Source organism: Pseudomonas sp. ES4 (assembly GCF_050586665.1).
Lineage (GTDB): Bacteria > Pseudomonadota > Gammaproteobacteria > Pseudomonadales > Pseudomonadaceae > Aquipseudomonas > Aquipseudomonas frederiksbergensis.
In genome coordinates this window covers 55,175-111,300 of the sequence record NZ_JBOBDO010000021.1, presented here as the reverse complement: position 1 = coordinate 111,300, position 56,126 = coordinate 55,175, and the positions used below count along the sequence as shown (strand labels likewise).

Here is a 56,126-nt window from a genome sequence, read left to right as displayed (position 1 = left end):
CCTACGGGGACCGCATTCTTTCAGTTTATTCGCGGTATCCTGAGCGCCCTGAACCCGGACGCTTTTCCATGCTGGTGATTTCCAACAACGTACATCTGCCGGATGCCGAGATCGAATTGACCGCCATCCGCGCCCAGGGCGCCGGTGGGCAGAACGTCAACAAGGTTTCCAGTGCCGTGCACCTGCGCTTCGACATTCCGGCCTCGTCCTTGCCCGAGTTCTACAAGGAACGGTTGCTGGCGCTGCGTGACAGTCGCATCACCAGCGAAGGCGTGTTGATCATCAAGGCCCAGCAATATCGCACGCAAGAAGCCAATCGTGCGGACGCGCTGGAACGGCTGACCGAGTTGATCCTCAGTGCCACCAAGGTCGAGAAAAAACGTCGCCCGACCAAGCCGACCCTCGGTTCGAAGAAGCGTCGGTTGGAGTCAAAGACCAAGCGCGGCAGCATCAAGGCTGGACGCGGCAAGGTCGATTTTTAGCGGGTTTGGCGTTCTTCCCGGTACTTTTCATTGAGATGCTTCGGCGCCTGCCGGTACAAGTAGACACTCAGTGCCAGACCGCTCAACGCAGCGAGTGCAGCGAACAGGAAGATCGAGGCAAAGCCAAAGCCTGCCGCAATCGCACCCGCCACCGGCCCGGTGATCCCCAGCGACAAATCGATGAACAACGAATAAGCCCCGACTGCCGCGCCACGACTTGAGGCCGGTACCAGGTTGACCGCTTCCACCCCCAGCGCGGGGAATACCAGCGAGAAACCGAACCCGCTCAGCGCCGCACCGGCCAGTGCCCAATGAGCGTCCGGCGCCAGCCACAGCAGCAGCAAGCCGAGCGTTTCCACCGACAGGCAGGCAATCGCCACGCGAAAGCCACCGAGGCGGTTGATCAGGTTGCCGAACAGCAGCCGCGCCCCGATGAAACTGGCACCGAACAAACTCAAGCACAGCACCGCGTTGTCCCAATGCTGCGTGGCGTAATACAACGTGATGAAAGTCGCGATAGTGCCGAAACCGATGGAGCCCAGCGCCAGACCGCAACCATGTGGCAGTACGCGCCCCAGCACGTGCATGAACGGCAGCCGCTCACCGACCACAATCGGCGCTGCGGTCTTCGGCCAGGCCAGCACCAGGCCGAGGACGGCCAGCAACACGATGCTCACGCCCATGCTCCACAAACCCAATTGACTGACCAGCAGCACGCCCAGCGGTGCACCGACCGCCAGCGCGCCATAACTGGCGATGCCGTTCCAGGAAATGACTTTGGCGGTGTTCGCCGCGCCGACCCGGCCGATGCCCCAGCCAATCGAGCCAGAACCCACCAGGCTTTCCGCGCTGCCGAGTACCAGACGGCCGATCAGCAGGCTGATCAGGCTCAAGGTCGGCAGGCTTTGGGTCCAGGCCGAAATCAGCATGAACACGCCGCTCAAACCGCAGCCGGCGAGGCCGTACATCACGGCGAGTTTGCTGCCCTTGTTGTCGATGATTTTCCCGGCATACGGACGGCTGAGCAGGGTGGCCAGGTATTGCACGCTGATTACCAGGCCGGCGATGACCGCGCCGAAGCCCAGATCACTGTGGACGTAGCCCGGCAACACGGCGAGGGGAATGCCGATATTCAGGTAGCCGATGAAGGTAAACAGGACGATGGAAACGACTTGCAGCGTGACCGCCAGGGGGCGCTGGGTTTCAGACATGGGTAAAGATCCACGGGGAAGCAGGATAGATAGGCTGCTTATGATAGCGGCGCAAGCGGCTACGGGTCGTGGAAAAAGTAAAACTATTTGCCGGACGGGGATGAATCAGGGTTTGGCGGGTGCGACCAGGTGCGTGGTGACCAGCGCGGCCAGGGCGTTTTCTTCGCTGCCGAAACGGGCGAGCAGCGCGGCGCGTTTCTCGGGGGACAGGCGATTCCAGATCTCGATCATCTTCTCGGTAGTACCGATCAGGACGCTGGCTTGGGTTTCGCTGAAGTCGTCGGTCATGGAGGGCTCAAGGGTTCAGGCGGTGTGGAAAGCGCATGTTAGCGCTTTCCACACGGTCTGGCATTGCAGGTGAATCAGTCTTCGCTGTCGGCCTTGCGGCGTTCAGTGGCTTCTTTCGGCTCGGGCTGTTGGGCGCCGGCTTGTTGCGTGGGCGTCTGCTCAGTTTCGTGCAGGCTTGGGAAGGGGAGATTAGGGATCTCGTGCATATCGCGCTCCTCGCAAAGTCTGTTGATAGATCTGGTAGATCCGCGCTTTTAAAAAGCTTGGGGAGGATACAGCAGAAGAAATGACAAATAGACTTTTATATCCAATTGTTGCGACGGATGGGATTGTCTAGACAGGTCTGCGGCAGTGGCGCAGACGATCGTTCCCACGCTCTGCGTGGGAATGCAGCCCGGGACGCTCTGCGTCGCTTTAAAGCCGAACGCGGAGCGTCCGTCGAGGCATTCCCACGCGGAGCGTGGGAACGATCAGTGGTGCGATAGGGATTACTTGCAGACTTCGGCGATGGCTTCGGCCAGCAGATCCAGGCGCGTCGCATCGATTCCGGCGACGTTGGCCCGGCCGGTACCGACCATGTAAACGCTGTGATGATCGCGCAGTTGTTTGACCTGCTCCGGCGACAAACCAGTGTAGGAAAACATCCCGCGCTGCACGCCGATGTGCGCAAAGCGCTCGCGCAAACCATGAGGTTCCAGCGCTTCAACCAAACCGCTGCGCAGCTGGGCGATGCGCAAACGCATGGCTTCCACTTCGTCGGCCCAGAGGCTTTTCAGCTCTGGATCACCGAGGATGGTCGCTACCACAGCCGCGCCATGATCCGGTGGTGTCGACCACAGGTTGCGGGCGATGTTGGCCAGTTGGCTGCGGATATCCACCAGCTTGTCAGCGGTTTTCGCGCAGACAATCAGCGCACCGGTGCGATCGCGGTACAGGCCGAAGTTCTTCGAGCAGGAGCTTGTGATCAGCACTTCCGGCAACGCGGCAGCGAACAACCGGGTCGACCAGGCGTCCTGTTCCAGGCCATCGCCGAAGCCTTGGTAGGCGAAGTCGATCAGTGGCACCAGATCGCGACTGCGCACCACGTCCAGCACTCGGCGCCAGTCGTCATGGGACAGATCGAAACCGGTCGGGTTATGGCAGCAGGCGTGCAGCAGCACCACATCGCCTTTCGGCGCCTCGTTGAGGGTGGCGAGCATCGCTTCGACATCGAGGCGGTTATCGCTGCCCACGTACGGGTAATGACTGACCTTGACCCCGGCTGCCGCGAAGATGGTTTCGTGGATCGGCCAGGTCGGGTTGCTCAGCCACACGCCACGGCCCGGCAGGCACTGGGCGATGAAGTCGGCACTCAAGCGCAGCGCGCCGGTGCCGCCCGGTGTTTGCGTCGCCCCGGTCCGTTGTTCGGCAATCAGCGGGGAATCGGCGCCCAGCACCAATTCAACGATGGCCTTGCCGAACGCCGGTTCACCGTGGCCACCGATGTAGGTCTTGGTGGTCTGGCGATCCACCAGACGTTGCTCGGCGAGTTTCACGGACTGGGGAATCGGTGTCAGGCCTTGAGCATCTTTATAGACACCCACGCCGAGGTCGAATTTTCGCGGGTTGGGGTCCTGCGCATAGGCCTCCATCAGGCCGAGAATCGGGTCGCCGGGTACTCGGCCGATGGCGTCGAAATGCATTATTTGCGGCCCTCGGCGTCCTTGGCCACTTCGTCAGTGCGCGCGGCCATGATGAAATCGTTGCGATGCAGGCCCTTGATGGAGTGGCTCCACCAGGTCACGGTGACTTTGCCCCACTCGGTCAGCAGGCCTGGGTGGTGACCTTCCGCCTCGGAGATTTCACCAACGGCGTTGGTGAACGCCAGTGCGTGTTTGAAGTTCTTGAACAGGAAAACTTTTTCCAACTGCATCACGCCGTCGCGCACTTCGATGTTCCAGTCGGGAATCTGCTTGATCAGTACCGGCAGTTCTTCGTCGCTGACTTGAGGGGCATCGGCGCGGCAGGCTTCGCAATGGGCTTGGTTCAATGTGGACATGATGGGTTCCTGAAATCGAATTATTGGAAATCGGCCGTCAGTGTCACCACGCTAAACCAAAGCGTCGGTTCCTGACAGGCTCACTTGATTCTAAAAGCTGCGGATCACGCAGCCTTTGGCGGAAATTTTGGTGTGTGCAAGCCCAGCTGCATGCCTTGCTTGACCATGCCCATGATGTCTTCGTGGGCGAGGTCGAACAGACGCTTGAGGTTCGGCAGGACAAAGTACAGCGGTTGCAGGATGTCGATGCGATACGGCGTGCGCATGCATTCCAGCGGATCGAAGGCCTGATGTTCAGGTTCGTCCGACAGGCAGTAAACGGTTTCTTTCGGCGAGGAGAGAATGCCGCCGCCGTAGATGCGCAGGCCTTCAGCGGTATCGACCAGGCCGAACTCGATGGTCATCCAGTACAGGCGCGCCAGGTACACGCGTTCTTCCTTGGAAGCCTGTAGGCCGAGTTTGCCGTAGGTGTGGGTGAATTCGGCAAACCAGGGGTTGGTCAGCAGCGGGCAGTGGCCAAAGATCTCGTGGAAAATGTCCGGCTCTTGCAGGTAATCCAGCTCTTCGCGGGTACGAATAAACGTCGCCACCGGAAACTGCTTGTTGGCGAGCAATTCGAAAAAGGTCTGGAAGGGGATCAGTGCGGGCACCCGGGCAACCTGCCACCCGGTGGTTTCACCGAGGACCTTGTTGATCTCGCCGAGTTGCGGAATGCGGTCGTGGGGCAGACCGAGTTTTTCGATACCGTCCAGGTATTCCTGGCACGCACGACCCTCGATCACTTTCAGTTGGCGAGTGATCAGCGTGTTCCACACCGCGTGTTCTTCGGCGGGGTAGTCGATAAAACCTTGCGCATCGGGCTCGCGAGCCACGTATTGCGTCTGCTTCATGCTGCTCTCCTGCTAGGGGATTCGTTCTTGTTGTGTGTACAGCTATGGACCTAGAAATACCTCAACAAATGCAGTGTTGCAGCACGCGAGTCGCGCCGTTCGTAGGAAAATTCGTCGATTTTTGTAAAGTATTCGTTACGGATCAGCCGCTATGGCGCAGGGATTGAGATTTTCGGGTTTGAAATGGCGTGCAGGTGTCACATAATCTTGACGACTAAGTTGGTGTCTGCGCAGAAAAATCCCTGCTCAGGCCCTCGATCACTCCTGTTTCGGGCGTTTTTATGCGTATCAAAGTCCACTGCCAGAACCGCATCGGCATCCTGCGCGACATTCTCAACTTGCTGGTGGAGTACGGGATCAACGTCGCTCGCGGCGAAGTCGGCGGTGAGCATGGCAACGCGATCTATCTGCACTGCCCGAACCTGATCAACATTCAGTTTCAGGCGTTGCGTCCGAAGTTTGAGGCGATCGGCGGGGTATTCGGCGTCAAGCGTGTAGGGCTGATGCCCAGCGAACGTCGGCACATGGAACTCAATGCGTTGCTCGGCGCCTTGGAATTTCCGGTGCTATCGATCGACATGGGCGGCTCGATCGTCGCGGCCAACCGCGCGGCGGCGCAGTTGCTCGGCGTGCGGGTCGATGAGGTGCCGGGGATTCCGTTGTCGCGTTACGCCGAGGATTTCGACTTGCCGGAACTGGTGCGCGCCAACAAGTCGCGGATCAACGGCTTGCGGGTGAAAGTGAAGGGCGACGTGTTTCTCGCCGACATCGCGCCACTGCAATCGGAGCATGACGACAGCGAAGCAATGGCCGGTGCGGTACTCACGTTGCACCGCGCCGACCGGGTCGGTGAGCGCATCTATAACGTGCGCAAGCAGGAGTTGCGCGGTTTCGACAGCATTTTCCAGAGCTCGAAGGTGATGGCCGCGGTGGTGCGCGAAGCCCGACGCATGGCGCCGCTGGATGCGCCGCTATTGATAGAAGGCGAAACCGGTACCGGTAAAGAGTTGTTGGCGCGTGCCTGCCACCTGGCGAGTCCGCGGGGGCAGTCACCGTTGATGGCGCTCAACTGCGCCGGCCTGCCGGAATCCATGGCTGAGACGGAGCTGTTCGGCTACGGCCCCGGCGCTTTCGAGGGGGCGCGGGCCGAGGGTAAGCTCGGTCTGCTGGAGCTGACGGCAGGCGGTACGCTGTTTCTCGATGGTGTCGGGGAAATGAGCCCGCGTTTGCAGGTGAAATTGCTGCGCTTCCTGCAGGACGGTTGCTTCCGTCGTGTGGGCAGTGATGAAGAGGTTTATCTGGATGTGCGGGTGATTTGCGCGACGCAGGTCGACCTGTCCGAGTTGTGCGCGCGGGGTGAGTTTCGCCAGGATTTGTATCACCGCTTGAACGTGCTTTCACTGCACATCCCGCCACTGCGCGAATGCCTCGATGGTCTGACGCCGCTGGTGGAACACTTCCTCGATCAGGCCAGTCGACAGATCGGTTGCCCACTGCCGAAACTGGCGCCAGCGGCGATGGAGCGGCTCAGTCACTACCATTGGCCGGGCAACGTCCGGCAATTGGAAAACGTATTGTTCCAGGCGGTTTCCTTGTGCGAAGGCGGGACCGTCAAGGCCGAACATATTCGCCTGCCTGACTACGGCGTGCGTCAGCCGCTTGGCGATTTCTCACTTGAGGGTGGGTTGGACGAGATTGTCGGGCGTTTCGAGAAGGCGGTGCTTGAGCGTTTGTATTCCGAGCATCCGAGCAGTCGCCAATTGGGCAAGCGGTTGGGGGTTTCGCACACCACTATTGCCAATAAGTTGCGTGAGTACGAAGTCGGCAAAGAACCCGGCAGCGCCTGATCGTTCCCACGCTCCGCGTGGGAATGCCTCAATGGACGCTCTGCGTCCGCTTTGGGACGCGGAGCGTCCCGGGCTGCATTCCCACGCGGAGCGTGGGAACGATCAGCGAATCGGTCAGTAAGGTCGGCACTTGCCTCGAAGCGGCATAACACCGCCGGTTTTTCGTCTTCGACACAATCCTCCAATCCCTCCTGAACCCATCAAGTCCTTTGTTTGCCGGGCCCTGCGCCGCCAGAAAAAAGTTGGTCTGCAAATTGCTTGTGGCTCAGCAGTACAGCGGTGGACGGCAAACGTCCGGCATGCAGAGGAAAGAGTGTGGACAAGTACCTTTATGTGGCAATGACCGGCGCCAGCCAGAATGCACTGGCGCAGAAGGCTCATGCGAACAACCTGGCGAACATCTCCACCAACGGTTTCCAGAAAGACCTGGAGCAGGCGCGTTCGATGCCGGTGTTCGGCGACAGCTTTCCGGCGCGTGCGTTTGCCCTGTCCGAGCGTCCGGCCACCGATTTCTCCCCTGGCGCATTGGTGCAAACCGGTCGCGACCTCGATGTCGCGGTGCAAGGCAATGGCTGGATCGCCGTGCAGAACCCTGATGGCGGCGAAAGCTACGTGCGCACCGGCAGCCTGAACGTCGACGCCCTGGGCGTGCTGCGGGCCGGCAACGGTATGCCGGTGATGGGCAATGGCGGGCCGATTGCCGTGCCACCCGAGCAGCAAATCGAAGTGGGCGAGGACGGCACCATCAGCATTCGTGCGATGGGCGAAGGTCCGCGCGTGATGGCGGAAGTCGACCGCATCAAACTGGTCAACCCGGATTTCAAGAACATGACCAAAGGCCTGGACGGTTCGATCCACACCAAGGACGGCAAGCCGGCGCAGGCCGATGCCGACGTCAAACTGGTGTCCGGCTTCCTTGAGTCGAGCAACGTCAACGCCGTGGAAGAGATGACCTCGGTGCTGGCCCTGGCCAAGCAGTTCGAGCTGCACATCAAGATGATGAACACCGCCAAAGAAGACGACCAGGCCATGGCTCGGGTCTTGCAGATCAGCTAATTATCAGAACGTCGCGCCGTAAAACAGGCGCACGAGGAGAATCGAATGCTTCCGGCTCTATGGGTTGCCAAAACAGGTCTGTCCGCCCAGGACACTAACCTGACGACCATTTCCAACAATCTGGCCAACGTGTCGACCACGGGTTTCAAACGTGACCGCGCCGAGTTCCAGGACTTGCTCTACCAGATCAAACGCCAGCCAGGCGCCCAGTCGACCCAGGACAGTGAATTGCCATCGGGTCTGCAATTGGGTACCGGTGTGCGCATTGTCGGCACCCAGAAAAACTTCACCGCCGGCAGCCTGCAAACGACCGAGCAGCCGTTGGACATGGCCATCGACGGTCGCGGCTTCTTCCAGATTCTGCAGCCGGACGGCACCACGTCCTACACCCGTGACGGGACATTCCACCTCGACTCCAACGGTCAGATCGTGAACGCCAGCGGCTTCGCCCTGGAACCGGCCATTGTCATCCCGAACGATGCCCAGACCTTCACGGTCGGTCGTGACGGCACCGTGTCCATCACCGTTACCGGCAACCCGGCCTCCCAGGTGATCGGCAACCTGCAAACCGCCGACTTCATCAACCCGGCCGGTCTGCAGGCGGTGGGCAACAACCTGTTCCTGGAAACCGCGGCCAGCGGCGCGCCGCAAGTCGGTACCCCGGGCCTGGCCGGTTTCGGCACCACGTTGCAGAACACCCTCGAGACCTCGAACGTCAGCACCGTTGAAGAGATGGTCAACATGATCACCACTCAGCGCGCTTACGAGATGAACTCCAAGGTGATCTCCACCGCCGACCAGATGCTCTCGTTCGTAACGCAGAATCTGTAATCAAGTCTATGAGGCGGCCATGAGGTCGCCTGCAACACCGTGAGGTAGGGTCATGAATCGCTTCGTATCTGTTCTGGCACTGAGTGGGGCCGTCGTGCTCGCGGGCTGCGTTGCCCCGCCGCCCAAGCCCAATGACCCTTACTACGCCCCGGTGTTGCCGCGCACACCGCTGCCGGCTGCCGCCAATAACGGCTCGATCTACCAGGCCGGTTTCGAACAGAACCTGTACAGCGACCGCAAGGCGTTCCGGGTCGGTGACATCATCACCATCACCCTGAATGAACGCACCCAGGCCAGCAAGAACGCCAACTCGCAAATTGGCAAGAACAGCAAGACCGACATCGGCCTGAGCTCGTTCTTCGGTGGCGGCCTGAGCACCAGTGATCCAGTGGGCAGCGGTAGCCTGAGCCTGGATGTCGGTTATGAAGGTGACCGCGCCACCAAGGGCGACAGCAAGTCCGGGCAGAGCAACAGCCTGACCGGTTCGATCACCGTGACCGTCGCTGATGTGTTGCCCAACGGCATCATCGCCGTGCGCGGCGAGAAGTGGCTGACCCTCAATACTGGCGATGAGCTGGTGCGGATTGCCGGTATGGTTCGATCCGATGACATCGCCACCGATAACACTGTGTCGTCGACCCGCGTCGCCGATGCGCGCATCACCTATTCGGGCACCGGTGCTTTTGCCGATGCGAGTCAGCCAGGCTGGTTCGACCGTTTCTTCCTCAGCCCGCTGTTCCCTTTCTAGGTGGCTACGTTGAATTTCAAACACCTGATGGTGGCTGCGATCCTGATGAGCGCAGCTTTCGGTGCTCAAGCCGAGCGGCTGAAGGATATCGCCAGTATTTCCGGCGTGCGTTCCAACCAATTGATCGGCTACGGCCTGGTGGTCGGGCTTAACGGCACCGGCGACCAGACGACGCAAACCCCGTTCACCCTGCAGACGTTCAACAACATGCTCTCGCAGTTCGGCATCAAGGTGCCGCCGGGTTCGGGCAACGTGCAGTTGAAGAACGTCGCGGCGGTGTCGATCAGTGCTGATTTGCCGGCGTTCGCCAAGCCGGGTCAGCAGGTCGACATCACCGTATCGTCCATCGGTAACTCCAAGAGCCTGCGCGGCGGCACCTTGCTGCTGACGCCGCTCAAGGGGATCGACGGCAACGTCTATGCGGTCGCTCAGGGCAACCTGGTGGTCGGCGGTTTCGACGCCGAAGGTCGTGACGGTTCGAAGATCACTGTCAACGTACCGTCGGCCGGTCGTATCCCGGGCGGTGCGTCGGTCGAGCGTTCGGTGCCGAGCGGTTTCAATCAGGGCAACAGCCTGACGCTGAACCTCAATCGTTCGGACTTCACCACCGCCAAGCGCATCGTCGACAAGATCAACAACATGCTCGGCCCTGGCGTTGCCCAGGCCATCGACGGCGGCTCGATTCGCGTCAGTGCGCCGCTCGATCCGAGCCAGCGCGTCGACTATTTGTCGATCATCGAGAACCTTGAAGTCGACCCGGGTCAGGCGGTGGCGAAAGTCATCATCAACTCGCGGACCGGCACCATCGTGATCGGCCAGAATGTAAAAGTTTCCCCGGCCGCCGTGACCCACGGCAGCCTGACCGTGACCATCACCGAAGACCCGATCGTCAGCCAGCCCGGCCCTCTGTCCAATGGGCAGACGGCGGTCGTGCCGCGCTCGCGGGTCAACGCCCAGCAGGAAGCCAAGCCGATGTTCAAGTTCGGCCCGGGCACCACTCTCGACGAAATCGTGCGTGCGGTGAACCAGGTCGGCGCGGCGCCGGGTGACTTGATGGCCATCCTCGAAGCCCTGAAACAGGCCGGCGCGTTGCAAGCCGATCTGATCGTGATCTGAGGACGGCGACCATGGATATGCGCAAGGGCGGTTTGGGGGTCAACAGCAACGATTCGGGTTCCTATTCGGACCTTAATCGCTTGAACCAGCTCAAGGTCGGCGACAAGGACAGTGACGCGAACATGCGCAAGGTTGCGCAGGAATTCGAGTCGCTGTTCCTCGGTGAAATGCTCAAGTCCATGCGCTCGGCCACCGACGCGCTGGGCCAGGACAATCCGCTCAATACGCCGGCCGCCAAGCAATACCAGGAAATGTACGACCAGCAGTTGGCCGTTTCCATGTCCCGTGAGGGTGGCGGTATTGGTCTGGCTGACGTGCTGATGCGTCAGATGTCGAAGAACAAACCGCTGGCCCCGGGCGAGGCCGCTGCCGCGTCAGCCGCCAAGCAAGCTGCCGCGAAAGCCGCCGTGGAAACCCCGATTGCCGCCGGTACGGTTGCCACCAACGGGCCGCTGTCGCGCCTCAATGGCGAGCGTCCGTTGTGGGCTTCGCGCTCGGTGAGCGCGGCAAGTAGTGCGGGCGAAGGCACTCATCGCAATGACATGGCGCTGATCAATCAACGGCGTCTGGCGCTGCCGCCAAAACTGGCCGACCGCTTGCTCGCAGGGCTGGTGCCGTCGGCATCGATTCCTGCCGCGACCGCCACGACGGCACAGAACAACATCCAGATGCCGCAGAGCACCAAGACCGGTGCCGGTCCGCTGTACAACGGCGATTGGCTGGCTTCGCAAGCGGATGCGACATCCAGCGGGCGCCTGCAGGTTTACGGTCGTGCCATGGCGCAAATACCGCTGGCACCGGCGAAGAAAGCGTTCAGTTCCGCCGACGAATTCGTCAATACCATGCTGCCGATGGCCAAAGAGGCCGCCGAACGCATTGGGGTTGATCCGCGTTACCTGGTGGCGCAGGCCGCCCTGGAAACCGGATGGGGCAAATCGGTCATGCGCGCTCAGGATGGCAGCAGCAGTCACAACCTGTTCGGCATCAAGGCCAGCAGCAGTTGGAAGGGCGAATCGGCACGGGCAATCACCAGCGAATTCAGGAATGGCGAGATGGTCAAGGAGACGGCGCAGTTCCGTTCCTATGACTCTTACAAGGACAGCTTCCATGACCTTGTGACGCTGCTGCAAACCAACAATCGCTATCAAGATGTTGTGAAGTCGGCCGATAACCCAGAACAGTTTGTGCGCGAGTTGCAAAAGGCCGGTTACGCAACCGACCCGGACTACGCAAGCAAGATTTCGCAGATAGCCAAGCAGATGACGAGTTACCAGAACTACGCTGCGGCGGGCGCTACCACCACGCCTCTATAGGCATAAGCTATAAGGTCTGAACCATGAGTTTGCTCAACATCGGGATGTCGGGGCTGTCAGCCAGCCAATCGTCGTTGATGACGACGGGTAACAACATCGCCAACGTCGATACCGCGGGTTACTCGCGTCAGCAGACCGTGCAGGGCACCAAAGCCTCGCAGCAGTTCGGCAATGTCTACATCGGCACCGGCACGACCCTGGCCGATGTACGTCGGGTGTACAACAGCTACCTTGACGCCCAACTGCAGACCACCACTTCGCTCAACAGCGATTCGGCCGCGTACCTGGGTCAGGTCACGCCGCTGGACAAGCTGCTGTCGGACAGCGGCACCGGCCTCAATGGCGCACTGACCAAGTTCTTCGCCTCGGTACAGAACGTCAACGCCAAGCCGGGTGACGACGCTTCACGCCAGTTGCTGCTCAGTGATGCCCAGGCCTTGAGCAATCGTTTCAATTCAGTGTCCAGCCAGTTGAACGTGCAGAACGCGAACATTAACGGCAACCTGACGAACATGGCCGATCAGGTCAACAAACTGGCCGCCACCGTGGCCCAGTTGAACCAGAAGATTTCCGAGATTTCCAGCTCTGGCGGCATGCCGAACGAACTGCTCGACGCCCGTAACGAGACCGTACGCCAGCTTTCGACCTTTACCGGCGCGCAGATCGTCGAACGCGAAGGTAACGTCGATATCTATCTGGGCAGCGGCCAGCCGCTGGTCATGGGCAACACCGTCAACAAACTCGAAGTCGTGCCGGGCAAAGACGACCCGAACCGCTTGGCGCTGCAACTCAATCGTGGTTCGAGCACCATCGATATCACGTCGATCATGACCGGTGGCGAAATCGGCGGTTTGCTGCGCTATCGCAGCACCGTGCTCGACCCGGCCATGAACGAACTGGGTCGCGTCGCCCTGGTCGTCGCCGATCAGATGAACAGCATCCAGGCCCAGGGCATCGACAAGAACGGTGACTTCGGTTCAAACCTGTTCAACAGCATCAACAGTGCCGCGCAAATGGCTCAGCGCAGCATCGCCTCCGGCAATAACAGCGTGGGTTCGGGCAACTTCGATGTCAGCATCGAAGACACTGGCAAGCTGACCATCAACGATTACAAGGTGACGTTCACCAGCGCCACCGACTACACCGTGCAGCGCCTGCCAGACAATACGCCTGTGGGCGGCAGCTACAGCACGACGACCACACCGGCGCCGGTGATCGAGGGGTTCTCCTTGAAGCTGACCGGTGGCACCGCGGCTGCTGGGGATACCTTCAAGATCACCCCGACCCGCAACGCCGCGGCCAATATCAAGACCGAGATGACCGACTCCAAACGTCTGGCCATCGCGGCACCGTTGGGAGCATCCATCGCGGCGAGCGGCAGCGGCAATGGCACCCTGACCATTCCGGCCAGCGGCCAACCGACCCTGACCACCCAATTCGATATCTACGACGCGGCCACCAAGACCGCGATGCAGAACGGCCTGAAAAACTCTACGCCAACCAAGGTGGTATTTGGTGCGGTGTCCGCCGACGGCACCAGCCAGGCCTACCAGTTCCTGGATGCCAAGGGTGGGGTGATCAGCAGCGGCACCATCAAACCAGGTGAGAGCAACACCCTGAACCTGAGCATTCCGCTCAAGGATTCCACGGGTGCGCCGATCCCGCCTGCGCCTGCCACTCAGTACACCGCGGCCTTCAGCATGACCATCGCCGGCTCCCCGAGCAACGGCGCCGGGATCAACGTCTCGCTCAGTCAACCGGGCAGCCTGGACAACCGTAACGGCACCGCACTGGCCGGCTTGCAGACTGCGCAGACCGTGGACACCGGCTCCGCCAGCAAAGGCATTTCCCTGAACGACGCTTACGGCAAACTGGTCGAAGGCGTTGGCTCCAAGGCCGCCCAGGGCAAGCTCGACAGCGCTGCGACCTCGGCCATCCTGGCGAACGCCAAGGGTGCGCGCGACTCGCTTTCGGGTGTCGACCTCGATGAGGAAACCGGCAACCTGGTCAAGTATCAGCAGTACTACACCGCCTCTTCGCAGATCATCAAGGCTGCGCAGGAAATCTTCAGCACACTGATCAACAGCATTTAAGGAGTCGTAGCCCATGCGCATTTCTACCGCCCAGTTTTACGAGTCCTCGGCTGCGAACTATCAGAAGAACTTCGCCAACGTGGTCAAGAGCAGCGAAGAGGCCAGCAGCCTGGTTCGCGTCAACACGGCCGCCGATGATCCGGTCGGCGCCTCGCGTCTGTTGCAGTTGGGTCAGCAGGCTTCGATGCTTGATCAGTACAAGGCCAACACCAACACGATCAAGGCGACCCTGGGTCAGGCCGAGTCGGTGATGACCAGCATCAACAACGTGCTGCAGCGCGCCAAGGAACTGGCCATTGGTGCCAACAACGCCGGTTACACCGATGCCGACCGTCAGGCCAACGCCTCGGAACTGGGCCAGATCGAAGAGCAGCTGTTGAGCCTGATGAACAGCAAGGATGAAAACGGCAAATACATCTTCGCCGGTTCCAAGGGTGATACCGCTCCGTTTTCACGCAACTCCGACGGCACCTACAGCTACAACGGCGACCAGGTGACCCTGAACCTGCCGATCGGCGACAGCATGTCGATGGCCACCAACAGCACCGGTTGGGAAGTGTTCCAGCAGGCGATCAATACCAGTCGCACCCAGGTTACCGGGTCGATGAATGACGGTCTTGTGACCTTGTCCGACGGGCAAATCTCGTCAAACGTGTCGTACAACAACAAATTCCGCAGCGGCGAGCCGTACCTGGTGGAATTTACCAGTGGCACTCAGTTGAAGATCACTGACGCGGGCGGCAACGACGTGACGAGCGAAGCCACTCAGGGCGGCGTCATCACCAACGGCAAGAACCAGGGCGTGAGTTTTCGCGGTGTCGACCTGACCCTGAACTTCAATGACCCCAACGCTGCGTTGGCCGGGCGTACATTCAAACTGGAAGCCAAGCCGGACACGTTCAACGTTTCCCGTGGACCGGGCAACCCGAGCACTGTCCAGGCGATCAGCACCAAAATTACCGACCCGGCCGCGTACCATGCCAGCTTCCCGGGTGGCTCTGCAGTGCTCAAATTCACCAGTGCCAGCGCGTTCGATTTGTACGCCGCACCGATCACCGCCGACAGCAAACCGGTCTCCAGCGGAACGATGGTGGGTAATATCGCCACCGCATCGGGTGTTGAGTTCACGCTGAACGATACCCCGGCCAATCCACTGGCGGCAGGCGATCAGTTCAACGTGGCGGTCAACACCCACGAGACCCAGAACATTCTGGACACCGTGAGCCAGTTGAAAACCGCATTGAATACGCCGACCACAGGCAACGCCGTCGCGACCCAGAAGCAACAGGCGGCGATGGCCGCGGGCTTGGGCAACCTCGCCAGCGGCATCGATCAAGTGTCCGCGGGCTTGAGCTCGGTCGGCGGTCGCGGCTCGGCGCTGGATACTCAGAGCGATACCAACCAGGCGCTGGTGCTGGCGAACGCGCAGACGCAATCAACAATCCGTGATTCCGATCCTGCCGAAGTAATGACTCGCCTGACCTTGCAACAAACCATGTTGCAGGCCTCGCAGTTGGCATTCAGCAAGATCGCGCAGTTGGGCCTGTTCAACAAGGTCTGATTCAGTGCAGGGATCGCATGACTTAATGCGATCCCTGACCTTCTTCTTTTTACGGTTCAGGACGTTCTGCTCTCGCGCGAGTTGACGCCGGCCGGTCGAGAGTCACGCGTGTGAAACCTACTCCTCTTGTCAGCATTGCCATCCCTGCGTACAACCCGCGCTTCTTCAGTACAGCGCTGCAAAGCGCACTCGACCAGACCTACGAAAACCTTGAGATCGTCATTTGCGATGATTGCCGCACGGACGAGATCGAGCAGATCGTCGAGTCCCTGAGCGTAGAGTCGAATGTGGTTGTGCGTTATCTGCGCAACCCTGTCCGCCTGGGCTTCCAACAAAACATTCTGCGTTGTTTCGACGAGAGCCGTGGCGAGTTCATCAAGTTCCTGTGTGACGATGATCAGTTACTGGTCCATACCGTCAGCCAGCAGGCTGCGATTCTGGCCGAGCATGCGGACGTGCTGCTGGTGGTCAACAGGTTTCAATTCGTCGATGCCGACAGTTACGTGTTGCCCATTCGCATGGAGAACGTTGGCCTCACCCAGTTCGATGCCGTGTTCAAGGGTGAAGACCTGCTGGCCAGCTTCGAAAAGACACCGCGTAACATTCTCGGCGGGTTCAGCTGCGCGTTGATGCGCCGCGCCGACATCGAAATCTTGCTGCCGGCACTGGCCCAGGCCGGTGCGGGGTTTGTGGCGTTGCTCGATTTCGCCTTGTTCATCTGCCTGTTGCGCCGCGGCAATCTGGTTGCGCTGAACAATGTCGGCAGTGTTGAGCGATTGTATCCGGAGCGCCTGACCCGTCAGCCGGACACTGTTTCGAGCGCCATTGTGGAGTGGACGTGGCTGGCGCAGATGCTTGAGCAACGCAGTGGCGAACCGGCTCCGGCCAGTGGCTGGATACGCTACCTGGCACTGGAAGAAGACACCACGAAGGTGCCACGTGAATGGGAAGAGCTGAACCTCTATTACGCCATGGCGGCACGACAGGCCATCATCCTGTTCCAGGTGGGCACAGACACTGAAAGTTACGCAGACCTCTACGCGCAATGGCTCGCTTCCCGGAGCTTCAGCCCGACACGCCAGCAGGTGCTTTCGCAGCAAATTGCGCGATGGTCGCATCGGCCGAAGATTGTTCCCGTCATCATCGATGCCGACGAGGACGCCCACGCAGTGGACATCACGTTACAAAGCCTCGCAGGTCAGTTGTATGGCTGCGAGTCGATTGTGTTGTTGTCCTGCGGGCAACAGGCTGTCAATCACCATGTGCTGCGGGTTGCGCTGCACACTGACTGGTCACGGCAACTCAACGCTCTGCTGCCGCAAATGGACGGCGTGGACTGGTTTTACCTGTTGCGTGCCGGTGACCGGCTGACGGAATCCGCTCTATTGGTGCTGGCCGACCGGATTGTCGGCGTGCCGGGCACGACATGCGTTTACAGCGACGAAGGTGCACTGGTAAACGACAAGCCTGCCGAGCCGATCTTCAAACCCGACTTCAATTTCGACTTGATGCGCGGTTATCCCTACGTCGGTCGCACCCTGGCCTTCGAGCGCCAGCGCTTTGTCGAGATGGGTGGCTTCGATTCAACGATGGGTGAGCTGGCACCTCATGACCTGATCTGGCGGCTGGTGGAAACGGACGGGCCGCAGACCATCGCGCACATCGCCGAAGTGCAGGTCGAGTCGAGTTTTACCTTCGCTCAATGGTTGTCCCTGCCTGAAGTGGTCGAGCAAAACCCTCGGCTGATCTCGGCCCATCTACAGCGGATCGGCGTCGAGCATCGGCTTCATCCTGGCCCGCTGATGCAGCTGGTTCCGCGCATCGAATACCTGTGCTCGGAGCAGCCTCTGGTTTCGATCATTGTCTGTATCAAAGACGAGTTGATCGCGCTGGAGCGTTGCATCAACAGTCTGATCAGCAATACAGGATATGCCCGCTACGAAATCATCATTGTCGACAACGCCAGCGAAAGTCCCGAGGTCCGACATTGGCTGAATGCCATGGCCGAGCTGGGCAGCGATACATTGAGGATTTTCTCGTACCCCGAGGGGGGGAGCGATGCGGTCATCAGGAATTTCGCGGTGCAACAGGCGCGTGGCGAATATCTGCTATTCCTCAGTCCTCACTGCGTCGTGCACGACGCTGCCTGGCTGGATGAAATGCTCAATCACGGGCAGCGTCCCGAAGTCGGCATCGTCGGACCGCGTACCCTCAGCCTCCAAGGCAACGTCATCGACGCCGGACTCGTGCTTGGTCTGGGCGGGCTGGCGGGGCGGGCGTTTGTGAACGAACCGGTGGTTTCCGGCGGCTACATGCAGCGGCTGCAAATGGTGCAGAACTGGAGCGCCGTCAGCGGCCATTGCTTGTTGGTGCGCAAGCAGGTGCTGGAGAGTGTCGGTGGTTACGAGGAGACCATCAGTACGCAGGGGATCAGCTCCCTCGAGTTGTGTCTGCGAGTTGGCAACAGTGGTTATCTGATTGTTACCACGCCTTACTCGAGCGTTGTGCTGGTGCCTGCGGCGGATACAACACCCCGCGAAGGAGAGTGGAAAGAGCGACTGGAGCGCGAGCAGGAAGCGTTCTATCAGCGCTGGCTGCCCAAAATCGCCAACGATCCTGCTTACAATCGCAACCTGAAACTGAACGAACCCAGCTTCGGTCTGGAGCCGGGGCCGCGTACCGGCTGGAACCCTTTGAGCACCCGCAGTGTCCCGTCTATCCTGGGGTTGGCGCTCAACAGCTCGGCAATCGGACACTACCGTATCAGCCAGCCATTGTTCGAATTGCAGGGGGCTGGGCGGATCGTCGGTCGCGTGTCGTACGACATGCTGTCGATCATCGAGATCGAGCGCCAATCGCCGGATGTGATCGTGCTGCAGGGCCGCTACAACGCGAACAAGATTGAAGACATTGTTCAGGTGAAAACCTATTCGAATGCGCTGCGCATCTTTGAGCTGGATGACTACATTGCCGACATTCCCAGCAAGAATGATCACATCCGCAACATGCCAGGCAATCTTCCCGCACTGTTGCGCCGTGGCGTAGGGATGTGTGACCGGGTCGTGGTATCGACCCATGCGCTGGGGGATGCCATGTCGGACATGCACCACGATATTCGTGTCGTGCCGAATATGCTGGCACCGAACTTGTTCGGCAACCTCACGAGCCGACGTGGTGCTTCAACCAAACCGCGTATCGGCTGGGGCGGTGGTACCAGTCATCGTGGCGACCTTGATCTCATCGCCGACGTTGTGCGCGAGCTCGCGGATGAAGTGGAATGGGTGTTTTTCGGTATGTGCCCTGACTCGCTCAGGCCGTACGTGCATGAATACCATTCGGGTGTTGTCCTTTCCGCGTACCCGCAGAAGCTCGCGAGCCTCAACCTTGACTTGGCTCTGGCGCCGCTGGAATTTCATATTTTCAATGACTGTAAAAGCAATTTGCGCTTGCTTGAGTACGGCGCCTGCGGCTATCCGGTGATTTGCTCCGACACCGAGGCCTATCGCGGACATCTGCCATGCACTCGGATATTCACCAACAGCACGGACGAATGGCTGCAGGCGATTCGCATGCACCTGTCCGATCCCGCTGCCAGCTATCGGATGGGCGACGAATTGCGCGAAGTGGTGTTGCGTGACTTCATGTTGCGCGGCGATAACCTGCAGTACTGGGCCGATGGTTGGCTGCCCGATTGATGAGTTTCACGTCGAACCGTCAGAACAACGTAATGCCGCTGATCCGGCTACCCGCTCGTTATAGGAATTCATATGCAAAGCAATTTCCCGAATGGATCGTCTGCTCCGTTGAATGAGCGTTTTACCCTGGTGCTGCTGACTCACAACCAGCCGCATGCGGTTCGCCGTGCCTTGCGCTATTACAGCGCCTGGCCCTGCAACGTGCTGGTCGTCGATTCATCGCTCGAAGCAGATGCCGACATCGGCGCAACGTTCGCCGGTGTGCAGTATCTGCATGTGCCCGCGCCACGTGCCGAACACTTCAGCTACAGAGTCCGCCAGGTGATCGGGCAAATCACCACGCCATACATGGCGGTGGTCGAAGTCGAAAGCTTCCTGCTGCCCGAAGCGCTCGATCAATCGCTGGCCTTTTTGGAGGCTAATGACGACTACGGCACTTGCCAGGGTTACAGCCTGGCGTACGAAGCGCATGCCGATCGCGTCGATTATTATTTGCGTGACCGTAAGGGTTGCGAAGACTACAGCGACGACTCGGCTGAAGCCCGCCTGGCGATTTTGAACCGGGATTGCCCATCCTTGGCCAATGCCGTGACTCGCACCCGAATCATTCAGCGCTGGTATGCATCGCTGGCCTCGGATTTCAATCCCAACTTGCGCGGGAACGGCTATTCCGACGGCCTGACGGCAGGTGGAAAGGTGCGCCTGCTGCCAATTCCGTATGCGTTGCACGAGCGCCGAAGCATTACGTTTGGCGAAATTACCGAGAAGCTGTTCGAGTCGACCTGGGATTCCCTGGCAGGCGAGCCGGTTCGTCGTTTCGAACCGACGCAATACATTGAACTGCCGTTCTACAACCAGGCCTTTTTCGAGGTGCTGGCGGCGCTCGAGTTTTTGTTGCATGCAGTGCCGACAGGTCGGCTGCAACTGGAAGAACTCGAGGCGGCGATGCTCAAACAAAAAGAGTTGTCGCGCATTCATCGCAATACCAGTGCAGAGCCGCTCCATGATCGACTGCTCAAATCCTTTGAGCTCTACGCCTTCAACCAGGAAGTGGTGGAGCGACTGGCTCGGTCGCTGAAGGGCGAGGGGGCGCTGGCGCAGGCACAGAAAGTCCTGGCATGGGGCGAGCGACTTGGCGCGGCGACGCTGGACAGCCAGGCAAAAATGTTCGACACCACGCGTTCCGGTCAACTGCTGAACTGGCTTGAGGCGCGCAACCCGAGCGAGAGCCAGGTAAAGGACATCTCCCGGCATCTGGCCCGCCATGCTGGTGGTCCGACGTTTGGCATCCTGTTGCTGGACCTGGACGCCGATATCTTCAAGCTGCAGGCGACGTTCGACAGCGTGATGAACAGTTACTGCCGAGCGTTCAAGATTATCGTGTTCACCACCGGCGACCTGCCGGCCGAAACCACGCTGCAAAACACCCTGCATTTCGTCAAGGTCAACGAAAGCAACTACGTCGACAAAATCAATCAGATGGTCAGCCAGACTGATTGCGACTGGATGGTACTGGCCGAAGCCGGCGACGAGCTGACGCCAAGCGGTCTGTACCAGGCGAACCTGGAGTTGCTCGCCGCGCCGCACTGCCGCGCCGTGGCCATGGACGAGTTTCAGCGTCAGAAGAACGGAACGCTGGCCGATGTCTTCCGCCCGGGCTTCAACCTTGACCTGCTGCAAAACAACCCGGCCTTGATGGCACGCCATTGGCTGGTACGCCGGGATGTCATGGTTCAGGCCGGTGGTTACTCGCGTGACTTCAAGAAAGCGCTGGAATTCGATTTGCTGTTGCGTCTGATCGAGCAGGGCGGGCTGGACGGTCTTGCGCATCTGGACGAGCCGCTGCTGATCTGCCAGGCACCGGAAGACGAAACCAATGCCGATGAGCGCAAGACCTTGCTGCGCCATCTCGCCACCCGTGGATATCAGGCTGACGTCAGTTCGCTGGTGCCGGGTACGCACAAGATCGATTACCGCTTCATCGAACGGCCTATGGTGTCGGTCATCCTGCATGGCATCCGTGATCTGGCGACGTTGCAGCGCTGCATTCTCAGTGTGCTGCAACGGACCCGCTACCAGCGCTACGAAGTACTGGTGGCTGACGATTCGGCCTACGCGGCGCAATTGGGTAATTGGCTGGATGGTCAGGGCCAGCAAGGCAACCGGGTTCGTCTGTTCAGTGCCGAGCCGGGTCTGTCGACCGGGACGCTGATCAATGTCGCCAGTCAGCAAGCCAAAGGTGAATACCTGGTGACGCTGGCCGCTGACGGCGAGGTGGTCAACGTCAACTGGATCGAATCCCTGCTCAATCAGGTTCAGCGTCCGGAGGTCGGTGTGGTCGGCGCCAAGCTGATCGACCGTGACGGTTCTGTCACTCAGGCGGGCCTGATCCTCGGTTTTAACGAGGGTGTGGGTTCGCCGTTCGTGGGGCAACCGAAGACGGCCACGGGCTACATGAACCGGCTGGTGGTGGAGCAGAACTGCTCGGCGGTGTCCTTTGCCTGCCTGATGATCTCCAAGCAGTTGTTCGAGGCGGCAGACGGCGTTGATGTCGAACACTTCGCCGAAGCGTTCGGTGATATCGATCTGTGCCTGCGTGTCGGTCAGGCCGGTTATCTGACGGTGTGGACCCCGCATGTGCAGGTCATTCAGTCAGGCGTATTGGCGCAGTCGTCAGCGGCTCGTCAGGCACTGGGCGAGAAGTGGTCCGAGGCGCTGGCGCACGATCGGTTCTACAACAAGAACCTTGCCTCCAACGGCTCTGGATTCAAGCTCGGACCGGTGACCGGCGTTGAATGGTCGGCCTTGATCAAGCAGGCCCAAGCCTAAGGATCAAAGCTCGACAGCCATCCGTGTCCCGCAAAAAAAGGCTCACCTCTCGGTGGGCCTTTTTTTTCTGAGGTGCTAGAGGCATGGCGCAACGAGGCTCGTACGTGGTGTTTTTCGATGGCACCAATATTGCTTTCTGAGGTGTGCGCCCGAGTTAATCGCGCAGACGCCGAATTATTGGCGTCCCTTGCCAACGGCCAGCGCTTCAATGAAGTCGATGTAGCCCACAGTTGAGAGAAGCACATGAAGGCAGTAATTCTGGCGGGGGGATTGGGAACTCGTATCAGTGAGGAATCGCACCTCAAGCCCAAGCCGATGATCGAAATCGGTGGCAAGCCAATCATCTGGCACATCATGAAGATCTACTCTCACTACGGCATCAACGACTTTGTGGTCTGCCTGGGCTACAAGGGCTACATCATCAAGGAATACTTCGCCAACTACTTCCTGCACATGTCGGATGTGACGTTCGATATGGCTGAAAACAGCATGCATATTCACCAGGGAAAAGCCGAGCCATGGCGCGTCACGCTGGTTGATACCGGCGAGACCACCGGCACCGGCGGCCGCCTGAAGCGCGTGCGCGACTACCTGGGCGACGAAACCTTCTGTTTCACCTACGGCGATGGCGTGTCGAACGTCAACATTCCCGAACTGATCGAATTCCACCGTCAACACGGCAAGCAGGCCACAGTCACGGCCGTGCAGCCACCGGGACGCTTCGGCGCGATGGAACTGGAAGGTGCTTGCGTCAGAGGCTTTCAGGAAAAACCCCAGGGCGATGGCGGCTGGATCAACGGCGGCTTCTTCGTGCTGGAGCCGAGCGTGCTCGATGGCATCGAAGATGATTCAACGACCTGGGAATACGAGCCGATGCGCAACCTGGCACGCCAGGGGCAACTCATGAGCCATCTGCACCGTGGTTTCTGGCAACCGATGGATACGTTGCGTGACCGCGTCTTCCTGGAAGAGCGCTGGAACAGCGGCAGCGCCGAATGGAAGCTCTGGAAGTGAACGGATTCTGGGCGGGTAAAAAGGTTTTCCTGACCGGCCATACCGGCTTCAAGGGCGGCTGGCTGGCGTTGTGGTTGCAGCAACTGGGCGCAGAGGTGCGCGGCTTTGCCTTACCCGCCGCGACCACGCCGGCGCTGTGGACTGTGGCCGGTCTGGACCGTCTGATTGCCGGTGACATGGCGGATGTTCGCGATGAGGCGGCAGTCGCTCAGGCACTGCAGGCCTTTGAGCCAGACGTGGTCTTCCACCTTGCGGCGCAACCGCTGGTGCGCGAGGCGTATCGCATCCCTGTCGAAACCTATGCAATCAACGTCATGGGTACCGTCAATGTGCTGGAAGCCGTGCGTAATTGCCCGAGCGTTCGCGCGGTGGTAGTGGTCACGACCGACAAATGCTACGAAAACCGTGAATGGGTTTTGCCCTATCGCGAATACGACGCGCTCGGCGGCTTCGATCCGTACAGCAACAGCAAGGCCTGCGTTGAATTGCTGTGTGCGTCTTACCGCAACTCTTTCTTGCAAGCGTCCGGTGCTGCGCTGGCCACTGCGCGGGCGGGCAACGTGATCGGTGGCGGCGACTGGTCGCCAGAGCGATTGATCCCCGACGTTTTCCGGTCCTGGCAAAACAATGAAGAAGTGGTCCTGCGTTATCCCCACGCAACGCGCCCGTGGCAGCACGCTCTCGAGCCGCTGATGGGCTATCTGATGCTCGCCCGCGCGTTGTATGAGGACGGTGAGAAATACGCCAGCGCCTGGAACTTCGGCCCCGACAAGGGCAGCGTCGCCACCGTCGAAACCATTGTCGGCCAACTGGCCGAGCTGTGGCCGACTGCGGTGCGCTGGTCGGTCGATACCCAGGTGCAACCCCATGAAGCCGGGTTGCTGGCGCTCGATTCAAGCAAGGCGCGCCTGGAACTGGGCTGGACGCCGCGCTGGTCGTTAGCCACCACCCTCGAACGCACGATGGCCTGGAACCTCGCCTGGCAAAACGGCGAAGACATGCACACCTTTACCCGCAAGCAGATTGCGGACTACCAAGGCGATACCCATGAGTGAAAGTACTGCGGATCAGTTGCGCCAACAAATTGTCGAGTTGGTTGGGCGTTATGCGCAGCTGGAGCTGGCCCCCAAAGTCTTTGTCGCCGGCCAGAGCCCTGTGCCGCCTGCGGGCAAGGTGATCGGCGCAGGTGAACTGCAGACGATGACCGAAGCGGTGCTGGATGGCTGGTTGACCACCGGGCGCTTCAACGACGCCTTCGAAAAACGCCTGGCCAAATACCTGGGCCGACGTTGCGTGCTGACCACCAACTCGGGTTCGTCGGCCAATCTGATCGCGTTCTCCGCGTTGACTTCGCCCCGGCTGGGCGATCGTGCGATCAAGCCTGGCGACGAAGTGATTGGCGTCGCGGCGGGTTTCCCGACCACCGTTAACCCGATTTTGCAGTTCGGTGCGGTGCCGGTGTTCGTCGATATCGAACTGCCGCACTACAACATAGACCCGAGCAAGATCGAAGCCGCCATTGGCCCCAAAACCAAGGCGATCATGCTCGCGCACACCTTGGGTAATCCTTATGACCTGAAGGTCATCCGGGCGCTGTGCGACAAGTACAATCTGTGGCTGATCGAGGACTGTTGCGATGCTCTCGGTTCGACCTACGACGGTCAACTGGTCGGCACTTTCGGCGACATCGGTACCCTGAGCTTTTACCCGGCGCACCACATCACCATGGGCGAGGGCGGCGCGGTCTTCACCAACAGCCCATTGCTCAGCCGCATCATGGAATCGTTCCGTGACTGGGGCCGCGACTGCTATTGCGCGCCCGGCCAGGACAACACTTGCAAACAGCGTTTCTGCAAGCAGATGGGGCAGTTGCCGGAAGGCTACGACCACAAGTACACCTATTCGCACCTCGGCTATAACCTGAAAATTACCGACATGCAGGCCGCCTGTGCCCTGGCGCAGATGGATCGGCTGGAGGACTTTACCGAGGCACGCAAACGCAATTTCCGCTGGCTCAGCGAGCGTCTGGCGAATTGCGCCGACTACTTGATCCTGCCGCAGGCTACCGCCAACAGCGACCCTTCGTGGTTCGGTTTTCCGGTGACCCTGCGCGACGGTTGCGGCATCAATCGCGTTGAATTGCTGCAGTTTCTCGACAGCCAGGGCATCGGCACACGTCTACTGTTCGCCGGCAATCTGGTGCGTCAGCCGTACATGCTCGGGCGCAATTTTCGCGTCAGCGGCGAGCTGACCGTCACCGACAAAATCATGCACGACACGTTCTGGATTGGTGTGTGGCCGGGCCTCGGTGAAGAGCACCTTGGCCATGTCGCACGCTGCCTTGAGCAGTTTTTCGGGTTGCCACGCTGATGCGCGCCTACATCCTTTGCGGTGGTTTTGGCACTCGTTTGAGCGCCGTGCTCCAGGGCTCGCAAAAAGCCGTGGTCGACATTCATGGCCGACCATTCCTCGCACTGGTGCTGGCGCAACTCAAGCAGGCCGGTATCAGCGACGCGGTGCTGTGCGCGCATTACCGTGCCGATCAGTTGGCCGAGCTGTTGCCGACGTTGTCGGCCGAGTCGGGTCTGGCCTTGGCGCTGGTGGTCGAAGAGCAACCGATGGGCACGGGCGGCGCTGTATTGCAGGCGCTGCGCGAAATGCCGCCGGGTGGCCGTTATCTGGTGCTCAACGCCGATACCTGGCTCGATCACTCGGCCTATCACCTGGCGATGAATGCGACAGAGGATGTGCTGGTTGGCGTCAAAGTCGAAGACCGCTCGCGTTACGGCAGCCTGAGCTGCTCGGACAGCTTGCAGTTGCTCGCGCTGAACGAGAAGGGCGTTGGCGGGCCAGGCCTGGTGAATGCGGGTGTCTACGGCTTTACCGTCGATTCGCTGGACGGGTTTGCGCTGCAGGCCTGTTCGATGGAGCAGGACATCTTGCCGCAACTGATTGCCCGTCAATCGCTGAAGGTCGGCGAATACTCGGGCCCCTTCATTGATATTGGAACGCCGGACTCCCTGAGTGCATTCAAGTCGGGCTTTCAAGAGGTCGCGAGCGCATGAATCAGTTGGTAAGAAGCCAGACGATTTACACCCATCAGACCATTCTCGATGCCGTTGAATGCATTGAGTCAGGCGCGCTGCAAATCGTTTTTGTGGTGGATGATGAACGGCGACTGGCCGGCGTATTGACCAACGGTGATTTGCGCCGTTACCTGCTGCAAGGCGGCGCGACGACTGTGCCGGTCACAGAGTGCATGAACACCGACTATCGCTCGGTGAAGCTCGGCGCGGCGCGCGAGGAAATGCTCAAGATTTTCGATCTGAGCTACAACGCGATCCCGGTGGTCGATGTCGATGGCTTTCTGGTCGACGTGGTCACGCCTGCGCGGCTGGCAGCCAATCAGGAAGTGCCGGTATTGGCACGAGCTCGGGCACCGGTGCGCATGAGTTTCAGCGGCGGTGGTTCCGACCTCACGTATTACTTCGTGGAAAACCCGGCGGCAGTGCTCAGTTGCACGGTCGGCCTGTATTCCCATGCCACGCTGATTCCGCGTGCCGACAGCGTCATCCGGATTTTTTCCGAAGACCTCGGCACCGAAGAGCATTACGCCTCCATCGCAGACCTGCTGGTGCATGGCGACAAAGGTTTGCTGGCGACCATCGTCTCAGTAATCCAGCCCAACTACGGACTGGATCTTTATATCCGTTCCGACTTTCCCGTAGGTTCCGGCCTGGGAGGCTCGTCGGCCGTTACAACTGCAGTCATCGCTGCATTCAACGAGTTGCGCCGCGATCGCTGGAGCACCTACGAAGTGGCCGAGCTGGCATTTCAGTCCGAGCGGTTATGCTTCGGCATCGCGGGTGGCTGGCAGGATCAGTACGCATCGGCCTTCGGTGGTTTCAACCTGATCGAGTTCAAGGAAGGTCGAAATCTGGTGCACCCGATTCGACTGGAAGATTCGATCTGCAACGAGCTTGAAGAGTGTCTGGTGCTCTGTGATACACGCATCTCCCATGACTCCGGCAAGCTGCATGAGCAGCAGCGCGAAGAAATGGAAAGCAAAAATGCCCAGGGCTTGCTCATCACCGAAAGCGTGGCGCTGTGCCGCCACATGCACCACCACCTGATTCGCGGCGAGCTGCATGATTTCGGCCGTTGCCTGCATCAGGGCTGGATGCTCAAACGACAGTTTTCCCGTGCCGTCAGCGATGGCGTGCTCGACCGGATTTACGACAGCGCGCTGGCCGCAGGCGCGCTTGGCGGCAAATTACTTGGCGCCGGAGGCGGGGGCTTCTTCCTGTTCTTCGTGCAGCCCCAGCATCGTCAGGCCGTGACCGCAAAGGTCCGCGAGCTTGGCTGCCGAACCACTGATTTCCGTTTCGAATCCAACGGTGTCACTTCCTGGCGGACCAAAATTCAATGAATGAGCAAATTTTCAGCATCGATGGTGTTGTCATCGGTGGCGACCACATCTTCGTCATTGCCGAAGTGGGTAACAACCACAACGGCTCGGTAGAACTGGCAAAAAAACTGGTCGATGCGTCGATCATGGCCGGGGCCGATTGTGTGAAGTTCCAGTTGCGCAACCGTGAAGCGCTCTATCGCCGCAAGGCCGATGGCTCGCGAGCCGAGGATCTGGGTGTCGAGTACATCCAGGACCTGCTCGACAAGGTCGAACTGACCGTTGATGAGCACCTGCAAATCCGTCAGTACTGCGCGCAAAAAGGTATCAGCTATATCTGCACGCCATGGGATGAGCCGAGCGTCGAAGTGCTCGCCGATTTTGACGTGCCGGCGCTGAAGATCGCCTCGGCAGACCTGTGCAACCCGTACCTGATTGCCAAGGCTGCGAAGCTGGGCAAACCGTTGATTCTGTCGACGGGCATGTCGCTGGAGCATGAAATCGTCCGCGCCATCGAGCAGTTGAACGGTTTGGGCGTGCCATTCGCCTTGCTGCATTGCAACAGTACTTACCCGGCACCGGAAACCGATATTCAACTCGGTTACCTGGCGCGTTTGCGTGAGCTGCACGGCCTGATCGGTTACTCCGGTCATGAGCGTGGCACTGCGATTAGCATTGCCGCTGTGGCATTGGGCGCCAAGTTGATCGAGCGTCACATTACCCTCGACCGTGGCATGGAAGGGCCGGACCACCTGGCCAGCCTGGAGCCGGAAGAGTTCCGTCAACTGGTCGAAGGCATTCGACAGGTCGAGAAGGCATTGCCATGGACCGGCCCGGGCCGCCACGCCAGCCAGGGTGAATTGCTCAACCGCGAGAACCTCGGCAAGAGTGTGATCGCCGCCCGAGCCATCGAGCCCGGTGAAGTGTTCGAACAGAACATGCTGCGCGTGGCCAGTCCGGGCCAGGGGCTGCCGCCGTATCGCCTGATCGATCTGCTCGGCAAGAAGGCCGGGCGCGCAATCCCGCAAGGCGACTTCCTGTTCGACAGCGATCTGTCCGAGCAAGCCGAAGTGCGCCGTGAATTTGCCATGCCGATTCTTTGGGGCGTGCCAGTGCGGTATCACGATTTCCTGCAATACGAGCAGTGGATCAAACCGGACCTGTTCGAATTCCATTTGTCTTACCGTGACTTGAGTGTGGCGCCGCAGGCGTATCTGCGTCAGGTCGAGTGTTCGCGCCTGGTCGTGCATGCCCCGGAGCTTTTCGAGAACAGCGAGCTGCTGGACCTGGTGGCCGATGATCTGGAATACCGCCAGCGCTCGATTGCCAACCTGCAACGAGTGGTCGATGCCACCCTGCAAATCGCCGAGTTCTTCCCGAACGCCGACTCGCTGCTGATCGTCGCGAACATCGGTGGCTTCTCGGCCGACGAACCTTTCCCGGTCAGTCAGCGTGCAGAGCTGTACCGACGCTTCCAGGAATCCTGTGCGCAGGTCGACTTCGGTCGCACCGAGCTGATTCCGCAAAACATGGCGCCTTTCCCGTGGCACTTCGGCGGGCAACGTCACCAGAACATTTTCATGATGCCGCAGGAGTTGGCCGAACAAGCCAAAGCCCTGAACCTGCGCCTGTGCCTGGACCTCTCGCACCTGCAAATGGCCTGCTTCCATTTCGGCCTGGACTTCCAGGCGGCACTGGCGCTGCTGCTGCCGCACTCGGCGCACCTGCACGTGGCCGATGCCAAGGGCAGCAACGGCGAGGGCGTGATCATGGGCACCGGTGATGTGGACTGGCCAGCGACGTGGGCGCAGCTCAAGGCGTATCCGCAAGTGAGCTTTATTCCCGAAGTGTGGCAAGGCCACAAAGATCACGGTGCCGGGTTCTGGTCGGCGCTGGATTTTCTCAATTCACTCAACGTAGGTTCGTCCAATGACTGATCAATCTCTCTCCGCGCGCCTGGATCGTTTGTTGAGCGAACCTCTGGAAGCGATTCGCCAACGCCAACAGAACACTCTGTTGAACGTCCTTGGTGATTTTGAGCAGCCGTTTGTCTTGTTCGGTGCCGGGCATCTAGGTAAAAAAGTGGCTTCGATGCTGCTGGAAATGGGCCTCAAACCCAAGGCCTTCATCGATAACAATCCTGCGCTCTGGGGACGCTCGGTGCTGGGTATCGAGGTGTTGAGCCCGGCGCACCTGGCCGAACGCGAAGCCGGTCATCTACCTGCCATCATCACCACCATCTGGTGTGGTGAGGCCAGCGATCGAATGATTGATCGACTGGCACCATTGCATGCACTGGGTTTCGAGCGCATTGCGTTATTCGGTCATCTGGCCTGGCGCTTTCCGGAGAAATTCCTCCCGCATTACAGTCTTGACCTGCCGGAAAAAGTCATCGGTGAAGCCGTGCACATTCGCCAGGCGTTCAACCTGCTGAGCGATGACGAATCGAAGGCCCTGTTTGTCGATCACGTCGAATGGCGCCTGTTTCTCGACTACGATTTGCTGCCTCCGGCCTCGCCGCTGGAGATCTACTTCAACGATCGCTTCGTCAACGCCAACGATGAGGAAGTGGTTTACGACATCGGCGCATTCAACGGCGATTCGATTCACGGTTATATCCAGAGCGGCCGCAAATATCGCGAGATCCACTCTTTCGAGCCGTCGCCAAACAACTATGCCGACCTCAAGGACACCATCGCGCAACTGTCCGGCGAATACACCGGCCTGCACGCGCACGCGATGGCGGTAGGTGACAGCGTCGGCGAGATTCTGATCGAGACCGGCAATGGTCCGGCTTCCCGTGTCGGCATGGGCACCGAGTCGGTGCGCATGAGCACGCTGGATGAACTGGGCAAAGAGATCCTTCCTGCGACGTTTATCAAGATCGATATCGAAGGCTTCGAGCCGCAGTGCCTGGAAGGTGGTCGCCAACTCATCAGCGAGGCGCATCCGGTATTGGCGGTTTGTGTTTACCACGAGCAGGCGCACCTGTGGAGCATCCTGCTGCAATTGCATGAGTACTACGACGGTTATCACTTCAGCCTGTGCCCACACCTCGCCGAAGGATGGGATCTGGTGCTGTACGCCGTACCGGCCGATCGCGTCTCTCATCACTAATTCATTTTTCAGGCGGTTTCCATGCGTGTTGCAGACTACGTCTTCGAGTTTATTGCCCGCCAAGGCGTCGGGCATGTGTTTTTCCTGCCGGGCGGAGGTGCCATGCACCTCAACAATGCGTTGTTCCGTCAGCCGCAGTTGCAAGCGATCAGCATGCTTCATGAGCAGGGTGCCGCGATTGCCGCCGAAGGCTACGCGCGCACCTCGGGCCGCTTTGGCGCCTGTCTGGTCACTTCCGGGCCTGGCGCTACCAATGCAATGACCGGCCTGGCCGGTGCCTGGTTCGAATCGACACCGGTGATGTACCTCTCCGGTCAGGTTAAGCGTGCCGACCTCAAGGGCAATAGCGGTCTGCGTCAACTGGGCACTCAGGAGCTGGACATCGTCAGCGTGGTCACGCCGATCAGCAAGTACGCAGTGTGTGTGCTTGACCCGCAGCAGATTCGTTACGAGCTGGAAAAGGCGTTGTGCGTGATGATGAGCGGCCGTAAAGGCCCAGTCTGGATCGACATTCCGCTGGACGTTCAGGCCACCGAAATCGACCCCGGTCAGTTGGCCGGTTACGCCCCCGATCAAGATGCGCAACCGGCGCTGCCGGATGCCGGCACGTTGCGTGATCTGGCAGTGCGATTGCAACAGGCACAGCGCCCGGTGCTGCTGGTTGGCAACGGCGTTCACGGCGCCGGTGCACAAGAGGCGATGCGTGCGCTGATCGAGCGCTTGGGCATCCCGACGATGACCACGTGGATCGGCGCCGATCTGCTGGAGTACAGCCATCCGCTGTACTTCGGTCGCTGTGGCACTGTGGCCTCGCGCGGAGCCAACTTCACTGTGCAAAACGCTGATCTGGTGATTGCCATCGGCTGCCGTATGGACTTCTCCATCACCGGTTTCGATCGCTCGCAATTCGCCCGTGCCGCCGAAGTGGTGGTGGTCGATATCGACCCGGCGGAAATCGCCAAACTCGGCGACATGCCTGATCAGGCGTTCGTCTGCGACGCCGGTGATTTTATCGCTGGACTGATGCGAAACACCGAACAGAAAACCTTTGATTTCACACCGTGGCGCGAACGCTGCACCGACTGGAAAAACCGTTACCCGGTGGTTCTGCCGGAGTACCACGATAAACAGGGATTCGTGAACAGCTACGTGTTCACCGAAATGCTCTGTGATGCACTGCTCGAAACCGACATGATCATCCCTGGCAGTTCCGGAGCGTCGATCGATACGTTCTGGATCTCGGCGAAACTCAAACGCGGTCAACGCGCGGTAGCCACTGGCGGCCTCGGTTCGATGGGTTACGGTTTGCCTGCGTCGATTGGCGGCTGCATTGGCAGTGGCGGCCGACGCACCATCTCGGTCGATGGCGACGGTGGGTTCGTGATGAACATCCAGGAACTGGAAGTTGTCCGCCGTCTGCAACTGCCGATCAAGTACTTCGTGCTGAACAACAACGGCTATGCCTCGATCCGCGCTTCGCAATCGGGTTATTTCAAACAGACCATCGGTTGCGATCCGGTCTCCGGTCTGACGCTGCCGGACATCGGTGCGCTGGCCGAGGCGTTCGGTTTGCCGGTGCTGCGGGTCAGCGAGCAATCGACTCTGCAGGACGTGATCAACCAGGCCCTGGCGATGCCGGGGCCGGTGGTCTGTGAAGTGATGGTCGAGCCTGATCAGGCCATCGGGCCACGGATCACTTCGCGTATCGGCCAGAACGGCCAAATGGTCTCCAGCCCGCTGGAAGACCTGTTCCCGTTCCTCGATCGCGACGAACTGAAGGCCAACATGCTGATTCCACTGGTGGGGGAATGAGCATGACTGCTGACTATCTGAAGCAGTACGCCGACGCGGGTCTGTACACGATGCAAGGGCGTCTGCTGCCACCGCAGGATGGGCGTTTCCAGTCCTTCCCTCGGGGGCAATGGCGTGAAGAAATCGAACTCACGGCGCAGGCAGGCTTGCGCGGTATCGAGTGGATTTACGATTTGTACGGTGAGGGTGCCAACCCGCTGGAAACACCTGCGGGGCGGGCTGATCTGAAAGAGTGCCTGGCCGGTTACGGCGTGTCTGTTGTTTCTATTTGCGCCGATTACTTCATGGATTGTCCGTTGCTGCGTTGCACCGACGAAGAACTGGCCTCGCGCCTGGAACGACTAGAGTGGCTGATCGGCATTTGCCCGCAATTGGGTATCGGTCGCGTCGTGCTGCCATTCGTGGACAACTCGCGCATCGGCTCACTTGAAGAGCATGCGAAAGTCATCGGTTATCTGCGGCAGGTGCTGCCTTCGGCAGAAGCAAACTCGGTGGAGCTGCACCTGGAAACGGATCTGGCGCCTGAGCCGTTCAAGCAATTGCTGCTGGCCATTGATCATCCGTTGGTCAAGGTCAATTACGATGCCGGCAACAGTGCTTCGCTGGGTTATGCGCCGGCTGACGAATTCGCCGCCTATGGCGAGCGGGTCGGCAGTTTTCACATCAAGGATCGCCGCCAAGGCAGCACCACCGTACCGCTGGGGCAGGGCGACGCCGATTTTGCCAGCTTGCGCGAACAGCTGATCCGCTTCGATTATCAGGGTGACTTCGTCCTCCAGGTCGCGCGTGGCGTGGCCGGTGAAGAACCGGTCTGGTTGCGGGAAATGAGTGAGCTGTCAGCCGAATGGCTGCGCGGTAACCGTCTGGTTTGAAATAGTTGAGGTCATTGTGCGGATTTTATTTTGCGGGTTGGGCGGCATCGGGCAACGGCATTTACGCAACTTGCGTAAGTTGTTGGGGCATTCGCTGGAAGTGCATGCGTATCGGGTTCGCGGTCAACGAATCAAGTTGCAGGACAACCTGACTGTCGAGCAGGGCGCCGATCTGGAAGCCGATTACGGTGTGATCGTTCATCACGACCTCGATAGCGCATTGGCCCAAAATCCTCAAGCGGTGTTCATCTGCAACCCCAACGCCTTGCACGTACCGATTGCCCTGGCTTGTGCCCGAGCCGGCGTGGCGGTGTTCATGGAGAAGCCGCTGGCCAGTGACCTGGAGGGTATTGAAGAGCTGCTGGCGCTGGTCAAGCAGAAGCAATTGCTGTTCTACGTCGGCTACAACTTCCGTTTTCATCCCGGCTTGCAACGGCTCAAGTCGCTTCTGGACGAAGGGCATTTCGGCAATATCATTCGCGTCAGCGCCGAGATCGGTGAATACCTGCCGAACTGGCACAAGTACGAAGACTACCGGCAGATGTATGCCGCCCGGGCCGATCAGGGCGGTGGGGTGATTCTGTCGCAGATCCACGAAATGGACTTGATCTACTGGCTGTTCGGTTTGCCTGACAACATCCTTTGTGTCGGCGGACAACTGAGCAATCTGGAAATCGACGTCGAAGACACTGCAACCTCGCTGATGCAATACCGCGGCGAGCAGGGCAGCTTCCCGATTCATCTGCACCAGGATTTCGTCCAGCGTCCACCGGTCCGCACGTTCAAGATCATTGGCGACGGTGGCAGCGCCGTGATGGACCTGATCAATACGCAGCTGACGGTGTACACCGCCACAGGCGAAGTCGCCGAAAGCTCGAACTTCCCTGATTTTGTACGCAACGAGATGTTCCTGAATCAGGCGCGACACTTCCTGGATTGCCTCCAGGGCAACGCCCGGCCGAAGGTCACCCTGTTTGATGGCCTGCAAAGCTTGCGCCTTGCTCTGGCGGCTCGTGAGTCCTTGAAGAAAGGCGTGCAGATCAATCTGGACGAGGTCACGGTCAATGGCTGATCACAACGCGATGAAGCAACTGTTCGACCTCTCCGGTCGGGTCGCGATCATCACCGGTGGCGGCGGCTTGCTGGGTTATCAGCATGCCGCCGCAATTGCCGGATTGGGGGCAGTGCCCATTCTGCTCGATGTGAGCGAAGAAGGACTGGCACGTAGCCGCAATCGGCTGCTTGAGGAAACGGGCGTCACGGCGCAGACCTTTGTAGCCGACATCACGGACCTCAAGTCGCTGCAATCGGTATGCGATCAGGTCATCGCCGATCATGGCCGGATCGATATTCTGATCAACAATGCCGCACGCAATCCCAAGGTTGAAGACGCCGACGGCAAGAACTTTTCCCGGCTCGAAGACTTCCCCTGGGAACAGTGGCAGCAGGATCTGGACGCGGGGCTGGGCGGCGCGTTCAACTGCGCCAAGGTATTCGGCAAGCAGATGGCCCTGCAAAAGAAGGGTGTGATCATCAACATCGCCTCGGACCTTGGCGTCATTGCGCCCGATCAGCGCCTGTATCGGATTGACGGTCGTGAGGACGATCAGCAGCCGGTCAAACCGGTGACGTACTCGGTGGTCAAGCATGGTTTGATCGGCCTGACCAAATACCTTGCGACGTATTGGTGCGAACAGGGCGTGCGCTGTAATGCGCTGTCGCCGGGCGGCGTCTATGCCGGCCAGGACGATGTGTTTGTCAGCAAGCTGACCAGCCTGATCCCGCTGGGTCGCATGGCCCACGCAGATGAGTATCGCGGTGCAATCGCATTCCTGTGTGCCGATGCCTCTCTCTACATGAATGGCTGCAACCTGGTAATGGACGGCGGCCGCAGCGTTTGGTGATGGCCGGCGTGTGGTGTGTTCTGCTGAAATTTTGAATCTGTTTTTGTTTCGAGGTTGTATTCATGGCTATAGACCGGGTCGCCCAGCATTGTATTTGCTGCGCCAGTACTCATCTCGACAGATCGCCTGCGGTACTGATGCCTTTCGTGGCCAGCCGGGTGTTTGGCCATGAACCTGTCAGCATTACGCCCGAGTGGGGGTTGAGGGATCTGCAGCCAGGCATGGCCTATACGTTGTGCACGTCGCTCCAGTGCCAGGCGTGCGGGGTGCTGTTTCTCGATTACCGTTTCTCTGACCGGGAAATGATGCAGCTGTATCACGGTTACCGTGATGAGGCCTATACACTTGAGCGCGAGCGTTTCGAACCCGGGTATGCCGCTGCAAACCAGCATTATCAGGGGCGGGCCGATTACGTTCGCGACGTCGAAGCCTGGCTTGAGCCACGAGTGACGTCTAACCCCCGGGTCCTTGATTGGGGGGGAGACAGCGGGATTAATTCGCCGTTTCTAGGTCGAAGCAGTCGGACCCACATATTCGATATCTCTTCGGTGGAAACGGTCGACGGTGCACAAGCGGTTGATCGCGCTGCGATAAAAACCAATAGCTATGACCTGGTGGTATGCAGTCAGGTACTGGAACACGTATCGGATCCCCATGAACTGCTGGTGCAAATCGCCGAGTGCCTGGACGACGACACGTTGTTGTACCTCGAAGTCCCGCGCGAAGCGTTGATGCGCGAGCATCCTGATCGCAAGGACCTGGCCGGGCTCAAGCGGCACTGGCACGAACATATCAATTTCTATACCGAAGAATCGCTCAGGGCGCTGGTCTTACGCGCGGGGCTGCTGGTGCAGGAATGCATGACGCTGGACATTGATTTGGGCTGGCGCAAAAGCAGTATTTTTGGATTGACCGCACGGCGCGCCCGATCATGAGAGTGACATTAGCGTCACAGGTCGTGGCCGACGATGTGCAGCGTGTTATCCGGCATCTGCACGGTTACGAAGAACTCGCCGGCAAACATTTGCTGATCACCGGCAGCACCGGTTTTTTTGGCAAGTGGCTGCTCGCGCTGCTGGCACTGTTGAACAGAAACGGCGCTGCTATAAGCGTGACCGCGATGTCCCGTTCTCCGGAGACGTTCCTGGCTCAATATCCCGAGTATCGCAACACGGGATGGATCAACTGGTTGAAGGGCGATGTGCAATCGCCGATCAATCTGCAGGCAGGGCGTCCGGTCGATCTCGTTCTGCATGCGGCCACCGACACGCTGGCCGGCGCCCACGCGAATCCGCTGAGCATCTTCGATACGATTTTGAATGGCGCGCGCAATGTGCTGGACATTGCCGTGCGCACGGGCGCCAGGCGCGTACTGTTTACCGGTACGGGCGCGCAATATGGACCGCTTCAGTACGGTCAGCCAGTGCTTGAGGCCAGTGCGTCGGCCTGCAACAGCACACTGGCGAGCAGCGCCTATGCAGAGGCCAAGCGTGCGCAGGAAACCCTCGCCGCGCTGTATGCCGAGCGCTATGGCATGGAAGTGGTTTTGACCCGCTGCTTCGCTTTCTCAGGACCGGGGATCGCCCTGGATGCCCACTTTGCTATCGGCAATTTCGTCCGGGACGCGCTGTGGAATGACGAGCTGGTGTTGCAATCGAGCGGGCAAGCCGTGCGCAGTTACCTGCACGGTGCCGATCTGGCTGTCTGGTTGTTGACGCTGCTGGTTCGCGGCGAAGCAGGGCAGGCTTATAACGTCGGCTCGGACAAGGCATTGAGCATTGCCGAGCTGGCCCACACCGTGATGGCCCGGACCGCTCCGGAAAAATCCGTCAGGGTGCTCGGGCAAAACGGCGACCCCAGGACCCAATCCTATTACGTTCCCGACATCCGCAAGGCCCGCGATCTGGGGCTGGATGACTGGACTTCGCTAGACGAGTCCATCGACAGCATGGTGCGTTGGGTCTGCGAGCACCAGCGTTGCGCCCACTAATCAATTGGCAGGCCTATACATTTCAGATTTCGTCAGGAGTGCAGCAGTGACGCGTTCATTATTTTCCAAGCGGCCTAGCCCTTATTACCTGCTTGCCCCGGACTTCCGGCGTAATTCTGCCGGTATTCGTGTGATGCACATGCTGTGCGATGCATTGATGCGCTCCGGGTATGAAGCTTACGTCACAGCCAATGTCCTGAGCCCTGGTTTGATGACGCCTCGCCTGACCAATGATGTGATCAAGACCCATCAGACTCAGGGCGTGGAACCCATTGTGGTCTATCCCGAAGTCGTGTCAGGCAACCCTTTGGCCGGCAATGTCGTGGCCAGGTACTTGCTGAATCGCCCCGGTTTTCTGTCCCGGGGCGTGACCGCAGAAAGTTTCGGCAAGGATGACCTTATCTTCGCCTACACCAAGGATCTGCAATTACCCGACAGACCGGCCGACCGGGTGATGTTTATGCCGCCGTTCGACCGCAGCATTTTCTGCTTGCCCCAAGACCCCGCAAAACGGGTGCCTGGCAAGGTATGTTACTACCGGGGCCGAAGCGCCCAGTCGCACATCGATCCTGCAATCCTGGGTGATAACCCGATAGAAATAACGCCGCACTTCCCCAACACCTGGGAAGGCCTGGCGGATGTCTTTCAGCAGTGCGAGTATTTTTACTGCGCAGAATCGTCGGCGCTGGCGGGAGAGGCGGCGCTGTGTGGTTGCATCAGTGTCCTGTTGTCCAGCGAATGGGCACCTCAGGTGATCGGCAAGAGTGAAACGCAGGGATTCGGCCTGGCCCACGGCAACGACCCTGAGCAAATTGAAGAGGCACGCCGCACATTGCCGTTGCTGCTCGAGCGGATTGTCCAGCAGGAGCAAGAATTCTGGCCCGCCCTGGACAACTTCATCGACATCACCCAAGCCGCCACCCGCGAGTATCAGGAAGCGCGCAAGGGTGGGGCTGGGACGCTTTGGCTGGCGCCACGTGTGCTGACGAATGTCGAGCGCGGCATCGCCAAGGCTTATTTGCGCGACAAAATGATCCCTGCCCTTGAGTTAGTAGTGTTCGACTTCCTTGGTCAGCCGGACAAGTTGAACAGAACCCTGAACAGTATCAATGCGCTGGACGGCTTGTACGCTTCGATCCAGATCTGTGTGATGGGTGTCGACGTGTCGAAGGTGGCGCCGCAGGTCAATCTTGATGCGGTAAAGATTCCAGCGGTCGATTACATGGAATGCATCAATCACCGACTGTTCGACTCTGGTGCCGAGTGGTTCATGTGTTTGAATGCCGGCGACGAACTGACATCCAGCGGCTTCCTGGTCACCGCGCTGGACCTGACCGGTTCACCCGATTGGCGCGCGGTTTATGCTGACGAAGTCTTGCGCTACAGCGACGGCCATTTAGAGTTGATGCTACGCCCGGACTTCAACCTTGACCTGTTGCTCAGTACGCCAGCCACATTGGCCAAGCACTGGCTGTTCCGTCGCGATGTCTGGCAGGCCATGGGTGGTTTCATCACCGATTGCCCGGACGCCTTCGAACTTGAATACATACTTCGCCTGGTCGAGAACACCGGGCTCGACAGCCTGCGGCACGTCAGTGAGCCGCTGGTGATCAGTGACATGCCATTCCTGCACGACAGCGAGCAGGAACGGGCCGTGATCGAGCATCACCTACGTGTCCGCGGTTTTGAGTCTGCGCAGGTCAACTGCCGGGTGGAGGGGCAATATGAGTTGGACTATGTTCACTCAGGCAGTCCTTTGGTCAGTATTCTGATTCTGATTGACGGGCAACTGACCCACGCCCAGCGTTGCATCGAAAGCCTGTTGGAGCAGACGACTTACAGTGCGTATGAATTGCTGTTGCTCGATCGGGGCAATGACGATCCGTCAGTGTGTGACTGGTTGTCCGGTATCGAGCAATTGGGGGCCGCGCACATTCGGGTACTGCGCTACCCGGCGGCACCTACAGTGCAAGCGATCCGCAATGATGCTGTCAGCGACGCTCAGGGAGAGTTTTTGTTGTTCCTGGATTCCACCATCGGGATCATGGGGCAATACTGGCTGCAACAGTTGTTGAATCAAGGCGTGCGACAGGAAGTGGGTTGCGTCGGGGCAAAGTTGGTGGGCGGCGATGGCAAGGTTCGGCATGCGGGGCTCCTGGCAGGTCTGGGTGGAACTGTCGGAAAAGCCTTTGAGGGCATGCCTTCCGATTCGCCTGGCTACATGCAACGTCTGCAAGTGGATCAGAACTACTCTGCACTGAGCGACCAATGCCTGATGCTGCGTCGGGAGTTGTTCCTTACGGTGGGCGGTTTCGATGAGAAACTGGCGCCTTGGGCGGACGCCGATTTGTGCTTGAAGGTTCAGCAGGCCGGCTACCTGAATGTCTGGACGCCGCGAGTGCAACTGTTGGCCGGTGACGTCGAAAGTCCGATTGCGACAGCGGAGCAGGAAGATCGTCTGTACGAGCGCTGGTTGCCGCAGTTGGCGCGCGACCGTGCCTACAACCCGAATTTCTCTTTGGCGCCAGGCCAGGCGTTCATAGTCGAGGATTCGCTGAAGTCCTGGCATCCACTGTCGAGTCACAAACTCCTGCCTCGCGTGCTCGCGCATCCTGCGGAGCAAACCGGTAACGCTCAACGCATCATCGCGCCTTTCACTGTGTTGCGTGCAGAAGGTCTGATCGAGGGGCTCGTTTCGCCCGAGCTGCTGTCTGTTGTCGATCTGCAGCGTTACGATCCTGATGTGATCGTGCTACAGCAGGTGGCGAGCGACGTGCATCTGCAGGCGATGCGTCGCATGAAAGCGTTCTCCCGTGCATTCAAGGTCTTTGAGCCGGGCGAGTACCTGCCGATCACAGAGGGCAGCCTCGCCATGTTGCACCGGGGCCTGTCGTCAATGGATAGACTGGTGGTGTCGAGCAACGTCATGGCGCAGGCTTTCGAGGGATTCTGCCCGGATATCCGTGTGGTCGAGAGCCGATTGAATCCGATTGAATGGGAAGGTCTTGTCAGCGAACGTCGTTGCTCTGACAAGCCGCGAGTCGGTTGGGCCGGTGGACTGGCAGATGTCGACGAACTGGAAATGATCGGCAACGTGATCAAAGACCTCGCTGGCGATGTGCATTGGGTCGTATTGGGTCCGTGCCCTGAAGCATTACGCCCGTTCGTTCAGGAAGTGCATAACACTGTCAATATCGCTGCTTACCCTGCGAAGCTGGCTTCGCTCAACCTTGATCTGGCGTTGGCCCCACTGGGTGACACGATGCTTAACCGCTGCAAAAGCCATCTGCGACTGCTTGAGTATGGCGTGTGCGGTTTTCCGGTGATTTGCAGCGATCTGCAACCCTATCGGAACGAGTTGAGCGTAACTCGGGTTCAGAATAGTTACGAAGCATGGGTCGAGACGATCAGGGCGCATGTGAGCGATCTGGAGGCGGCTGCGCAATTGGGTAATACCCTGCGAGATCAGGTGCGGTGTGACTGGATGTTGGCCGGCCAGAGCCTTGTGACATGGCGCAATATCTGGCTGCCGAACTGAGTCAAATGCACAGCCAGACGTGAAAAATCGCATTCATGCACTTAACGGCGTGACGCATAGGTCATAAAGTGCATCTTCACTGTATTGTGTTCCTCGGTGCGGGCGATGAGTCTGCCCCGGGAAATCAACCATTTTGATGCGCCCCTGAGCTTTTCGGGGTGAACCTAGTCGCTGTTTATGATCGGGAAGCCATGATGATTGGCATAAAAAGCATAGCGAGTTACGTGCCGGCCGCCGGCGTGGATAACTACGCTCAGGGTGCCAAATTCGCCAAGGATGAAGAGTTCATCCTGGGCAAGATCGGTTCGGCTTTCCTGCCGCGCAAAGGCGCTGAGCAGGAAACATCGGACCTGTGTGTCGAAGCTGTTAATGCATTGTTTGCTAATAATCCCGACCTCAAGCGCGAGTCTATCGATGCGCTGATCGTTGTCACCCAGAATGGTGATGAGGAAGGGCTGCCGCACACGGCTGCCATCGTTCAGGACAAGCTCGGTCTGCCAACGCATGTTGCCGCGTTCGATATTTCCCTGGGTTGCTCGGGTTACGTGTACGGCATCTACGCCATGAAAGGCTTCATGGAAGCCACAGGCTTGAAGAATGGTTTGCTGATCACCGCCGACCCTTATTCGAAGATCGTTGATCCTGAAGATCGCAACACCACCATGCTCTTCGGTGACGCGGCTACTGCGACCTGGATGGCCGAGGATGCGCCCTGGCAGTTGGGCAAGGCCAAGTTTGGTACTGACGGTTCCGGTGCCCCGCACCTGAAAGTCAGTGACGGCGTGTTCTTCATGAACGGTCGTCAGGTGTTCAACTTCGCCTTGTTGAAGGTCCCAGCGCATCTGCATGAGTTGCTGGATGAGTCGGCGTTGCAAGCCAGTGATATCGACGCGTTCTGCATTCACCAGGGCAGTGCGGCGATTGTCGATGCAGTGGCTCGGCGTTTTGAAGGCGAGCCAGAGAAGTTCATCAAGGACATGGTCGAGACCGGCAACACCGTTTCGTCGAGCATTCCTTTATTGCTGGAAAAACACGTGCTGAGTTCAACCTGGAAGCGCGTGGCGATTAGCGGTTTCGGCGTTGGCCTGTCATGGGGCTCGGCGATTCTCTATCGCGGCTGATCTCTAAAAGACTTTCAATAGCGCTACCGGCAGTCCGGTAGCGCTATTTTTTTACCCGGAGCTTTTTTCGGCAGTTTTTTTGACGTCATTTTTTATGCGGCAGGGCCGCTAACCCCTGATTTTGTTGGGGGTGGCAGTCTGCTAGTAATTTTTTTAAAAAAAGCCCTCAAGCAACCCGCCATGACGACGATAACTATTACGAAGGTTCTCTAGGCCACACCCGGCGGTTGCCAGGGCCGGAAGCCGCAGTACCCAACCAACGAGGAATTCGTCATGGCTTTAACCGTAAACACTAACGTCACATCGTTGAACGTTCAGAAAAACCTGAACAAGGCTTCCGACTCTCTGTCGACTTCGATGACTCGCCTGTCTTCCGGTCTGAAAATCAACAGCGCCAAAGACGACGCCGCCGGCCTGCAAATTGCTACCCGCATGACCTCGCAGATCCGTGGTCAGACCATGGCGATCAAAAACGCCAACGACGGTATCTCCATCGCTCAGACCGCTGAAGGCGCGATGCAGGAACAAACCAACATTCTGCAACGTATGCGTGAACTGGCTGTTCAGTCCCGCAACGATAACAACAGCACTACCGACCGTGACGCTCTGAACAAAGAGTTCACCCAAATGTCGGCTGAACTGACCCGTATCGCCAACAGCACCAACCTGAACGGCAAGAACCTGCTCGACGGTACTGCCAGCACCATGACCTTCCAGGTCGGCTCCAACACTGGCACCTCGAACCAGATCACCCTGACTCTGAGCGCCAGCTTCGACGCAAACACCCTGGGTGTTGGCTCGGCAATCACCATCGCCGGTTCGACTTCGGCCGTTTCGGAAACCAACTTCTCGGCTGCCGTTACTGCAATCGACAAGGCTCTGGACACCATCAACGCCAGCCGTGCTGACCTCGGTGCTGCACAAAACCGTCTGACCAGCACCATCTCCAACCTGCAGAACATCAACGAAAACGCCAGTGCTGCACTGGGTCGCGTACAAGATACCGACTTCGCTGCTGAAACTGCACAGCTGACCAAGCAACAAACTCTGCAACAAGCTTCCACCGCAATTCTGGCTCAAGCCAACCAACTGCCATCCGCTGTACTGAAACTGCTTCAGTAATAGCTGGTGAGTTTTTGGCGGGGGAGTGCGCTTGTCGCGCTCTCTCGCTTTTTTGATTCAAAGAGGTGATGGACATGGATATGAGCGTGAAGCTGAACTTGTCTTATCCTGTGGCGAAGCCGGCGACGCCCGTTGCTGATGCCGCTGCGGAAAAGCCTCGAGCCGATGCTGCGCCAGTGGCATTGGTCAAGGATGAGCCCAAGGATGCGGTAAGTGAGCGGGACAAGCTGAAGATGGCCGTTCAAGAAATTGAAAAGTTCGTCCAGTCAGTCAAGCGTAACCTGGAGTTCTCTATCGATGAGCCTTCAGGCAAAGTCATCGTCAAAGTCATTGCCAGCGACTCCGGTGAGGTGATCCGTCAGATCCCCAACGAAGAAGTCCTGAAACTGGCCAATAGCTTGAATGACGCAAGCAGTCTGCTGTTCAGCGCCAAAGTCTGACAGCTGGCATGAAATTTGTTGCTATGTTCTTTTGGGCGTTGTAGTGGTCAAAAGACCGGCGAGACACTGAAGGGAGATCTACATGGCAAGTCCAATTCTACCGGGCACGGGCTTAGGCTCGGGCCTTGATACCGGTGCTATCGTCAAGGCACTGGTCAACGCTGACAAAGCGGCCAAGCAAGGTCAGATCGACCGTGGCACCACGACCAACACCGCGTCCATCTCCGGTGTCGGCACCCTGAAGTCGTTGCTCGCCACGTTCCAGGCGGCCATGAAGACGCTGGGCAATACCACTGAACCTCAGTTCACCGGTTTTGCTGCCACCTCTTCCGATCCCAAGGTCCTCACGGCTACCGCTAACAACTCCGCTGTCGCCGGCATCTACAAGATCAATGTCTCGCAGCTTGCCACGGGTTCGAAAGTCGCCACGGCTGCTTTTGATGGCGGTTCCAAGGCCTCCGTCAATGGCGGTGCTGCAGGCACTCTGGTCATCTCTCAGGGCGTGCCTGGCGGAACAGCCAAAACCTATAACCTTGACGTGCCGGCGGGCTCCACCCTCGAGTCTGTCGCCAAATCCCTGAACGACAAGTACCAGTTCAGTGGCTTCAGCGCCAACGTCGTGACCGATAACTTCGGTTCGAGACTGGTGGTGAGCTCGTCTAACACCGGTGCAGGCACCGATATTTCGCTCAGCGGTGTCGGCCTGGACGTCGATGGTTCCCAGGTGATTCCTGCGATCTCGACGAAGACCTCGGCTGGCTCAGTGGGTGCGCTCGCTGTTGACGCGAAGTTCACAGTGGACGGCCTGTCGGTCAGCAGTCCTACTAACAAGCTGGACAACACTGTCTCGGGCTTGTCGATGACGCTGCTTGCCACGGGCAATTCGCAGGTACTCGTAGCGACCAACACTGATGGCTTGAAAGCCTCGATCCAGAAATTTGTCGATGCTTACAATGCAGTGGCCAACGCGATCAGCTCGCTGACCAAGCCTTCGCTCGATGACGACGGCAACCCGACCATTCCTGCTGCGCTGACTGGCGACGCCATGCCGCGTTCGATCCTGGCGGCAATGCGCGGGCCGCTGTCCGAGGCCGGTACCGGTGACAAGCTCACTGTGCTGTCGCAGTTGGGGATCACTACCGATCAGAAGACCGGTGCGCTGAACTTCGATTCCACCAAGTTCACCTCTGCGATGAACGACAAGAAGCTCGGTGGGGAAGTACAGAATCTTTTCTCGGGTGACAACGGTCTGCTCGCGCGCATGAACAAGGCGATTTCGCCTTACACCGAAACCGGTGGAGTTCTCGATACCCGTTCTACCGCGTTGGCTAAAACCAAGAACAAACTGGCCAACGACCAGCTCGCGCTGGATCGTCGGATCGAATCCCTGACCGCTGTACTGACCAAAAAGTACAACGACATGGATACCTTGGTCGGCAAGCTGAAAGCGACTGCCAGCAACATCACTTCGATGTTTGAAGCGATGACCGCGCAGCAGAAGAACAGCTGATAACCCAGTAACGCCAAAAGCCCGGCAGCGTCGTTCAACGCTCCGGGCTTTTGTGTTTCGCGACTAAAGTTTTTTGACGCGTCGTCGATACATTGTTTATACGAACCACAGATTTTTGATGAGGTACAACATGAATCCAATGTTAGCCCTTCGCCAATACCAGAAGATTGGCGCTCAGGCGCAAACCTCCGAAGCCAGTCCTCACCGTCTCGTACAGATGCTGATGGAGGGTGGTCTCGACCGTATTGCTCAAGCCAAAGGCGCCCTGGAGCGCAAGGATATTCCCAATCGGGGCATCTTCATCGGCAAAGCCATTGGCATTATCGGTGGTTTGCGTGAAGGGCTCGATCTTGAGAACTCCCTTGAGAGCGTAGGTGAGCTGGATAACCTCTACACCTACATGATGAAGCGCCTCACCGAGGCCAATGTCAGCGCCGATCCAAAGATTCTCGACGAAGTCGCCGATCTGCTTCGCACCGTCAAAGACGGCTGGGACGCTATCGCCGCGCCGGGTCCGCAGTTTTAAGGAGATCACCATGAGTCTTGTATTGCAGCGAATCGAACAAACCCGTGAAGGCCTCGTTGGTGCTTTGGCCGAGCGAAACTGGGAAGCCATTGGTGAGTTGGACCTGGCTTGCCGTTCCTGCATGGAAGACGTCTTGAGTGAAGCTTCGGTGGACGAGGCTGCGTTGCGCGATAACCTTGAGGAGTTGTTGGGGGTGTATAAACAGCTTCTTGAGGCGGCTACGGGGGAGCGGCAAGCGATAGTTGATGAGATGTCGCAGATCCACCAAGCACAGAGCGCGGCAAAGGTTTACCATCTGTTCGGTTAAAAACCCCGGTTAATCCAAACATAGTGCGCCATAAATTTGACTGTGCACGGTTTTTTGACTTAACTAGTGGCTGCTACCAGATTTCAGGCGTCTACAGGCATAACGTGTCTGCAAGCGTCTAGCTTGCCCCCTCATTTTGGGCATTGAGTTGACTAGGGAAGTTGCTATTGCATGTGGCGTGAAACCAAAATTCTGCTGATTGATGACGATAGCGTCCGCCGCCGCGACCTGGCGGTGATTTTAAATTTTCTTGGCGAAGAAAATTTACCCTGCGGTAGCCATGACTGGCAGCAGGCTGTCGGCTCATTGTCATCAAGTCGTGAAGTAATCTGTGTCCTCATCGGGACGGTCAATGCTCCTGGTGCACTTGTGGGCTTGCTAAAGACACTCTCAACCTGGGATGAGTTCCTTCCGGTTTTGTTAATGGGCGATAATTCTTCCGTTGACTTGCCTGAAGACCAGCGTCGCCGAGTGCTTTCGACCCTCGAAATGCCACCCAGCTACAGCAAATTGCTCGACTCCCTGCACCGTGCCCAGGTCTATCGCGAGATGTACGACCAGGCCCGCGAGCGCGGCCGTCACCGTGAGCCCAATCTTTTCCGCAGTCTTGTCGGCACCAGTCGGGCGATTCAACACGTCCGTCAGATGATGCAGCAAGTCGCCGACACCGACGCCAGTGTGCTGATCCTCGGTGAGTCCGGGACCGGCAAGGAAGTGGTCGCGCGTAACCTGCACTATCACTCCAAGCGTCGTGACGCGCCGTTCGTGCCGGTCAACTGCGGGGCGATCCCGGCCGAATTGCTGGAAAGCGAACTGTTTGGCCACGAGAAGGGTGCCTTCACCGGGGCAATCACCAGCCGCGCCGGGCGTTTTGAGCTGGCCAATGGCGGCACGCTGTTCCTCGATGAAATCGGCGACATGCCGCTGCCGATGCAGGTCAAGTTGCTGCGCGTATTGCAGGAGCGCACCTTCGAGCGCGTGGGCAGCAACAAGACCCAGAGCGTCGATGTGAGGATCATCGCGGCAACCCACAAGAATCTCGAAAGCATGATCGAGGTCGGCAGCTTCCGCGAAGACTTGTACTACCGCCTGAACGTGTTCCCGATCGAAATGGCGCCTCTGCGCGAGCGTGTCGAAGACATTCCGCTGCTGATGAACGAGTTGATCTCGCGCATGGAGCACGAGAAGCGTGGTTCGATCCGTTTCAACTCGGCAGCGATCATGTCGCTGTGCCGTCACGGCTGGCCGGGCAACGTCCGAGAACTCGCCAACCTGGTGGAGCGCATGGCGATCATGCATCCGTATGGGGTGATCGGCGTGGTCGAGTTGCCGAAGAAATTCCGCTATGTCGACGACGAAGATGAGCAACTGGTCGACAGCTTTCGCAGCGATCTTGAAGAGCGCGTGGCCATCAACGGTCATACTCCGGACTTCTCTGCAGGCGCCATGCTGCCGCCGGAAGGTCTGGACCTGAAGGACTACCTCGGTGGTCTGGAACAAGGGCTGATTCAGCAGGCGCTGGATGATGCCAATGGCATCGTGGCGCGCGCGGCAGAGCGACTGCGTATTCGTCGCACCACACTGGTGGAAAAGATGCGCAAGTACGGTATGAGCCGTCGTGACGGTGATGAGCAGGCGGATGATTGACGCCTGTTTTTCAAGTCCTTCATTTATAGGCGGTTTTTTTTAGGCACGGGTATTGCTACATCCCTCGCAACGTTCCGTTTAACTGACGGTCAGCCAAGCGAGAGAGCCCGATGCCCCAAGCCGCCCAGATGTCTCCTGTCCCAGACGCTTCGGGACAACCGTCGTCCGTAGAGCAGGCGAGCCGGCTTGGCCTTGAGCAGGCGTTTTCACTGTTCAGCCAGATGTCGAGCCAATTGACCGATTCCTACAGCATGCTCGAAGCCCGGGTCACCGAGCTCAAGGGTGAGCTGGCGGTGGTCAGTGCCCAGCGCATGCAGGAGCTGGCGGAAAAAGAACGCCTGGCCAATCGCCTGCAAAACCTCCTCGATCTGTTGCCCGGTGGCGTCATTGTCATCGACGCCCAGGGCATCGTGCGCGAAGCCAACCCCGCTGCCTGCGAGCTGCTCGGTCTGCCCCTTGAAGGCGAACTGTGGCGTCATGTCATTGCCCGCTGCTTTGCGCCCCGTGAAGACGACGGTCACGAAATCTCGCTCAAGGACGGTCGGCGTTTGTCGATCTCCACTCGCTCGCTGGATGCCGAGCCCGGGCAGTTGGTGTTGCTCAACGACTTGACTGAAACCCGTCATCTGCAAGATCAGCTGGCCCGCCACGAACGTCTGTCGTCGCTCGGTCGCATGGTCGCGTCCTTGGCTCATCAGATTCGTACTCCCTTGTCCGCCGCCTTGCTCTACGCCAGTCATCTGACTGAGCAGGCGTTGCCGGTCGAGACCCAGCAACGTTTTGCCGGGCGCCTGAAAGAGCGCTTGCACGAACTGGAACATCAAGTTCGCGACATGCTGGTGTTTGCACGCGGCGAGCTACCGCTGACCGATCGCGTCACGCCTAATATGCTGATGCAGTCGCTACAGGCGGCCGCATTGACCCATGTCCAGGATCTGCCGATTCGCTGGCAATGCGACAGTCATTCGGGCGAGTTGCTGTGCAATCGCGACACGCTGGTCGGGGCGATCCTGAACCTGATCGAGAACGCCATCCAGGCCAGCGCCGGCGATGTGCGTTTGAAAGTCCATTTCTATACCCGTGACAACAACCTGCGTGTCGCCGTCAGCGATAGCGGTAGTGGCATCGATACGAAGGTGCTGGCGCGTCTGGGTGAACCCTTCTTTACCACTAAAACCACCGGAACCGGCCTCGGCCTGACCGTGGTCAAGGCAGTGACGCGCGCTCATCAAGGACAATTGCAGCTGCACTCGCGGCTCGGTCGCGGCACGTGTGCGCAGGTGATCCTGCCACTTTTTTCGGGTGAAAAGCCCAGCGCTCAGGGCGCGGAGTGAAGGACATGGCAATCAAGGTTTTACTGGTCGAGGATGACCGCGCGCTACGCGAAGCACTGGCCGATACGCTGTTGCTCGCCGGTCACGATTTCAAAGCTGTCGGCTCGGCGGAAGAGGCGCTGGTAGCGGTTGGTGCCGAGGCGTTCAACCTGGTGCTGAGCGACGTCAACATGCCGGGCATGGACGGCCATCAACTGCTCGGATTGCTGCGCACTCGTCAGCCGCAGCTGCCGGTGTTGCTGATGACCGCTCACGGTGCTGTCGAGCGGGCGGTCGATGCGATGCGTCAGGGCGCAGCGGATTACCTGGTCAAGCCATTCGAGCCCAAAGCCTTGCTCGATCTGGTGGCGCGACATGCGCTGGGCTGTCTCGGTGCGACCGAGGGCGAGGGGCCTGTAGCGTTCGAGCCGGCCAGTGCGCAATTGCTGGAATTGGCCGCACGGGTGGCGCGCAGTGATTCCACGGTGTTGATTTCCGGTGAGTCCGGGACCGGCAAGGAAGTGCTGGCGCGTTACATCCATCAGCACTCTCGCCGCGCCAGTCAGCCGTTCATTGCGATCAACTGTGCAGCGATCCCGGACAACATGCTCGAAGCCACCTTGTTCGGTCACGAAAAGGGTTCGTTCACTGGCGCCATCGCAGCGCAGGCCGGCAAGTTCGAGCAGGCGGATGGCGGCACGATCCTGCTCGATGAAATCTCCGAAATGCCCCTGGGTCTGCAGGCCAAGTTGCTGCGGGTATTGCAGGAGCGCGAAGTCGAACGAGTCGGCGCACGTAAGCCGATCACGCTGGACATTCGAGTGGTCGCCACCACCAACCGAGACCTGGCCGGTGAAGTGGCTGCGGGGCGTTTTCGGGAAGACCTTTACTATCGCCTGTCGGTTTTCCCACTGGCCTGGCGTCCGTTGCGTGAACGAACCGCCGACATCCTGCCATTGGCCGAGCGCCTTCTGGCCAAGTACGTCAATAAAATGAAGCATGCCGCGGCAAAGCTGTCGCCCGAGGCCGAGGCGTGCCTGATCGGTTATCCATGGCCGGGGAATGTGCGTGAGCTGGACAACGCGATTCAGCGGGCGCTAATCCTGCAGCAGGGCGGATTGATTCAGCCTGAGGATTTCTGTCTGGCCGGGCCTGTGGCGTGCGCGCCGTTGCCGACATTGGCGCCCATGCCTGTGCGCGCAGTCGAAGTCGACGCCGAATCGGCGGGCGCCCTCGGCGATGACCTGCGGCGCCGTGAATTCCAGATGATCATCGACACCTTGCGCGCTGAGCGCGGCCGCCGCAAAGAGGCCGCCGAGCGCTTGGGCATCAGCCCGCGCACCCTGCGCTACAAGCTGGCGCAAATGCGCGACGCCGGAATGGACGTGGAAGCGTACCTGTTCGCCACCTGATCCGATTTGGGTAGCAGCTGGCGAAGCCTGCGTCCGGCTGCGCAGCAGTCGTGAAATCATCCCGCGCGGTGTTTCAGAAAGACCGCGTGTTCAGGTTTACGACTGCTGCGCAGCCGGACGCAGGCTTCGCCAGCTGCTACAGATTGCATGACGACTTGAAAAGTCTGGGCTTTTGTTTGGAGCAGCCGCGGAGCTGGCACCCTTGTTGCTAACACCTCACTACCCGCCGAGTGAGTGTCAAAAAATTGCGGGTCGCCAGAGAGAGTAGACCATGAGCCAAGGTATTGAATTTAATCGATTGATGTTGGACATGCGGTCCATGCAAATGGATGCCATGTCTGCGTCGAAATCGACTGCCGCTGTTCCTCAAATGAGTGGCAGCAGCTTTTCCGACATGCTCGGTCAGGCCGTCAATAAAGTGAACGACACCCAACAGGCGTCCAGTCAGTTGGCCAGTGCCTTTGAGATCGGCAAGAGCGGCGTCGACCTGACGGACGTGATGATCTCCTCGCAGAAGGCCAGTGTGTCTTTTCAAGCGTTGACCCAAGTACGCAACAAGCTGGTTCAGGCATACCAAGACATCATGCAGATGCCGGTTTAAGGACGATTTGAGTCATGGCAGAAGCAGCCGCCGATAATGTTCCGGCCAAGGCCACTCCAATAGACGGCAAGCCGCCGCTGTTCGGGTTGTCCTTCCTGGAAAACCTCTCCGAGATGACCATGTTGCGTCAGGTGGGCCTGTTGGTCGGCCTGGCTGCGAGCGTGGCGATTGGCTTTGCCGTGGTGTTGTGGTCCCAGCAGCCGGATTACCGGCCTCTGTACGGCAGCCTTGCCGGTATGGACGCCAAACAGGTCATGGATACCCTGGCCGCAGCCGACATTCCCTATACCGTTGAACCGAACTCCGGTGCCTTGCTGGTCAAGGCCGATGACCTGTCCCGTGCGCGAATCAAACTCGCGGGCGCTGGTGTCACTCCCAGCGATGGCAACATCGGTTTTGAAATCCTCGACAAGGACCAGGGCCTGGGCACCAGCCAGTTCATGGAAGCGACCCGTTATCGTCGCGGCCTCGAAGGCGAACTGGCTCGCACCATCTCCAGCCTGAACAACGTCAAGGGTGCCCGCGTGCACCTGGCGATTCCGAAAAGTTCGGTGTTCGTGCGTGACGAGCGCAAGCCGAGCGCTTCGATTCTGGTGGAACTGTACTCCGGCCGCTCGCTGGAGCCTGGCCAGGTACTGGCGATCATCAACCTGGTAGCCACCAGCGTTCCCGAACTCAGCAAATCCCAGATCACGGTTGTCGACCAGAAAGGCAACCTGCTGTCGGATCAGGCGGAAAATTCCGAGCTGACCATGGCCGGCAAGCAATTCGATTACAGCCGCCGCATGGAAAGCATGCTGACTCAGCGCGTGCATAACATTCTGCAACCGGTGCTGGGCAACGATCGCTATAAAGCCGAAGTCTCGGCCGATGTGGATTTCAGCGCTGTCGAGTCGACCTCTGAGCAATTCAACCCGGATCAACCGGCGTTGCGCAGCGAGCAGTCGGTCAACGAACAACGTACCGCCAGCAATGGCCCGCAAGGTGTGCCGGGTGCCCTGAGCAACCAGCCGCCCGCGCCGGCTTCCGCACCGCAAACCACCGGTGGCGCTACCGCGTCGGCCGGCATGGTGCAGCCAGGCCAGCCACTGCTGGATGCCAACGGTCAGCAAATCATGGACCCGGCCACCGGCCAGCCGATGCTGGCTCCGTACCCGGCGGACAAGCGCCAGCAGTCCACCAAGAACTTCGAACTCGACCGTTCCATCAGCCATACCAAACAACAGCAGGGCCGTTTGAATCGCCTGTCGGTGTCGGTGGTGGTGGATGACCAGGTCAAGATCAACGCGGCCAACGGTGAAACCACCCGTGCACCATGGACCGCCGATGAATTGGCGCGCTTCACACGTCTGGTACAGGACGCCGTCGGCTTCGACGCCAGCCGTGGCGACAGCGTCAGCGTGATCAACATGCCGTTCTCCGCCGAGCGCGGTGAAGTGATTGCCGAAATTCCGTTCTACTCCCAGCCTTGGTTCTGGGACATCGTCAAGCAAGTGCTGGGAGTCTTGTTTATCCTGGTGCTGGTGTTCGGTGTGCTGCGTCCGGTGCTCAACAACATCACCGGCGGCGGCAAAGACAAACAGCTGGGCATCGGCAGCGACGTCGAGTTGGGTGGCATGGGCGGCCTGGACGGCGAACTGGCCAACGACCGCGTCAGCCTCGGTGGCCCGACCAGCATTCTGCTGCCGAGCCCGAGCGAAGGCTATGACGCACAGTTGAACGCAATCAAGAGTCTGGTGGCAGAAGATCCGGGTCGCGTGGCCCAGGTCGTGAAAGAGTGGATTAACGCAGATGAGTGATAACCGAGCCGTTGCCGCCAAACTGACCAAGGTCGACAAAGCCGCGATTCTGCTGCTGTCCCTGGGTTCCACCGATGCTGCCCAAGTGCTGCGCCACATGGGGCCCAAAGAGGTCCAGCGTGTGGGCGTGGCCATGGCCCAAATGGGTAACGTGCACCGCGAGCAGGTCGAGCAGGTGATGAGCGAGTTCGTCGACATCGTCGGCGACCAGACCAGCCTCGGCGTCGGCTCCGATGACTACGTGCGCAAAATGCTCACCCAGGCCCTGGGCGAAGACAAGGCCAACGGCCTGATCGACCGCATCCTGCTGGGCGGCAACACCAGTGGCCTCGACAGCCTGAAGTGGATGGAACCGCGCGCCGTCGCCGACGTGATCCGTTACGAGCACCCGCAGATCCAGGCAATCGTGGTCGCATATCTCGACCCGGATCAGGCCGGTGAAGTGCTGGGCAACTTCGACCATAAGGTCCGGTTGGACATCATCCTGCGGGTGTCTTCCTTGAACACCGTGCAACCGGCAGCCCTGAAAGAACTCAACCAGATTCTCGAGAAGCAGTTCTCCGGCAACTCGAATGCTTCGCGCACCACCCTGGGTGGTATCAAGCGTGCGGCGGATATCATGAACTTCCTCGACAGCTCGATCGAAGGTCAGCTGATGGACTCGATCCGCGAAGTCGACGAAGACCTGTCCGGTCAGATCGAAGACCTCATGTTCGTGTTCAACAACCTGTCCGATGTAGACGATCGCGGTATCCAGGCGTTGCTGCGCGAAGTGTCTTCCGACGTGCTGGTGCTGGCCCTCAAGGGTTCGGACGAAGGCGTCAAAGAGAAGATCTTCAAGAACATGTCCAAGCGGGCGGCCGAACTGTTGCGCGACGACCTCGAGGCCAAAGGCCCGGTGCGCGTCAGCGACGTGGAAACCGCGCAGAAAGAAATCCTCACCATTGCCCGCCGTATGGCCGAAGCCGGAGAAATCGTTCTCGGCGGGAAGGGCGGCGAAGAGATGATCTAAGGTCACTATGTCGTCCAAACATGATGAGTCCAACACCGACCTGATCCGCGGCAAGGACGTCGGTGGTTTCGACGTCTGGTCGCTGCCCAGCTTCGACCCGTTTGTGCCGGAACCCGAGCCGGAACCTGAGCCCGAACCGCCGGAAATGGAAGAAGTGCCGCTGGAGGAAGTCCAGCCACTGACCCTCGAAGAGCTCGAAAGCATTCGCCAGGAGGCCTACAACGAAGGCTTCGCCACGGGCGAAAAAGAAGGTTTTCACAGCACCACGCTCAAGGTCCGCCAGGAAGCCGAGGTGGCCCTGGCTGCCAAGATTGCCGCTCTGGAGCAACTGATGGGGCATTTGTTCGAGCCTATCGCCGAGCAGGACACCCAGATCGAAAAGTCCCTGGTCGATCTGGTGCAGCACATCACCAAACAGGTGATTCAGCGTGAACTGGCCATCGACTCAACGCAGATCGAACACGTCATGCGCGAGGCCCTCAAGCTCTTGCCGCTGGGCGTGGGCAATGTGCGGCTGTACATCAATCCGCAAGATTTCGAACAGGTCAAAGCCTTGCGCGAACGCCATGAAGAAACCTGGCGCATCGTCGAGGACGAGGCATTGTTGCCCGGTGGTTGCCGGGTCGAGACTGAACACAGTCGCATCGATGCCACGGTCGAAACCCGCGTTGCGCGGGTCATGGACAAGCTCTTCGATCAGTTGCACGAACAGGCCTTGCACCCGGCCGAGCCGGATCTGAGCCTGGAACTGCCGATCAGCGACAAGCCAGCGGTCGAACCTGAACCGGATGCTCCCGATGCGTCTTGATCGCACCAGCTTCGCCAAGCGCCTCGGCAGCTACGCCGAGGCCACGGAGCTTGCAGGCGCGCCGATCCTGGAAGGCCGCTTGCTGCGCATGGTCGGCCTGACCCTCGAAGCCGAGGGCTTGCGCGCCGCCATGGGCAGCCGCTGCATGGTCATCAACGACGACAGTTATCACCCGGTGCAGGTCGAAGCCGAAGTCATGGGCTTTTCCGGCAGCAAGGTGTTTCTGATGCCGGTCGGCAGCGTTGCCGGCATCGCTCCCGGTGCCCGTGTGGTTCCTCTGGCCGATACCGGCCGTCTGCCAATGGGCATGAGCATGCTCGGGCGGGTGCTCGATGGCGCCGGTCGCGCGCTGGACGGCAAGGGCGGGATGAAGGCCGAAGACTGGGTGCCGATGGACGGCCCGACCATCAACCCGCTCAAGCGCGAACCGATCAGCGAGCCGCTGGACGTGGGCATTCGCAGCATCAACGGTTTGTTGACGGTCGGTCGCGGTCAGCGTCTTGGCCTGTTTGCCGGTACTGGCGTGGGCAAGAGTGTCCTGCTGGGGATGATGACCCGTTTCACCGAGGCCGACATCATCGTCGTCGGGCTGATTGGTGAGCGGGGTCGTGAAGTCAAGGAATTCATCGAGCACATCCTCGGTGAAGAAGGCCTCAAGCGTTCGGTCGTGGTGGCCTCCCCGGCGGACGATGCGCCGCTGATGCGCCTGCGCGCTGCGATGTACTGCACGCGAATCGCCGAGTATTTCCGTGACAAGGGCAAGAACGTCCTGTTGCTGATGGACTCGCTGACCCGTTTCGCCCAGGCCCAGCGAGAAATCGCCCTGGCCATTGGCGAGCCGCCAGCGACCAAGGGCTATCCGCCATCGGTGTTCGCCAAACTGCCGAAACTGGTGGAGCGGGCCGGTAACGCGGAGAAGGGCGGCGGTTCAATCACCGCGTTCTACACCGTACTGTCCGAAGGCGATGACCAGCAGGACCCGATTGCCGATGCCGCACGAGGCGTGCTCGACGGGCACATCGTGCTGTCCCGGCGCCTGGCCGAGGAAGGCCATTACCCGGCCATCGATATCGAAGCGTCGATCAGCCGGGTCATGCCGTCTGTGGTTACGCCCGAACACATGATGCGCGCCCAGTATTTCAAGCAGCTGTGGTCGCGTTATCAGCAGAGTCGAGACCTGATCAGCGTCGGCGCCTACGTCGCGGGTGGCGATCGGGAAACCGACCTGGCGATCTCGCTGCAACCGCAGTTGGTGAAATACCTGCGCCAGGGCCTGAACGACAGCATCAGCCTGGGCGAAAGCGAAGCCTATCTGGGCACGATTTTCGCTCCCGCGGCCGGCGGCTAACCGGTCATGGCCCAGAGCCGAGCCTCGCGCCTGGCCCCCGTGGTCGAAATGGCCGAAAAGGCCGAGAAAACCGCGGTCCTGCGTCTGGGGCACTTTCAGGGGCAGGTCCGTCTGGCCGAAAGCAAGCTCGCCGACCTCGAAGCCTTTCGTCTCGATTACCAGGAGCAGTGGATCGTGCGCGGCAGCAGTGGCGTATCGGGCCAATGGTTGCTGGGTTATCAAGGCTTCCTGGCGCAACTGGGGATCGCCATCGACCAGCAGCGGCAAAGCCTGGTATGGCATCAAAACAACCTGAACAAGGCACGGGAATCCTGGCAGCAGGCGTTTGCCCGGGTCGAAGGCTTGCGCAAACTGGTGTTGCGCTACATGGATGAGGCGCGGCGGCTGGAAGACCGGCGTGAGCAAAAGCTGCTGGATGAGTTGTCCCAGCGGTTGCCGCGTCAGGATCCCTATTGAATCAGCTGGACCGCGTCATCGTTCTTCGCGGGCAAACCTCGCTCCTGCGGG

The 56,126-nt window shown here is 59.3% G+C and carries 46 protein-coding genes; 40 read left to right on the top strand and 6 right to left on the bottom strand.

Annotated features, from left to right (window positions below; all coding sequences use genetic code 11):
* Positions 1 to 68 precede the first annotated feature (68 nt).
* The gene (gene arfB / locus ACQ4OB_RS21545; RefSeq protein ID WP_008010994.1) at positions 69 to 482 is read left to right on the top strand and encodes an alternative ribosome rescue aminoacyl-tRNA hydrolase ArfB; all 414 of its coding nucleotides are present in this window, start codon (positions 69 to 71) and stop codon (positions 480 to 482) included.
* Here the strand turns inward: arfB and ACQ4OB_RS21540 are convergent.
* From ACQ4OB_RS21540 to phhA, 6 genes are all read right to left on the bottom strand, one after another.
* Positions 479 to 1,693, bottom strand: a complete 1,215-nt coding sequence (locus tag ACQ4OB_RS21540) for an MFS transporter (RefSeq protein WP_074874479.1) — start codon at positions 1,691 to 1,693, stop codon at positions 479 to 481. The genes arfB and ACQ4OB_RS21540 overlap by 4 nt on opposite strands.
* A 105-nt stretch (positions 1,694 to 1,798) precedes the next feature.
* Positions 1,799 to 1,981: a hypothetical protein gene (locus ACQ4OB_RS21535; RefSeq protein WP_074874481.1), complete on the bottom strand. Its 183-nt coding sequence runs from the start codon at positions 1,979 to 1,981 to the stop codon at positions 1,799 to 1,801.
* 74 nt (positions 1,982 to 2,055) lie between these two features.
* Complete coding sequence (locus ACQ4OB_RS21530; RefSeq protein ID WP_008156098.1) at positions 2,056 to 2,187, bottom strand: hypothetical protein; 132 nt, start codon at positions 2,185 to 2,187, stop codon at positions 2,056 to 2,058.
* A 282-nt stretch (positions 2,188 to 2,469) separates the two neighbouring features.
* Entirely contained in the window at positions 2,470 to 3,663 is a 1,194-nt protein-coding gene (locus tag ACQ4OB_RS21525) for an amino acid aminotransferase (protein ID WP_430956402.1), read from the bottom strand.
* On the bottom strand, positions 3,663 to 4,019 hold the full coding sequence (locus ACQ4OB_RS21520; protein WP_060541364.1) for a 4a-hydroxytetrahydrobiopterin dehydratase: 357 nt from the start codon (positions 4,017 to 4,019) through the stop codon (positions 3,663 to 3,665). The genes ACQ4OB_RS21525 and ACQ4OB_RS21520 overlap by 1 nt, the downstream gene beginning before the upstream one ends.
* Before the next feature lie 104 nt (positions 4,020 to 4,123).
* On the bottom strand, positions 4,124 to 4,909 hold the full coding sequence (phhA, locus tag ACQ4OB_RS21515) for a phenylalanine 4-monooxygenase (RefSeq protein ID WP_076030152.1): 786 nt from the start codon (positions 4,907 to 4,909) through the stop codon (positions 4,124 to 4,126).
* Positions 4,910 to 5,190: 281 nt separating this feature from the next.
* Between phhA and ACQ4OB_RS21510 the strand changes: the two genes are divergently transcribed.
* The 39 genes from ACQ4OB_RS21510 to fliJ all read left to right on the top strand — a co-directional run bounded on the left by ACQ4OB_RS21510 (position 5,191) and on the right by fliJ (position 56,075).
* Positions 5,191 to 6,756, top strand: a complete 1,566-nt coding sequence (locus tag ACQ4OB_RS21510) for a sigma-54-dependent transcriptional regulator (RefSeq protein WP_074874485.1) — start codon at positions 5,191 to 5,193, stop codon at positions 6,754 to 6,756.
* Positions 6,757 to 7,071: 315 nt separating this feature from the next.
* Positions 7,072 to 7,812: a flagellar basal body rod protein FlgF gene (locus tag ACQ4OB_RS21505; protein WP_074874487.1), complete on the top strand. Its 741-nt coding sequence runs from the start codon at positions 7,072 to 7,074 to the stop codon at positions 7,810 to 7,812.
* A 45-nt stretch (positions 7,813 to 7,857) separates the two neighbouring features.
* Positions 7,858 to 8,643 carry a flagellar basal-body rod protein FlgG gene (gene flgG / locus ACQ4OB_RS21500; protein ID WP_059407583.1) on the top strand — a complete coding sequence of 262 codons (786 nt, stop codon included), beginning with the start codon at positions 7,858 to 7,860 and terminating at the stop codon, positions 8,641 to 8,643.
* Between the two features lie 52 nt (positions 8,644 to 8,695).
* Positions 8,696 to 9,391, top strand: coding sequence for a flagellar basal body L-ring protein FlgH (gene flgH / locus ACQ4OB_RS21495; protein WP_074874489.1), 696 nt, complete (start codon positions 8,696 to 8,698; stop codon positions 9,389 to 9,391).
* Positions 9,392 to 9,418: 27 nt separating this feature from the next.
* Positions 9,419 to 10,507 carry a flagellar basal body P-ring protein FlgI gene (locus ACQ4OB_RS21490; protein ID WP_102615925.1) on the top strand — a complete coding sequence of 363 codons (1,089 nt, stop codon included), beginning with the start codon at positions 9,419 to 9,421 and terminating at the stop codon, positions 10,505 to 10,507.
* An 11-nt stretch (positions 10,508 to 10,518) separates the two neighbouring features.
* Positions 10,519 to 11,820 carry a flagellar assembly peptidoglycan hydrolase FlgJ gene (gene flgJ, locus ACQ4OB_RS21485; protein WP_074874491.1) on the top strand — a complete coding sequence of 434 codons (1,302 nt, stop codon included), beginning with the start codon at positions 10,519 to 10,521 and terminating at the stop codon, positions 11,818 to 11,820.
* 23 nt (positions 11,821 to 11,843) lie between these two features.
* Positions 11,844 to 13,913, top strand: coding sequence for a flagellar hook-associated protein FlgK (gene flgK, locus ACQ4OB_RS21480; protein WP_430956401.1), 2,070 nt, complete (start codon positions 11,844 to 11,846; stop codon positions 13,911 to 13,913).
* 13 nt (positions 13,914 to 13,926) lie between these two features.
* The gene (locus ACQ4OB_RS21475; protein ID WP_430956400.1) at positions 13,927 to 15,474 is read left to right on the top strand and encodes a flagellar hook-associated protein 3; all 1,548 of its coding nucleotides are present in this window, start codon (positions 13,927 to 13,929) and stop codon (positions 15,472 to 15,474) included.
* Between the two features lie 110 nt (positions 15,475 to 15,584).
* Positions 15,585 to 19,169, top strand: a complete 3,585-nt coding sequence (locus ACQ4OB_RS21470) for a glycosyltransferase (RefSeq protein WP_430956399.1) — start codon at positions 15,585 to 15,587, stop codon at positions 19,167 to 19,169.
* 72 nt (positions 19,170 to 19,241) lie between these two features.
* A complete protein-coding gene (locus tag ACQ4OB_RS21465) occupies positions 19,242 to 21,998 on the top strand; it encodes a glycosyltransferase family 2 protein (protein ID WP_430956398.1) in 2,757 nt (918 codons plus the stop codon).
* A gap of 243 nt (positions 21,999 to 22,241) precedes the next feature.
* On the top strand, positions 22,242 to 23,012 hold the full coding sequence (gene rfbF, locus ACQ4OB_RS21460; protein ID WP_102615916.1) for a glucose-1-phosphate cytidylyltransferase: 771 nt from the start codon (positions 22,242 to 22,244) through the stop codon (positions 23,010 to 23,012).
* Positions 22,994 to 24,067, top strand: coding sequence for a CDP-glucose 4,6-dehydratase (gene rfbG / locus ACQ4OB_RS21455; protein WP_173860456.1), 1,074 nt, complete (start codon positions 22,994 to 22,996; stop codon positions 24,065 to 24,067). Before rfbF ends, rfbG begins: the two co-directional genes overlap by 19 nt.
* On the top strand, positions 24,060 to 25,382 hold the full coding sequence (gene rfbH, locus ACQ4OB_RS21450; protein ID WP_102615915.1) for a lipopolysaccharide biosynthesis protein RfbH: 1,323 nt from the start codon (positions 24,060 to 24,062) through the stop codon (positions 25,380 to 25,382). The genes rfbG and rfbH overlap by 8 nt, the downstream gene beginning before the upstream one ends.
* Positions 25,382 to 26,077, top strand: a complete 696-nt coding sequence (locus ACQ4OB_RS21445; protein WP_430956397.1) for a sugar phosphate nucleotidyltransferase — start codon at positions 25,382 to 25,384, stop codon at positions 26,075 to 26,077. The genes rfbH and ACQ4OB_RS21445 overlap by 1 nt, the downstream gene beginning before the upstream one ends.
* Positions 26,074 to 27,441, top strand: a complete 1,368-nt coding sequence (locus tag ACQ4OB_RS21440) for a CBS domain-containing protein (protein WP_430956396.1) — start codon at positions 26,074 to 26,076, stop codon at positions 27,439 to 27,441. The genes ACQ4OB_RS21445 and ACQ4OB_RS21440 overlap by 4 nt, the downstream gene beginning before the upstream one ends.
* Positions 27,438 to 29,357 carry an N-acetylneuraminate synthase family protein gene (locus ACQ4OB_RS21435; protein WP_102615912.1) on the top strand — a complete coding sequence of 640 codons (1,920 nt, stop codon included), beginning with the start codon at positions 27,438 to 27,440 and terminating at the stop codon, positions 29,355 to 29,357. The genes ACQ4OB_RS21440 and ACQ4OB_RS21435 overlap by 4 nt, the downstream gene beginning before the upstream one ends.
* Positions 29,350 to 30,537, top strand: a complete 1,188-nt coding sequence (locus ACQ4OB_RS21430) for an FkbM family methyltransferase (protein WP_102615911.1) — start codon at positions 29,350 to 29,352, stop codon at positions 30,535 to 30,537. The genes ACQ4OB_RS21435 and ACQ4OB_RS21430 overlap by 8 nt, the downstream gene beginning before the upstream one ends.
* A 21-nt stretch (positions 30,538 to 30,558) precedes the next feature.
* Positions 30,559 to 32,349 carry a thiamine pyrophosphate-binding protein gene (locus tag ACQ4OB_RS21425; protein WP_102615910.1) on the top strand — a complete coding sequence of 597 codons (1,791 nt, stop codon included), beginning with the start codon at positions 30,559 to 30,561 and terminating at the stop codon, positions 32,347 to 32,349.
* A gap of 2 nt (positions 32,350 to 32,351) precedes the next feature.
* Positions 32,352 to 33,221, top strand: coding sequence for a sugar phosphate isomerase/epimerase family protein (locus ACQ4OB_RS21420; protein WP_102615909.1), 870 nt, complete (start codon positions 32,352 to 32,354; stop codon positions 33,219 to 33,221).
* A 16-nt stretch (positions 33,222 to 33,237) separates the two neighbouring features.
* Positions 33,238 to 34,293 (top strand): Gfo/Idh/MocA family protein, encoded by a 1,056-nt coding sequence (locus ACQ4OB_RS21415; protein ID WP_158242623.1) that lies wholly within the window; start codon positions 33,238 to 33,240, stop codon positions 34,291 to 34,293.
* Complete coding sequence (locus tag ACQ4OB_RS21410; RefSeq protein ID WP_102615907.1) at positions 34,286 to 35,125, top strand: SDR family oxidoreductase; 840 nt, start codon at positions 34,286 to 34,288, stop codon at positions 35,123 to 35,125. The genes ACQ4OB_RS21415 and ACQ4OB_RS21410 overlap by 8 nt, the downstream gene beginning before the upstream one ends.
* A 137-nt stretch (positions 35,126 to 35,262) precedes the next feature.
* Positions 35,263 to 36,060 carry a class I SAM-dependent methyltransferase gene (locus ACQ4OB_RS21405; protein WP_256581190.1) on the top strand — a complete coding sequence of 266 codons (798 nt, stop codon included), beginning with the start codon at positions 35,263 to 35,265 and terminating at the stop codon, positions 36,058 to 36,060.
* On the top strand, positions 36,057 to 37,115 hold the full coding sequence (locus ACQ4OB_RS21400) for an NAD-dependent epimerase/dehydratase family protein (RefSeq protein ID WP_102615905.1): 1,059 nt from the start codon (positions 36,057 to 36,059) through the stop codon (positions 37,113 to 37,115). The genes ACQ4OB_RS21405 and ACQ4OB_RS21400 overlap by 4 nt, the downstream gene beginning before the upstream one ends.
* A gap of 46 nt (positions 37,116 to 37,161) precedes the next feature.
* The gene (locus ACQ4OB_RS21395; RefSeq protein ID WP_430956395.1) at positions 37,162 to 40,653 is read left to right on the top strand and encodes a glycosyltransferase; all 3,492 of its coding nucleotides are present in this window, start codon (positions 37,162 to 37,164) and stop codon (positions 40,651 to 40,653) included.
* A gap of 194 nt (positions 40,654 to 40,847) precedes the next feature.
* Positions 40,848 to 41,774, top strand: coding sequence for a ketoacyl-ACP synthase III (locus tag ACQ4OB_RS21390; protein ID WP_102615903.1), 927 nt, complete (start codon positions 40,848 to 40,850; stop codon positions 41,772 to 41,774).
* A gap of 273 nt (positions 41,775 to 42,047) precedes the next feature.
* Entirely contained in the window at positions 42,048 to 42,896 is an 849-nt protein-coding gene (locus ACQ4OB_RS21385; RefSeq protein WP_102615902.1) for a flagellin domain-containing protein, read from the top strand.
* A gap of 74 nt (positions 42,897 to 42,970) precedes the next feature.
* Positions 42,971 to 43,336, top strand: a complete 366-nt coding sequence (locus tag ACQ4OB_RS21380; protein ID WP_102615901.1) for a flagellar protein FlaG — start codon at positions 42,971 to 42,973, stop codon at positions 43,334 to 43,336.
* Between the two features lie 82 nt (positions 43,337 to 43,418).
* A complete protein-coding gene (fliD, locus tag ACQ4OB_RS21375; RefSeq protein WP_102615900.1) occupies positions 43,419 to 44,846 on the top strand; it encodes a flagellar filament capping protein FliD in 1,428 nt (475 codons plus the stop codon).
* A 130-nt stretch (positions 44,847 to 44,976) separates the two neighbouring features.
* The gene (gene fliS, locus ACQ4OB_RS21370; protein WP_102615899.1) at positions 44,977 to 45,372 is read left to right on the top strand and encodes a flagellar export chaperone FliS; all 396 of its coding nucleotides are present in this window, start codon (positions 44,977 to 44,979) and stop codon (positions 45,370 to 45,372) included.
* Positions 45,373 to 45,382: 10 nt separating this feature from the next.
* On the top strand, positions 45,383 to 45,679 hold the full coding sequence (locus ACQ4OB_RS21365; RefSeq protein ID WP_008151048.1) for a hypothetical protein: 297 nt from the start codon (positions 45,383 to 45,385) through the stop codon (positions 45,677 to 45,679).
* 171 nt (positions 45,680 to 45,850) lie between these two features.
* Complete coding sequence (locus ACQ4OB_RS21360) at positions 45,851 to 47,326, top strand: sigma-54 dependent transcriptional regulator (RefSeq protein WP_074874537.1); 1,476 nt, start codon at positions 45,851 to 45,853, stop codon at positions 47,324 to 47,326.
* Between the two features lie 128 nt (positions 47,327 to 47,454).
* A complete protein-coding gene (locus ACQ4OB_RS21355) occupies positions 47,455 to 48,660 on the top strand; it encodes a sensor histidine kinase (protein WP_430956394.1) in 1,206 nt (401 codons plus the stop codon).
* A 5-nt stretch (positions 48,661 to 48,665) separates the two neighbouring features.
* The gene (locus ACQ4OB_RS21350; protein ID WP_430956393.1) at positions 48,666 to 50,051 is read left to right on the top strand and encodes a sigma-54-dependent transcriptional regulator; all 1,386 of its coding nucleotides are present in this window, start codon (positions 48,666 to 48,668) and stop codon (positions 50,049 to 50,051) included.
* Between the two features lie 271 nt (positions 50,052 to 50,322).
* Positions 50,323 to 50,652, top strand: coding sequence for a flagellar hook-basal body complex protein FliE (fliE, locus tag ACQ4OB_RS21345; protein WP_074874543.1), 330 nt, complete (start codon positions 50,323 to 50,325; stop codon positions 50,650 to 50,652).
* 14 nt (positions 50,653 to 50,666) lie between these two features.
* Positions 50,667 to 52,451: a flagellar basal-body MS-ring/collar protein FliF gene (gene fliF, locus ACQ4OB_RS21340; RefSeq protein WP_430956392.1), complete on the top strand. Its 1,785-nt coding sequence runs from the start codon at positions 50,667 to 50,669 to the stop codon at positions 52,449 to 52,451.
* Positions 52,444 to 53,463: a flagellar motor switch protein FliG gene (fliG, locus tag ACQ4OB_RS21335; RefSeq protein ID WP_007894195.1), complete on the top strand. Its 1,020-nt coding sequence runs from the start codon at positions 52,444 to 52,446 to the stop codon at positions 53,461 to 53,463. Before fliF ends, fliG begins: the two co-directional genes overlap by 8 nt.
* A 7-nt stretch (positions 53,464 to 53,470) precedes the next feature.
* Positions 53,471 to 54,271, top strand: coding sequence for a flagellar assembly protein FliH (gene fliH / locus ACQ4OB_RS21330; RefSeq protein ID WP_430956391.1), 801 nt, complete (start codon positions 53,471 to 53,473; stop codon positions 54,269 to 54,271).
* On the top strand, positions 54,261 to 55,619 hold the full coding sequence (gene fliI / locus ACQ4OB_RS21325) for a flagellar protein export ATPase FliI (protein ID WP_074874549.1): 1,359 nt from the start codon (positions 54,261 to 54,263) through the stop codon (positions 55,617 to 55,619). The genes fliH and fliI overlap by 11 nt, the downstream gene beginning before the upstream one ends.
* 6 nt (positions 55,620 to 55,625) lie before the next feature.
* Positions 55,626 to 56,075, top strand: coding sequence for a flagellar export protein FliJ (gene fliJ, locus ACQ4OB_RS21320; protein ID WP_430956390.1), 450 nt, complete (start codon positions 55,626 to 55,628; stop codon positions 56,073 to 56,075).
* Positions 56,076 to 56,126 lie beyond the last annotated feature (51 nt).

Coding starts and splice junctions, on each gene's coding strand:
- ACQ4OB_RS21355 (WP_430956394.1), top strand. CDS start 47,455: ATGTCTCCTGTCCCAGACGCTTCGGGACAACCGTCGTCCGTAGAGCAG.
- ACQ4OB_RS21360 (WP_074874537.1), top strand. CDS start 45,851: ATGTGGCGTGAAACCAAAATTCTGCTGATTGATGACGATAGCGTCCGC.
- flgJ (WP_074874491.1), top strand. CDS start 10,519: ATGGATATGCGCAAGGGCGGTTTGGGGGTCAACAGCAACGATTCGGGT.
- ACQ4OB_RS21465 (WP_430956398.1), top strand. CDS start 19,242: ATGCAAAGCAATTTCCCGAATGGATCGTCTGCTCCGTTGAATGAGCGT.
- fliS (WP_102615899.1), top strand. CDS start 44,977: ATGAATCCAATGTTAGCCCTTCGCCAATACCAGAAGATTGGCGCTCAG.
- ACQ4OB_RS21540 (WP_074874479.1), bottom strand. CDS start 1,693: ATGTCTGAAACCCAGCGCCCCCTGGCGGTCACGCTGCAAGTCGTTTCC.
- ACQ4OB_RS21475 (WP_430956400.1), top strand. CDS start 13,927: ATGCGCATTTCTACCGCCCAGTTTTACGAGTCCTCGGCTGCGAACTAT.
- ACQ4OB_RS21405 (WP_256581190.1), top strand. CDS start 35,263: ATGCCTTTCGTGGCCAGCCGGGTGTTTGGCCATGAACCTGTCAGCATT.
- ACQ4OB_RS21535 (WP_074874481.1), bottom strand. CDS start 1,981: ATGACCGACGACTTCAGCGAAACCCAAGCCAGCGTCCTGATCGGTACT.
- ACQ4OB_RS21430 (WP_102615911.1), top strand. CDS start 29,350: ATGACTGATCAATCTCTCTCCGCGCGCCTGGATCGTTTGTTGAGCGAA.
- ACQ4OB_RS21435 (WP_102615912.1), top strand. CDS start 27,438: ATGAATGAGCAAATTTTCAGCATCGATGGTGTTGTCATCGGTGGCGAC.
- arfB (WP_008010994.1), top strand. CDS start 69: ATGCTGGTGATTTCCAACAACGTACATCTGCCGGATGCCGAGATCGAA.
- ACQ4OB_RS21490 (WP_102615925.1), top strand. CDS start 9,419: ATGGTGGCTGCGATCCTGATGAGCGCAGCTTTCGGTGCTCAAGCCGAG.
- rfbH (WP_102615915.1), top strand. CDS start 24,060: ATGAGTGAAAGTACTGCGGATCAGTTGCGCCAACAAATTGTCGAGTTG.
- ACQ4OB_RS21510 (WP_074874485.1), top strand. CDS start 5,191: ATGCGTATCAAAGTCCACTGCCAGAACCGCATCGGCATCCTGCGCGAC.
- ACQ4OB_RS21380 (WP_102615901.1), top strand. CDS start 42,971: ATGGATATGAGCGTGAAGCTGAACTTGTCTTATCCTGTGGCGAAGCCG.
- flgH (WP_074874489.1), top strand. CDS start 8,696: ATGAATCGCTTCGTATCTGTTCTGGCACTGAGTGGGGCCGTCGTGCTC.
- ACQ4OB_RS21445 (WP_430956397.1), top strand. CDS start 25,382: ATGCGCGCCTACATCCTTTGCGGTGGTTTTGGCACTCGTTTGAGCGCC.
- fliD (WP_102615900.1), top strand. CDS start 43,419: ATGGCAAGTCCAATTCTACCGGGCACGGGCTTAGGCTCGGGCCTTGAT.
- ACQ4OB_RS21425 (WP_102615910.1), top strand. CDS start 30,559: ATGCGTGTTGCAGACTACGTCTTCGAGTTTATTGCCCGCCAAGGCGTC.
- ACQ4OB_RS21420 (WP_102615909.1), top strand. CDS start 32,352: ATGACTGCTGACTATCTGAAGCAGTACGCCGACGCGGGTCTGTACACG.
- ACQ4OB_RS21520 (WP_060541364.1), bottom strand. CDS start 4,019: ATGTCCACATTGAACCAAGCCCATTGCGAAGCCTGCCGCGCCGATGCC.
- ACQ4OB_RS21400 (WP_102615905.1), top strand. CDS start 36,057: ATGAGAGTGACATTAGCGTCACAGGTCGTGGCCGACGATGTGCAGCGT.
- ACQ4OB_RS21410 (WP_102615907.1), top strand. CDS start 34,286: ATGGCTGATCACAACGCGATGAAGCAACTGTTCGACCTCTCCGGTCGG.
- ACQ4OB_RS21350 (WP_430956393.1), top strand. CDS start 48,666: ATGGCAATCAAGGTTTTACTGGTCGAGGATGACCGCGCGCTACGCGAA.
- fliJ (WP_430956390.1), top strand. CDS start 55,626: ATGGCCCAGAGCCGAGCCTCGCGCCTGGCCCCCGTGGTCGAAATGGCC.
- fliH (WP_430956391.1), top strand. CDS start 53,471: ATGTCGTCCAAACATGATGAGTCCAACACCGACCTGATCCGCGGCAAG.
- rfbG (WP_173860456.1), top strand. CDS start 22,994: ATGGAAGCTCTGGAAGTGAACGGATTCTGGGCGGGTAAAAAGGTTTTC.
- ACQ4OB_RS21530 (WP_008156098.1), bottom strand. CDS start 2,187: ATGCACGAGATCCCTAATCTCCCCTTCCCAAGCCTGCACGAAACTGAG.
- rfbF (WP_102615916.1), top strand. CDS start 22,242: ATGAAGGCAGTAATTCTGGCGGGGGGATTGGGAACTCGTATCAGTGAG.
- fliI (WP_074874549.1), top strand. CDS start 54,261: ATGCGTCTTGATCGCACCAGCTTCGCCAAGCGCCTCGGCAGCTACGCC.
- ACQ4OB_RS21390 (WP_102615903.1), top strand. CDS start 40,848: ATGATTGGCATAAAAAGCATAGCGAGTTACGTGCCGGCCGCCGGCGTG.
- ACQ4OB_RS21440 (WP_430956396.1), top strand. CDS start 26,074: ATGAATCAGTTGGTAAGAAGCCAGACGATTTACACCCATCAGACCATT.
- flgK (WP_430956401.1), top strand. CDS start 11,844: ATGAGTTTGCTCAACATCGGGATGTCGGGGCTGTCAGCCAGCCAATCG.
- flgG (WP_059407583.1), top strand. CDS start 7,858: ATGCTTCCGGCTCTATGGGTTGCCAAAACAGGTCTGTCCGCCCAGGAC.
- phhA (WP_076030152.1), bottom strand. CDS start 4,909: ATGAAGCAGACGCAATACGTGGCTCGCGAGCCCGATGCGCAAGGTTTT.
- ACQ4OB_RS21365 (WP_008151048.1), top strand. CDS start 45,383: ATGAGTCTTGTATTGCAGCGAATCGAACAAACCCGTGAAGGCCTCGTT.
- fliG (WP_007894195.1), top strand. CDS start 52,444: ATGAGTGATAACCGAGCCGTTGCCGCCAAACTGACCAAGGTCGACAAA.
- ACQ4OB_RS21525 (WP_430956402.1), bottom strand. CDS start 3,663: ATGCATTTCGACGCCATCGGCCGAGTACCCGGCGACCCGATTCTCGGC.
- fliE (WP_074874543.1), top strand. CDS start 50,323: ATGAGCCAAGGTATTGAATTTAATCGATTGATGTTGGACATGCGGTCC.
- ACQ4OB_RS21385 (WP_102615902.1), top strand. CDS start 42,048: ATGGCTTTAACCGTAAACACTAACGTCACATCGTTGAACGTTCAGAAA.
- fliF (WP_430956392.1), top strand. CDS start 50,667: ATGGCAGAAGCAGCCGCCGATAATGTTCCGGCCAAGGCCACTCCAATA.